The sequence below is a fragment of the Hydrogenophaga sp. A37 genome, assembly GCF_002001205.1.
In the GTDB taxonomy this organism is placed as follows: Bacteria; Pseudomonadota; Gammaproteobacteria; order Burkholderiales; family Burkholderiaceae_C; genus Hydrogenophaga.
Genome location: NZ_MUNZ01000055.1, coordinates 1 through 54,264 on the forward strand (window position 1 = coordinate 1; position 54,264 = coordinate 54,264).

Annotated in this window: 58 protein-coding genes and 1 tRNA gene (1 of these 59 only partly in view); 28 read left to right on the forward strand and 31 right to left on the reverse strand. The window is 66.5% G+C overall.

Annotated elements, in window-relative coordinates; all coding sequences use genetic code 11:
• Positions 1-498: preprotein translocase subunit YajC (locus B0E41_RS02140; RefSeq protein ID WP_143433622.1), on the reverse strand; the 498-nt coding region annotated here is incomplete at its 3' end.
• 238 nt (positions 499-736) lie between these two features.
• On the opposite strand from B0E41_RS02140, the gene B0E41_RS02145 reads away from it, so the two are divergent.
• On the forward strand, positions 737-1,798 hold the full coding sequence (locus tag B0E41_RS02145) for a histone deacetylase family protein (protein WP_077328333.1): 1,062 nt from the start codon (positions 737-739) through the stop codon (positions 1,796-1,798).
• Between the two features lie 147 nt (positions 1,799-1,945).
• On the opposite strand, the gene B0E41_RS02150 is transcribed toward B0E41_RS02145, so the two are convergent.
• Genes B0E41_RS02150 through B0E41_RS02160 form a run of 3 tightly spaced genes read right to left on the reverse strand, consistent with a single transcriptional unit; the run spans position 1,946 to position 3,550 of the window.
• Positions 1,946-2,515, reverse strand: a complete 570-nt coding sequence (locus B0E41_RS02150) for a DUF3455 domain-containing protein (RefSeq protein ID WP_077328335.1) — start codon at positions 2,513-2,515, stop codon at positions 1,946-1,948.
• 46 nt (positions 2,516-2,561) lie between these two features.
• Positions 2,562-2,954 (reverse strand): c-type cytochrome, encoded by a 393-nt coding sequence (locus B0E41_RS02155; protein ID WP_077328337.1) that lies wholly within the window; start codon positions 2,952-2,954, stop codon positions 2,562-2,564.
• The gene (locus B0E41_RS02160) at positions 2,954-3,550 is read right to left on the reverse strand and encodes a ferritin-like domain-containing protein (protein ID WP_077328339.1); all 597 of its coding nucleotides are present in this window, start codon (positions 3,548-3,550) and stop codon (positions 2,954-2,956) included. Before B0E41_RS02160 ends, B0E41_RS02155 begins: the two co-directional genes overlap by 1 nt.
• Before the next feature lie 233 nt (positions 3,551-3,783).
• Between B0E41_RS02160 and B0E41_RS02165 the strand changes: the two genes are divergently transcribed.
• The 5 genes from B0E41_RS02165 to B0E41_RS02185 all read left to right on the forward strand — a co-directional run bounded on the left by B0E41_RS02165 (position 3,784) and on the right by B0E41_RS02185 (position 7,493).
• Complete coding sequence (locus tag B0E41_RS02165; protein WP_077328470.1) at positions 3,784-4,743, forward strand: DUF3034 family protein; 960 nt, start codon at positions 3,784-3,786, stop codon at positions 4,741-4,743.
• A gap of 124 nt (positions 4,744-4,867) precedes the next feature.
• Positions 4,868-5,269, forward strand: coding sequence for a group 1 truncated hemoglobin (locus B0E41_RS02170; protein ID WP_253194550.1), 402 nt, complete (start codon positions 4,868-4,870; stop codon positions 5,267-5,269).
• Between the two features lie 18 nt (positions 5,270-5,287).
• Positions 5,288-5,956, forward strand: coding sequence for a hypothetical protein (locus B0E41_RS02175; protein ID WP_077328343.1), 669 nt, complete (start codon positions 5,288-5,290; stop codon positions 5,954-5,956).
• 42 nt (positions 5,957-5,998) lie between these two features.
• The gene (locus B0E41_RS02180) at positions 5,999-6,565 is read left to right on the forward strand and encodes a sigma-70 family RNA polymerase sigma factor (RefSeq protein WP_253194543.1); all 567 of its coding nucleotides are present in this window, start codon (positions 5,999-6,001) and stop codon (positions 6,563-6,565) included.
• A gap of 151 nt (positions 6,566-6,716) precedes the next feature.
• Positions 6,717-7,493, forward strand: a complete 777-nt coding sequence (locus B0E41_RS02185) for an anti-sigma factor (protein ID WP_077328345.1) — start codon at positions 6,717-6,719, stop codon at positions 7,491-7,493.
• Here B0E41_RS02185 and B0E41_RS02190 read toward each other — a convergent pair.
• Complete coding sequence (locus B0E41_RS02190) at positions 7,462-8,445, reverse strand: LysR family transcriptional regulator (protein WP_077328348.1); 984 nt, start codon at positions 8,443-8,445, stop codon at positions 7,462-7,464. The two genes, B0E41_RS02185 and B0E41_RS02190, sit on opposite strands and share 32 nt — an antisense overlap.
• 102 nt (positions 8,446-8,547) lie before the next feature.
• Between B0E41_RS02190 and gstA the strand changes: the two genes are divergently transcribed.
• The 5 genes from gstA (at position 8,548) to murI (ending at position 11,901) form a co-directional block, all read left to right on the forward strand.
• Entirely contained in the window at positions 8,548-9,159 is a 612-nt protein-coding gene (gene gstA, locus B0E41_RS02195) for a glutathione transferase GstA (RefSeq protein WP_077328350.1), read from the forward strand.
• A 109-nt stretch (positions 9,160-9,268) separates the two neighbouring features.
• A complete protein-coding gene (locus tag B0E41_RS02200) occupies positions 9,269-10,261 on the forward strand; it encodes a nitronate monooxygenase (protein WP_077328476.1) in 993 nt (330 codons plus the stop codon).
• A 3-nt stretch (positions 10,262-10,264) separates the two neighbouring features.
• On the forward strand, positions 10,265-10,480 hold the full coding sequence (locus B0E41_RS02205; RefSeq protein WP_077328352.1) for a 4-oxalocrotonate tautomerase family protein: 216 nt from the start codon (positions 10,265-10,267) through the stop codon (positions 10,478-10,480).
• Positions 10,477-10,962 (forward strand): nuclear transport factor 2 family protein, encoded by a 486-nt coding sequence (locus B0E41_RS02210; RefSeq protein WP_077328355.1) that lies wholly within the window; start codon positions 10,477-10,479, stop codon positions 10,960-10,962. The genes B0E41_RS02205 and B0E41_RS02210 overlap by 4 nt, the downstream gene beginning before the upstream one ends.
• Before the next feature lie 21 nt (positions 10,963-10,983).
• Entirely contained in the window at positions 10,984-11,901 is a 918-nt protein-coding gene (murI, locus tag B0E41_RS02215; protein WP_077328357.1) for a glutamate racemase, read from the forward strand.
• A gap of 44 nt (positions 11,902-11,945) precedes the next feature.
• Here murI and queF read toward each other — a convergent pair whose 3' ends face one another.
• The 3 genes from queF to yaaA form a co-directional block, all read right to left on the reverse strand.
• Complete coding sequence (gene queF / locus B0E41_RS02220) at positions 11,946-12,788, reverse strand: NADPH-dependent 7-cyano-7-deazaguanine reductase QueF (protein ID WP_077328359.1); 843 nt, start codon at positions 12,786-12,788, stop codon at positions 11,946-11,948.
• Positions 12,789-12,864: 76 nt separating this feature from the next.
• Positions 12,865-13,743: a 2OG-Fe(II) oxygenase gene (locus tag B0E41_RS02225; protein WP_077328361.1), complete on the reverse strand. Its 879-nt coding sequence runs from the start codon at positions 13,741-13,743 to the stop codon at positions 12,865-12,867.
• The gene (yaaA, locus tag B0E41_RS02230) at positions 13,740-14,534 is read right to left on the reverse strand and encodes a peroxide stress protein YaaA (RefSeq protein WP_077328363.1); all 795 of its coding nucleotides are present in this window, start codon (positions 14,532-14,534) and stop codon (positions 13,740-13,742) included. Before yaaA ends, B0E41_RS02225 begins: the two co-directional genes overlap by 4 nt.
• Here yaaA and B0E41_RS02235 point away from each other — a divergent pair.
• Positions 14,533-15,234, forward strand: a complete 702-nt coding sequence (locus tag B0E41_RS02235; RefSeq protein ID WP_077328365.1) for a pseudouridine synthase — start codon at positions 14,533-14,535, stop codon at positions 15,232-15,234. The genes yaaA and B0E41_RS02235 overlap by 2 nt on opposite strands.
• 6 nt (positions 15,235-15,240) lie before the next feature.
• Here B0E41_RS02235 and B0E41_RS02240 read toward each other — a convergent pair whose 3' ends face one another.
• The 3 genes from B0E41_RS02240 to B0E41_RS02250 all read right to left on the reverse strand — a co-directional run bounded on the left by B0E41_RS02240 (position 15,241) and on the right by B0E41_RS02250 (position 17,804).
• Positions 15,241-15,831: a DUF3501 family protein gene (locus tag B0E41_RS02240; RefSeq protein WP_077328367.1), complete on the reverse strand. Its 591-nt coding sequence runs from the start codon at positions 15,829-15,831 to the stop codon at positions 15,241-15,243.
• Positions 15,832-15,842: 11 nt separating this feature from the next.
• The gene (locus B0E41_RS02245; protein WP_077328369.1) at positions 15,843-17,192 is read right to left on the reverse strand and encodes a heterodisulfide reductase-related iron-sulfur binding cluster; all 1,350 of its coding nucleotides are present in this window, start codon (positions 17,190-17,192) and stop codon (positions 15,843-15,845) included.
• A 189-nt stretch (positions 17,193-17,381) separates the two neighbouring features.
• Entirely contained in the window at positions 17,382-17,804 is a 423-nt protein-coding gene (locus B0E41_RS02250) for a rubrerythrin family protein (RefSeq protein WP_077328371.1), read from the reverse strand.
• A 285-nt stretch (positions 17,805-18,089) separates the two neighbouring features.
• Here B0E41_RS02250 and B0E41_RS02255 point away from each other — a divergent pair, with 285 nt between their 5' ends.
• From B0E41_RS02255 to B0E41_RS02265, 3 genes are all read left to right on the forward strand, one after another.
• Positions 18,090-18,695: a VOC family protein gene (locus tag B0E41_RS02255; protein WP_077328374.1), complete on the forward strand. Its 606-nt coding sequence runs from the start codon at positions 18,090-18,092 to the stop codon at positions 18,693-18,695.
• 354 nt (positions 18,696-19,049) lie between these two features.
• On the forward strand, positions 19,050-20,780 hold the full coding sequence (locus B0E41_RS02260) for an FAD-dependent oxidoreductase (RefSeq protein ID WP_077328376.1): 1,731 nt from the start codon (positions 19,050-19,052) through the stop codon (positions 20,778-20,780).
• 18 nt (positions 20,781-20,798) lie between these two features.
• Positions 20,799-20,993 carry a DUF2783 domain-containing protein gene (locus B0E41_RS02265; protein ID WP_077328378.1) on the forward strand — a complete coding sequence of 65 codons (195 nt, stop codon included), beginning with the start codon at positions 20,799-20,801 and terminating at the stop codon, positions 20,991-20,993.
• Between the two features lie 15 nt (positions 20,994-21,008).
• Here B0E41_RS02265 and B0E41_RS02270 read toward each other — a convergent pair whose 3' ends face one another.
• Entirely contained in the window at positions 21,009-22,136 is a 1,128-nt protein-coding gene (locus B0E41_RS02270; protein ID WP_077328380.1) for an SMP-30/gluconolactonase/LRE family protein, read from the reverse strand.
• Between the two features lie 134 nt (positions 22,137-22,270).
• On the opposite strand from B0E41_RS02270, the gene B0E41_RS02275 reads away from it, so the two are divergent.
• Entirely contained in the window at positions 22,271-25,177 is a 2,907-nt protein-coding gene (locus B0E41_RS02275) for a valine--tRNA ligase (protein WP_077328382.1), read from the forward strand.
• Between the two features lie 23 nt (positions 25,178-25,200).
• Here B0E41_RS02275 and B0E41_RS02280 read toward each other — a convergent pair whose 3' ends face one another.
• From B0E41_RS02280 to cysM, 4 genes are all read right to left on the reverse strand, one after another.
• Positions 25,201-26,250 (reverse strand): NAD(P)-dependent oxidoreductase, encoded by a 1,050-nt coding sequence (locus tag B0E41_RS02280; RefSeq protein ID WP_077328383.1) that lies wholly within the window; start codon positions 26,248-26,250, stop codon positions 25,201-25,203.
• A 52-nt stretch (positions 26,251-26,302) separates the two neighbouring features.
• Entirely contained in the window at positions 26,303-26,530 is a 228-nt protein-coding gene (locus B0E41_RS02285; protein ID WP_077328385.1) for a sulfurtransferase TusA family protein, read from the reverse strand.
• 98 nt (positions 26,531-26,628) lie between these two features.
• The gene (locus B0E41_RS02290) at positions 26,629-27,156 is read right to left on the reverse strand and encodes an NUDIX domain-containing protein (RefSeq protein WP_077328387.1); all 528 of its coding nucleotides are present in this window, start codon (positions 27,154-27,156) and stop codon (positions 26,629-26,631) included.
• Between the two features lie 120 nt (positions 27,157-27,276).
• Positions 27,277-28,179: a cysteine synthase CysM gene (gene cysM, locus B0E41_RS02295; RefSeq protein WP_077328389.1), complete on the reverse strand. Its 903-nt coding sequence runs from the start codon at positions 28,177-28,179 to the stop codon at positions 27,277-27,279.
• A gap of 41 nt (positions 28,180-28,220) precedes the next feature.
• Here cysM and B0E41_RS02300 point away from each other — a divergent pair.
• The 6 genes from B0E41_RS02300 (at position 28,221) to B0E41_RS02325 (ending at position 38,217) form a co-directional block, all read left to right on the forward strand.
• Positions 28,221-28,305, forward strand: a tRNA-Leu gene (locus tag B0E41_RS02300).
• A gap of 385 nt (positions 28,306-28,690) precedes the next feature.
• On the forward strand, positions 28,691-31,150 hold the full coding sequence (locus tag B0E41_RS02305) for a class I SAM-dependent DNA methyltransferase (protein WP_077328391.1): 2,460 nt from the start codon (positions 28,691-28,693) through the stop codon (positions 31,148-31,150).
• A gap of 91 nt (positions 31,151-31,241) precedes the next feature.
• Positions 31,242-32,444, forward strand: a complete 1,203-nt coding sequence (locus B0E41_RS02310; protein WP_171984642.1) for a restriction endonuclease subunit S — start codon at positions 31,242-31,244, stop codon at positions 32,442-32,444.
• Positions 32,441-33,895: an ATP-binding protein gene (locus tag B0E41_RS02315; protein ID WP_077328395.1), complete on the forward strand. Its 1,455-nt coding sequence runs from the start codon at positions 32,441-32,443 to the stop codon at positions 33,893-33,895. The genes B0E41_RS02310 and B0E41_RS02315 overlap by 4 nt, the downstream gene beginning before the upstream one ends.
• 252 nt (positions 33,896-34,147) lie before the next feature.
• Entirely contained in the window at positions 34,148-37,459 is a 3,312-nt protein-coding gene (locus B0E41_RS02320; protein WP_077328397.1) for a type I restriction endonuclease subunit R, read from the forward strand.
• 62 nt (positions 37,460-37,521) lie between these two features.
• Complete coding sequence (locus tag B0E41_RS02325) at positions 37,522-38,217, forward strand: SprT family zinc-dependent metalloprotease (RefSeq protein WP_253194545.1); 696 nt, start codon at positions 37,522-37,524, stop codon at positions 38,215-38,217.
• A 162-nt stretch (positions 38,218-38,379) separates the two neighbouring features.
• Here the strand turns inward: B0E41_RS02325 and B0E41_RS02330 are convergent, their stop codons facing one another.
• On the reverse strand, positions 38,380-39,369 hold the full coding sequence (locus B0E41_RS02330; protein WP_077328401.1) for an AraC family transcriptional regulator: 990 nt from the start codon (positions 39,367-39,369) through the stop codon (positions 38,380-38,382).
• On the reverse strand, positions 39,369-39,908 hold the full coding sequence (locus B0E41_RS02335) for an OsmC family protein (RefSeq protein WP_077328404.1): 540 nt from the start codon (positions 39,906-39,908) through the stop codon (positions 39,369-39,371). Before B0E41_RS02335 ends, B0E41_RS02330 begins: the two co-directional genes overlap by 1 nt.
• 242 nt (positions 39,909-40,150) lie before the next feature.
• Here B0E41_RS02335 and B0E41_RS02340 point away from each other — a divergent pair, with 242 nt between their 5' ends.
• Positions 40,151-40,963 carry a class I SAM-dependent methyltransferase gene (locus B0E41_RS02340; RefSeq protein WP_077328407.1) on the forward strand — a complete coding sequence of 271 codons (813 nt, stop codon included), beginning with the start codon at positions 40,151-40,153 and terminating at the stop codon, positions 40,961-40,963.
• Positions 40,964-40,966: 3 nt separating this feature from the next.
• Positions 40,967-41,815: a methyltransferase domain-containing protein gene (locus tag B0E41_RS02345; RefSeq protein WP_077328409.1), complete on the forward strand. Its 849-nt coding sequence runs from the start codon at positions 40,967-40,969 to the stop codon at positions 41,813-41,815.
• Between the two features lie 19 nt (positions 41,816-41,834).
• On the opposite strand, the gene B0E41_RS02350 is transcribed toward B0E41_RS02345, so the two are convergent.
• Positions 41,835-42,581, reverse strand: a complete 747-nt coding sequence (locus B0E41_RS02350; RefSeq protein WP_077328478.1) for a glycoside hydrolase family protein — start codon at positions 42,579-42,581, stop codon at positions 41,835-41,837.
• Positions 42,582-42,653: 72 nt separating this feature from the next.
• Here B0E41_RS02350 and B0E41_RS02355 point away from each other — a divergent pair, with 72 nt between their 5' ends.
• Complete coding sequence (locus B0E41_RS02355) at positions 42,654-43,625, forward strand: calcium/sodium antiporter (RefSeq protein WP_077328411.1); 972 nt, start codon at positions 42,654-42,656, stop codon at positions 43,623-43,625.
• Between the two features lie 167 nt (positions 43,626-43,792).
• Here B0E41_RS02355 and B0E41_RS02360 read toward each other — a convergent pair whose 3' ends face one another.
• Positions 43,793-44,713: an SDR family oxidoreductase gene (locus B0E41_RS02360; protein WP_077328413.1), complete on the reverse strand. Its 921-nt coding sequence runs from the start codon at positions 44,711-44,713 to the stop codon at positions 43,793-43,795.
• Between the two features lie 94 nt (positions 44,714-44,807).
• Between B0E41_RS02360 and B0E41_RS02365 the strand changes: the two genes are divergently transcribed.
• Positions 44,808-45,839 carry a CDP-6-deoxy-delta-3,4-glucoseen reductase gene (locus B0E41_RS02365; protein WP_077328415.1) on the forward strand — a complete coding sequence of 344 codons (1,032 nt, stop codon included), beginning with the start codon at positions 44,808-44,810 and terminating at the stop codon, positions 45,837-45,839.
• Positions 45,840-45,901: 62 nt separating this feature from the next.
• Positions 45,902-46,882 carry a tripartite tricarboxylate transporter substrate binding protein gene (locus tag B0E41_RS02370; protein ID WP_253194546.1) on the forward strand — a complete coding sequence of 327 codons (981 nt, stop codon included), beginning with the start codon at positions 45,902-45,904 and terminating at the stop codon, positions 46,880-46,882.
• 15 nt (positions 46,883-46,897) lie between these two features.
• On the opposite strand, the gene B0E41_RS02375 is transcribed toward B0E41_RS02370, so the two are convergent.
• The 6 genes from B0E41_RS02375 to B0E41_RS02400 all read right to left on the reverse strand — a co-directional run bounded on the left by B0E41_RS02375 (position 46,898) and on the right by B0E41_RS02400 (position 51,629).
• Entirely contained in the window at positions 46,898-47,455 is a 558-nt protein-coding gene (locus B0E41_RS02375; RefSeq protein WP_171984643.1) for a DUF4410 domain-containing protein, read from the reverse strand.
• A gap of 86 nt (positions 47,456-47,541) precedes the next feature.
• Complete coding sequence (locus B0E41_RS02380; RefSeq protein ID WP_077328421.1) at positions 47,542-48,147, reverse strand: SCO family protein; 606 nt, start codon at positions 48,145-48,147, stop codon at positions 47,542-47,544.
• Positions 48,144-49,049 (reverse strand): heme o synthase, encoded by a 906-nt coding sequence (gene cyoE, locus B0E41_RS02385; protein ID WP_077328423.1) that lies wholly within the window; start codon positions 49,047-49,049, stop codon positions 48,144-48,146. Before cyoE ends, B0E41_RS02380 begins: the two co-directional genes overlap by 4 nt.
• Positions 49,049-50,200: a COX15/CtaA family protein gene (locus B0E41_RS02390; protein WP_077328425.1), complete on the reverse strand. Its 1,152-nt coding sequence runs from the start codon at positions 50,198-50,200 to the stop codon at positions 49,049-49,051. Before B0E41_RS02390 ends, cyoE begins: the two co-directional genes overlap by 1 nt.
• Before the next feature lie 9 nt (positions 50,201-50,209).
• Positions 50,210-50,902, reverse strand: a complete 693-nt coding sequence (locus B0E41_RS02395) for a hypothetical protein (RefSeq protein WP_077328427.1) — start codon at positions 50,900-50,902, stop codon at positions 50,210-50,212.
• Entirely contained in the window at positions 50,883-51,629 is a 747-nt protein-coding gene (locus B0E41_RS02400) for an SURF1 family protein (protein ID WP_077328429.1), read from the reverse strand. The genes B0E41_RS02395 and B0E41_RS02400 overlap by 20 nt, the downstream gene beginning before the upstream one ends.
• Before the next feature lie 65 nt (positions 51,630-51,694).
• On the opposite strand from B0E41_RS02400, the gene B0E41_RS02405 reads away from it, so the two are divergent.
• Positions 51,695-51,931, forward strand: a complete 237-nt coding sequence (locus B0E41_RS02405) for a twin transmembrane helix small protein (protein WP_077328431.1) — start codon at positions 51,695-51,697, stop codon at positions 51,929-51,931.
• Positions 51,932-51,998: 67 nt separating this feature from the next.
• Here the strand turns inward: B0E41_RS02405 and B0E41_RS02410 are convergent, their stop codons facing one another.
• From B0E41_RS02410 to ctaD, 5 genes are all read right to left on the reverse strand, one after another.
• Positions 51,999-52,880, reverse strand: coding sequence for a cytochrome c oxidase subunit 3 (locus B0E41_RS02410; RefSeq protein WP_077328433.1), 882 nt, complete (start codon positions 52,878-52,880; stop codon positions 51,999-52,001).
• A 63-nt stretch (positions 52,881-52,943) separates the two neighbouring features.
• A complete protein-coding gene (locus B0E41_RS02415) occupies positions 52,944-53,150 on the reverse strand; it encodes a DUF2970 domain-containing protein (RefSeq protein ID WP_077328435.1) in 207 nt (68 codons plus the stop codon).
• Positions 53,147-53,761, reverse strand: a complete 615-nt coding sequence (locus tag B0E41_RS02420; protein WP_077328437.1) for a cytochrome c oxidase assembly protein — start codon at positions 53,759-53,761, stop codon at positions 53,147-53,149. The genes B0E41_RS02415 and B0E41_RS02420 overlap by 4 nt, the downstream gene beginning before the upstream one ends.
• Before the next feature lie 9 nt (positions 53,762-53,770).
• Positions 53,771-53,881: a cytochrome oxidase small assembly protein gene (locus B0E41_RS27310; protein ID WP_216350721.1), complete on the reverse strand. Its 111-nt coding sequence runs from the start codon at positions 53,879-53,881 to the stop codon at positions 53,771-53,773.
• 31 nt (positions 53,882-53,912) lie between these two features.
• On the reverse strand, positions 53,913-54,264 hold the end of the coding sequence (gene ctaD / locus B0E41_RS02425) for a cytochrome c oxidase subunit I (RefSeq protein WP_077328439.1). It continues 1,274 nt past the right edge of the window; only the last 352 of its 1,626 coding nucleotides appear in the window; the start codon falls outside the window, past its right edge; it ends in the stop codon at positions 53,913-53,915.

Here is a 54,264-nt window from a genome sequence, read left to right on the forward strand (position 1 = left end):
TCCCCGCGTCGATGGTGCTCCCGGCGTCCGGGCCCGGCCGGCTCCGCCGCCCTCGCCGCGACCGGAACGCACGCCGCTGCCGGGCCCGGACGCCGGGAGCACCATCGACGCGGGGATGGGCGCCAGCCCAAGCTGGGTGCGCAGATCGAAACGCAACTCGTTGATCAATGATTGGTAGTCCACGGGCTCGCCCCGAGTGACCGCCAGCGCATAACCGGCGGCGAGCTCCACCTGCCGGAGGGAGCCAAACAGCACGATGTCGCCCAGCGCCTCTTCAATTTGCGACCGATGCTCGCCTGTGGCCGGAGAAAATGAGCCCGCCAATGAACGATAGGCCGCCACCAGCGACTTGAGTCGCTCTGTTTCCTGGCGGTTCTCCCGCTGCCGCTGCTGCTGCATGCGCTGCATGACAAAGATGCGGATGGCGAGCAGAAACACAGCCACGACCAGCGAGGCAATGATGGAAAGCGGCAGAGGACCCAGGTCAGAGAGTTGCATGATTCAAGCTCAGGAAAATGACCTGGCGCACCCTACAAAACAGATCGTTTTCACATCGGGCCCAAGCGGCGTTCAAGCGGGTTTGCGGGTGGTCATGTGAAGCGGGTCAGGGCTGGCGAGCGCGGGATGGGCGCCAGCAACGCATCGTAGTGCGGTTTGTCGCGCCCGACGGTCCGGTACCGCAGCACCCGGTCCAAGTGGCCTCGACCGCCGGCGAGGCCCGTGACACACTGCGCCGATGAAAACCTTCCACAACCCCCACCACGCCCTGCACCAAGGGCACGAAGAGATGTTCCGTGGCCGCATGGTGCCGTGCCACGAGGTGCCGGCGCGGCTGGACTATGTGCTGGCCGAGCTGCAGCGGCGCTCGCTGGGTGGCCTGCACACGCCCGAGATCGCCGACGCCGAGCTGGACACCGCCATCGGCCGCGTGCACGACGCGCGCTACACGGCGTTCCTCGCCAGCGCGTGGGACGAGTGGGTGGCGATGGACCCGGCGAACGCGCAGCGCGACGCCCTGCCCTCGGTCTGGCCACTGGGCAACCCGCACGCCTTTCGCACCGACGTGCTGCCACAGAACTTCGCGGCGCGCCTCGGCCTGTTTTCGTACGACTCGGGTTCACCGCTGACGGCGGGCACCTGGATGGCGGCGCGCGGGGGCGCGGCCTGTGCGCTGGCGGCGGCGCGCGAGCTGCTGGCCGGCGAGCGCGCGGCGTTCGCGCTCACGCGCCCGCCCGGCCACCACGCGGGGCCGGACTTCTTTGGCGGCTACTGCTTTTTGAACAACTCGGCCATCGCGGCACAGGCCCTGCGGGACGGCGGCAAACAGCGCGTGGCGGTGCTGGACGTGGACTACCACCACGGCAACGGCACACAAACCATCTTCTATGAGCGCGCCGACGTGTTCACCGCCTCGGTGCACGGCGACCCGGCGACCGAGTACCCCTTCTTTCTCGGCCATGCCGACGAACGCGGCGCGGGCGCGGGCTTGGGCTTCAACCTCAACCTGCCGCTGCCGCGCGGCACCGGTTTCGAAGCCTGGTGCGCGGCGCTGGACACCGCCATCGACGCGATCGACGACTTCAACGCCGACGCGCTGGTGGTGCCCATGGGGCTGGACACCTTCGAGGGCGACCCGATCTCGGGCTTCACCCTCAAGAGCGAAGACTACGACACCGTGGGCCGGCTGCTCGCCGCGGCCGGCGTGCCCACGGTCTTCGTCTTCGAAGGCGGTTACGCGGTGGCCGAGGTCGGTGTCAACGCGGTCAACCTGCTGGAAGGCTTCTGCCGCTCCATCTGAGGTCAGACAGCCAGGGACCGCGCAGGCACCACACCTGCATGCATGCAGCAGCACCCACCCAGAGGCACCGCCGGGCCGGCTTTGCCGGACGGCCAGTGCCGCCCCCCTGAAGGGGGTGACGCGAAGCGGCGCGGGGGGTGTTCCGAATTACACCGGCCGCCAGAAGATGTAGTCCGCCTGGTAGTTGACGACTTGCTTGCTGCCCATCGTGGCCGCGTCGCAGGCCATGGCGGGGGCCACGCCGCCCTTGGTGGCCACTCGCTGGATGTGGCTCACGCCCTGCATCGCGCCCATGCCCATGGCGGGGTTGGCTTTCACCAGTTGCAGCGGGATGCTGCCGGCCATGGCGGGCGCCACGGCGAGCTGGGTGGCGGTGAGCTTGGAGCCGTCCATGCTTTCCCAGGTGGCGGGCGGGCCGTAATACTTGCCGACCTGTTTGCCCATGCGGTCCATCAGCTTCGCGTCGGGGCCGACGAAGACCCACTCGAACTGGCCGGCCATGTCTTTCTTGGCGCGGCACTCGTAGGTGATCTGGCCCACGCCCACGGTTTCCATGGCGACCTTGTGGCCAGCGGGCACCTGCACGGCGGCGGGCAGGCCGTCCTGCGAGAAGGCGGCCATTTTTGGCGTCATGGCCGGGCCGCCGGTGGCGCAGGCGGAGAGGGCGAGCACGGCGCTGGTGGCGAGCGTGGTGAGCGTGACAGTGCGGAGGGACATGGTGGTTTCCTTGGTGGTTGAAGAAAGGGAAGCACAGAAAAGACGGTCACTGGGCCGGGCGGGCCTGCGCCAGCGACTGGAGAAAAGCAACCACGTCGCGGCGGTCGTCCGCCTGCGACAGGCTGTAGCCCATGGCCTGGCCGGGCACCAGGGCTTCGGGGTCGGTGAGCCAGGCCCGCAGCTTGTCGCCGGTCCACACGTGGGTGGCCTGGCTCAGGGCAGGCGAGTAGGTGTAGCCCGGCGCCTTGCCGGCGGTGCGGCCCGCCACCGTGCCCAGCGCGGGGCCGACACGGTTTTGATCGAGGCTGTGGCAACCGACACAGCGCGACTCGAACAGCTGGCGGCCTTTGACGGCGTCACCGCCCTGGGCGTGGGCCAGCGGAGCGCCCGCGCCGACCAGCAGCGCGAGCGACCCAGCGGCCAGGGCACGGGCGAACATCACGCGCCGTAGGACAGAGCGCCGGCGGGCAACGGACGGCCCAGGGCGCTGGTCAGCACGGTGAAGTGCATGGTCTCGTCGGCGGCCAGACGCGCGGCCACCTTGGCCAGGTCCTTGCTGCCCAGCGAGGGGATCACGCCGAGGTAGGCGTTGGTGGCGCCCAGCTCCAGGCGGGCGGCAAGGTCGAGCACGTCGGCCTGGTTCTTGAGGGCGCCAGCGTTCAGCGCCTTGGCGTAGTCGTCGAGCTTCTTCTCGGCGACCGGGTTGCCGCCCAGTTTCTGGATGGTGGCGATCAACGCGTCGCGGTGCGCCTTGTGGTGGCCCTGGAACTGCACCGCGATGTCGAGCACCGGCTTTTGCAGCAGGCCGCTGCCGGCGCCGAGCTGGTAGGCGTTGATGGCCTCGTGCTCCAGGCCGAGCGCCACGTTGAGGATGGACACGTCTTTGGTGACATCGGCGCTCATGCCCTGGGCCAGGACGTCTTTGCCGGCGAGCAGGGCCACGGCCACGGCCGAGAGGGCGCCGCCGCTGCGCATGAAGCCTCGGCGCGAGGCGGGGGTGGCGATGATCGACGAGGGGGTGATGATGTTCGACATGGCGTGGGATCCTTGGGTGTGTGTGAAGTGGGGCCAACAGCCGGTTCATGTTTTTTCTGCACCGACGAAACGGATACGCAGCGCCGCCACGGTTCGGATTCAGAAAACCACAGAAAACTGAAGGGATTGGTCTTGACTGAATCCGCCGGTGAACGGGCTGCGTAATGAGCTTGTCGGGTGCGGTGCATGCGCTCGGCCTGTTTCTTCCCACACCGCCCCACCGTCAAAACACCATGAAAAAACACCCAGCCTCCCCACGCCCCACCCACCAGACCGGCCTGCTGGCGCTGGCCACCACGGCCACAGTGCTCGGCGCCCTGCTGGCCGCACCCGCCCACGCCGACACCGGCAAGCTGCTGCTCACCGGCGGCGTGAACACCATCGAAGGCGCGGCCGGCGGCGGCCTCTCGCCCTGGGCCGTGATCGGCAGCCAGGCCACCGGCGGTGAAACCGGCGTCTCGGCCTACGCGAGCCGCGCCGAAACGCAGGACCACGGCCTGAGCGCCTATGGCGTGGCGGTGGGCATCAACGACCGCGTGGAACTGTCGGTCGGCCACCAGGACTTCAACACCGGCGTCACCGGCACGCTGCTGGGCCTGCCCGGCCTGCACCTGAAACAGAACATCGTGGGCGCCAAGCTCCGCGTGGCGGGCGACGCGATCCTCGACAGCGATTCGCTGATGCCGCAGATCGCCGTGGGCGTGCAGCACAAGCGCCTGGACTCCACCGGGCTGGACGCCACGCTGCAGGCGCTGGGCGCCAAGCGCTCGGGCACCGATGTGTACGTGAGCACAACCAAGCTGTTTCTCGCCCAGGGCGTTCTCGTGAACGGCACGCTGCGCGCCACCAAGGCCAACCAGGGTGGCCTGCTCGGCCACGGCGCCACACTGGGCGGCGCGGACAACGGCTATGAGTTCATGCCCGAGCTGTCAGTCGCCTACCTGCTGCGCAAGAACCTGGCGGTGGGCGTCGAGGTCCGCGCCATGCCGAACAAGCTGAAGAAGGCGGGCGCCGCCGCCGGCCTGGGCGACGGCCTGCGCGCCGGTGCCTGGAAAGACGTGTTCATCGCCTGGGCGCCGAGCAAAAACCTGTCACTGACCTTGGCCTACGTGGACCTCGGCACCGTCGTGCCCGCCACCACCCAGAACAAGAAGCAGACCGGCGCCTACCTCTCGGCCCAGATCGCGTTCTGACCTCACCTCACATCGAACCCTCACCGACCCGATCACGATCATGAAAAAACTCATCGCCCTCACCGCCTTCTCGCTGCTGTCCCTGGGCAGCGGCCTCGCCGCCGCACAGGCCATGGACCCCCCCATGAAAGCCGTCACGCCCGCCTCGGCCTACCCCGTGGCACCCGCCGTCGGCCTCTACCAGGCCTTCGGCGAGCAGGCCGGCATCCGCGCGCTCATGGACGACTTCGTGGTGCGCCTGAAAGCCGACGCGCGCTTGGCCGAGGCCTTCAAGGAAGCCAACCCCGCGAACCTCGCCAAGCAGCTGACCGACCAGGTCTGCCAGCTCTCCGGCGGCCCCTGCGTCTACAAAGGCCCGAACATGAAAGAGGCCCACGCCAGCATGGACATCACCCGCGGGAACTTCAACGCCCTGGTCGAGGTGCTGCAGCAGAGCATGGACGCAGGCGGAATTCCGTTTACCCGGCAGAATCAGCTGCTGGCCTTGCTGGCCCCGATGCACCGGGACGTGGTCAATGTCCGTTAACTGAACACTGGAGAACCCATGCGCAAGCCCTTCCTCGTGGCCCTCTGCCTGGCGGCAGGCCTTCAAACGGCCCAGGCCGCCTCGGTGCAAGTCACTGTGCTGGCCCGCGACGGCACCCCCCTGCCCGATGCGGTGGTGGTGCTCGAACCGGCGGCCGGCCAAGCCATGCCGGCCCTGCAAGCCACCAGCCCCACCATCACGCAAGAGAAGATGCAGTTCCATCCGGCGGTGAGCGTGGTGCCGGTGGGCTCGCGCGTGAAGTTCGCCAACCTCGACCGCTGGGACCACCACGTGCGCGGCGGCCCCGCCGGCCTGGTGGCCAGCGGCACCTACGGCTTCGAGTTCCGCCTGGCCGGCCGCGAGCCGGGGAAAAACCCGCCGGGCGGCGAAGTGACCCTGGACAAGGCCGGCCCGGTGCAGCTGGGCTGCCACCTGCACGGCTCCATGCGCGGGTTTGTCTACGTCTCGCCCTCGCCCTGGGCCGTGAAGACCTCGGACACCGGCGTGGCCACACTGGCCGAGGTGCCCGAGGGCGCCATGAGCCTGCGCGTCTGGCACCCCGACCAGTTGATCGACCAAGCTGCCATCACCGTGCAGGTGCAGGCCGTCACCACCGTGAACGTGCCGACCCAGGTGCAGCCACGCAAGGCGCGGCGCGTGCAGTTTGAATCCGGCAGCACCTACTGATCACCGACTCCACCCGGCCCGCCCAAGACCCCTCGATCTCCCATGGACGCAGACCAGACCTTGATGATCCTGATCGACCGCGTCGCCCAGCGCGACGAGGTCGCCCTGAAGGCGCTCTACGACCTGACCTCGGGCAAGCTCTACGGGCTGGCGCTGCGGGTGCTCGGCAAGAACGAGTGGGCCGAAGACGCGCTGCAGGACACCTTTCTGCAGGTCTGGCGCACCGCGCCCGACTACCGCGCCAGCCTGAGCCCGCCCATGGCCTGGCTCGGGCTGATCGTGCGCAGCCGCTCGCTCGACCTGCTGCGCCGACGCAAGGCCGACCGCGAACACCTGCGCGATGAAATCGACGATCACATGGCCGACACCCTCGAAGGCGATTCGCCCAACCCCATGGACACCAGCCTCGCGAGCCAGCAGGCCTGGGCGCTGCACCAGTGCCTGGGGCGCCTGGAGAACAAGCAGCGCGAGGTGGTGAGCCTGGCCTACCTGCGCGACCTCAGCCACGGCGAACTGTCCGAGCAGCTCAAGCTGCCGCTGGGCACGGTCAAGACCTGGATTCGGCGCGGGCTGGACCAGCTGCGGGTCTGCATGGGACGCTTCGCTTGATATGAACACCCCCTGCGCCGCTTCGCGTCACCCCCCTCTAGGGGGGCGGCACCAGAGGCCCGGCAAAGCCGGTTCCTCGGTGCCCTTGGGTTGGACCGCTTCATTCGTCGTGATTGGTGCTCCGGCGCCGTGAAGAATTGAGAGCTTGTCCATGAACCTGACCCAACACCCCGAACTGCTCGACCGCCTGGCGGCCGCCTACGCCATCGGCACGCTGCGCGGCGGCGCGCGCCGCCGGTTCGAGGCCCTGGCCCGCGAGCAGGCGCCCGTGCGGGCGGCGGCGCTGGTGTGGCAAAGCCGCGTGGCGAGCATGAACGAGCTGCAGACGGTGGCAGAGCCCTCGCCGGCCGTGTGGACCCGCATCCACAACCTGATCGTGGCCGAGCGCGAACAGACTGCGATGGCGGCCACGCGCAACGCCAAGACCGACCCTTCCGGCGGCTGGTTCCGCAACCTGGCCCTTTGGCGCGGTGCGGCCGGGGCGGGCGCGCTGGCGACCGTGCTGGCCTTGGTCACCGCCGTGGGCCTGCGCGACGACCTGGGCGCGCAGATCGGCGAGCTGCAGGCGAGGCTCAGCGCCCAACCGCAGATTGAATACGTGGCCGTGCTCAACGACGAGCAGGCCAGCGCCTCGATGCTGGTGACCTTCGACCCGAAAAACCGTAAGCTGACGCTGCAGCGCGTGGGCGGTTACCAGGAGGCGTCTGACAAGTCGCTGCAGCTCTGGGCCCTGCCGCCAAGCGCCGCGCCGCGTTCGCTGGGCGTGCTGAGCCAGGAGAAGCTGCTGCAGCTTGCGGCGGGTGAAGGCGATGTTCGCGAAGTGCCGGCACTCGCGATCAGCCTGGAGCCCAAAGGCGGCGTGCCCAGCGAAACCGGCCCGACCGGGCCGGTGCTGTTCAAGGGCGCGCTGATCCAGAAGATGCTGTAGGCAACGGGGGCTTGGCCCGTTGCGCGCCATCGATCGAGCCTTGTGGGCCCAGGCGGGACACCAGGAAATCGATCACAGCCCTCACGCGCTGTGGCATGTGGCGGTTGCCGGGGTAGATGAGCGAGAACGGCCGGGACGCGCCCAGGCAATCGGGGAGCAGCTCCACCAGGCCGCCTTCGGCCAGATCGCGCTCCACCAGAAAGCGGTAGGTCTGCAACACACCGCCACCGGCCCGCGCCAGCGTGACCGGACCCAGGATGTCGTCCGAGCAGGAGAGCCGACCCAGCGTCACCACCTCTTCGATGCGCGCACCCACCTTGAGCAGCCAGGGCACGTTCTGCCCGGTGCTGGGCAGCACGAACTGGATGCATTCGTGCCCCGCCAGGTCTTCGACACGCAAAGGCCTGGGGTGACGACGCAGGTAGGCCGGTGACGCCACGACCACCAGCCCGGCGTCCTCCAGCTTGCGCGCCACCAGACCGGAATCGGGCGGCGCGCGCCCTCTCACGGCGAGATCAAAACGCTCGTCGGCAAAGTCCACATTGCGGTTGGTCAGCTGAAGCTCCAGCTCGATGTGCGGACACAGCCTCATGAACTCCGGCAGCACCGGCAGCACGCGGTGGTGCGCGTAGGAGGTGGGCAAGCTCAGCCGCACCAGGCCCGACGCCAGCTGCTGCTGTTCGGTGGCCTCCCGTTCCGCCTCCTGAAGCTGGTCCAGCGCCTCACGGCAACGGGCGTGGTAGCGCTGACCCGCTTCCGTCAGCCGCACGCGCCGTGTCGTTCGCGCCAGCAACTGCACACCGAGGCGCGCCTCCAGGCGGGCCACCGAACGGCTGACCGCGGCCGGGCTCATGCCGGTCACATGGGCCGCTGCCGTGAACCCCTCGTGCTCGGCGGTCAGGCAGAACAACTCGATGCTGCCCAGCGCCACTTCGTCAAACAAACGGCTCATTCACGATCTCCATGTAAACAGTCAATTGCACATCGACCCATTTATTGCTTTGAAGATCATAAATACGATGCAGGCTCCGACGCACCCCCACCAGGAAAATCCATGAAGCTGTACTTTTCGCCCGCTGCCTGCTCGCTGGCTCCCCACATCGTTCTGCGCGAGACCGGCACGCCGTTCACCGCGCTCAAAGTGGACACCGCCCAACACCTGACCGCCGACGGCGCGGACTACCACCACATCAATCCGAAAGGCCAGGTGCCCCTGCTGGAGCTGGACGACGGCACCCGGCTCACCGAGGGCCCGGTGATCGCGCAATACATCGCCGACCAGGCCGGCGCCACCACCATGCTGCCCACCTCCGGCACCCTGGCGCGTTACCGCGTCATGGAATGGCAGAACTACATCACCTCAGAACTGCACAAGTCGTTCACCCCCTTGTTCCGGCCCGAGCTCGACACCACCGCCAAGCAGTCGCTGGCGGGCCTGCTGCGTAAAAAGCTGGAATGGGTCAACACGAAACTGGAGGGGCAGTCATTCCTGACGGGAGACGCCTTCACCGTGGCGGATGCCTACCTGTTTGTCGTCGCGAACTGGTCCAAATTCGTGCAGCTGGACATCAGCGACCTGACCCACCTTCAGGCCTTCATGGCGCGCGTGGCGCAACGCCCTGCCGTGCGCGCCGCCATGCAGGCCGAAGGCCTGCTGCCGGCCTGAAGCCTCGTACGAGAGACAGCATGTACCCCCACGTTCGACACTTCGTGTTCTCTCTTCCCCCCAAGGGGGCGCAAGCCTCCCTTGAGGCGGCTCGGCGGAAGGCTTGATCATGACGCCGCTCACCACCTTGCTCGGCATCCGCCACCCCCTGCTGCTCGCGCCGATGGCGGGCGTCAGTGGTGGGCGTCTCGCCGCGGCCACCAGCCGCGCCGGCGGCCTGGGCTTCGTGGGGGCGGGTTACGGCGATCGAGACTGGCTTGCTTCGCAGCTGTCGGCCACCGAAGGCCAGCGCATCGGCGTGGGCTTCATCACCTGGTCCCTGCGCCGCCAGCCTGAGTTGCTGGACATGGCCTTGGCGTTCGCGCCCACCGCCATCCTGCTGTCGTTTGGCGACATGGGTGGTTTTGCCGACCAGGTGCGCCGGGCGGGGGTGACCCTGATCGCCCAGGTGCAAATGGTGAAGCAGGCCCGCGAGGCCGCCGCCGCCGGCGCCGATGTGATCGTTGCCCAGGGGGGCGAAGCCGGCGGCCATGGCGGCCTGCGCGGCACCATGGCCCTGGTGCCAGCGGTGGTCGACGCCGTTGCCCCGTTGCCGGTGGTGGCCGCGGGTGGCATTGCCGACGGCCGCGGCATCGCTGCGGCGCTGATGCTCGGCGCCCAAGGGGTTTTGTGCGGCACCGCTTTCTACGCCTGCGACGAATCGCTCGCCCACCCCGAAGCCAAACGCCGGTTGGTCGCTGCCAGCGGGGACAACACCTTCAAGAGCCCCCTGTTCGACCAACTGCGCGGGCTGGACTGGCCCGAGGGGCCATGGGGACTGCGCGCACTGCGCAATGCGCTGTCCGAGCAACTGGGTGCACGCTGGGCCGCCGAGCCCCAGGCACAGCACGCCGAACTGGCCACACAACAAACCCGCCTGGCCCATGCCCGCGAGGCGGGTGACTTCGACACGGCACCCGTGATCGCCGGTGAAGCGGCCGACCTGGTGCACGCCACGTCGCCCGCTTCGGCGGTGGTGCAAGCGCTCATGCAGGGTTGCGACACCGCGCTGGGCCGGGCCGCCGCCATCACCAACCGCTTTCAAACACCACAGAGGAACTGAACCATGCCCTACGTCAACATCAAGATCACCAGGGAGGGGGCCACCCCCGAGCAGAAAGCCGAACTGATCCGCGGCACCACCGACCTGCTGGTGCGGGTGCTCCACAAGAACCCCGCCACCACCTTTGTCGTGATCGACGAGGTCGAGACCGGGGACTGGGGCATTGCCGGCGAGACCGTCGCGGTGCTGCGCCAGCGCAACGCGGAGAAGCCGGCATGAGCGCCGCGCCGGGCCGTTCCCAAGCAAGCTCGCACCGCAGCCCGAAGGGCGAAGGTACTCCAGTGAGCGCCGCGCCGAACCAGAGCGCCGCCACCTTCCAGGCGCTGCATGCGGTGCTGCAGAACTACTTCGATGGTCTCCACCACAGCGACACGCAGCGGCTGCGCCAGGTCTTTCACGAGGCCGCCGTGTACGCCTGCGCGACCGACACCCCCCCATTGATACGGCGCATGCCGGAGTATTTCGCTGTCGTCGACGCCAGACCCTCTCCTTACAGCCGGGGCGAGCAGCGCACCGACCGTGTGCTGTCCATCGAGCTGGTGGGCTCCAGCACCGCGCTGGCCCGGGTGGTGTGTTCGATCGGGCCGAAGCACTTCACCGACGTGCTCAGCTTCATTCACGCCGACGGTCGCTGGCAGATCATTGCCAAGGTCTTTCACTACGAGCTGTCGGCGCCCGCCGCTGCCACCGTGCCGTCCTGATGTTTTGGGATACTGGGGTTCATGCGTTTGAACTCCCTGCCCTGTCCGGTGCCTGCCGAAGCCTTGCTTCCATCCACCCTCACGCGGGCGGGCATTCAGCCCACGGCCCCGGTGGGGGTCTTTGACAGCGGCATTGGCGGCCTGAGCGTCCTGAAGGCGCTGCACGCCGAGCTGCCACTGGAGCACTTTGTCTACCTGGACGACAGCGGCTTCGCCCCCTACGGCGAGCGCGGCGATGCCTATGTGACAGAGCGCAGCCGGGTGGTCACTCAGCACTTGCGCCGCCACCACGGCATCAAGGCCCTGGTGATCGCCTGCAACACCGCCACCATGGCCGCCGTGGCGCAGCTGCGCACCGAGCACCCGGACCTGCCCATCATCGGCGTGGAGCCAGGCCTCAAGCCCGCTGCCGCCGCCAGCCACACCAAGCGTGTCGGTGTCATCGGCACGCGCGGCACCGTCACCAGCGCCAAGTTTCACGCCCTGCGGCGCAGCCTGCAGGACCAGGCCGAGTACGTCGTCCAGCCTTGCGACGGCCTGGCCGATGCCATCCACCGCAGCGTGGCGTCTGCCGATCTCTCAAACGCCATCGCACTCTGCCAAAAATACATCAGCACCATGGGCCGATTCGGCGCACAAGCGGGTGAGATCGACACCCTGGTGCTGGGTTGCACCCACTATGTGTTTGTCCAGGACCAGCTGGCCGCGCTGGTGGGGCCGCAGGTGCAGATCGTGTCCACCGGCGAACCCGTGGCCCGTCACACCCGCCGACTGCTGGAAGCCGCCCAGACCCTGGCAAGCGCCGGCCCGGGGCGGGTTCAACTCACCACCACGGGCGACCCTGCCCTGCTGCAGGCTGCGGCACGGTGCTGGCTGGGCTTTGCCACCGAGCCTGCCTTCGAGGTCCGCCCCGAGCAGGCCTTGCCGCTGGGGCTGTAGCCGGAGGGCGGCTGCGCTGGGCTGCCAGCGGACCTCTCGCCTTGTTACTGCCGCGCCATGCGCACGTTGGCCGGGGGCAGCTGCGGGTGGCTGCTGCGCCAGGGGTTGATGTCGAGGCCGCCCCTTCGGGTGTAGCGCGCGTAGACCATCAGTTTGGCGGGCTTGCAGCGCGCCATGATGTCCATGTAGATGCGCTCCACGCACTGCTCGTGGAACTCGTTGTGGTTGCGAAAACTCACGATGTACCGCAGCAGCCCGGCCTGGTCGATCTGCGGCCCGCTGTAGCGGATCTGCACGCTGCCCCAGTCGGGCTGGCCGGTGACGAGGCAGTTGCTCTTGAGCAGGTCGCTCACCAGGGTTTCTTCAACCGGCTTTTCATCCAGCGCAGCGCTCAGCAGCTCGGGCGCGGGCTGGTAGTGGTCGCAATCCACGTCGAGCCGGTCGATCGAGAAACCCTCCAGCTCCTTGACCGGTTCGCACTCGAACAGCTCGGGCAGCAGCAGGCGCACACCGGCGCCGGCCTTCACCGGTCCGCCGCTCCAGATGGCCGCGCTCACGTCGCTGCGGATGCGTTCGCGCACTTCGTCCGCGCTCCCCAGCCGGGTGTTGTTGAAGCTGTTGAGGTAGAGCTTGAACGACTTGCTCTCGACGATGTGCGTGCTCTCGCAGGGGATGGTGATGTGGGCGATGGCCACCTGTGGCTTGCCCTTCAGGTTGAGCCAGCTCAGCTCGAACGCGGTCCAGAGGTCGGCGCCAAGAAACGGCACGCTGCCGGTGATGCCGATCTCGATGCGCTTGGGTTCGCGCGGCAACGGGAACAGCAGCAAGGGGTCGTACTGGTCGGCGTAGGCCGAGGGCTTGCCCAGAGGTGAATGGTCGGGGGTCATGCTCACGGGTTGTGGGTCTCGGCGTTCGGCGGTGGTGGAAAGAGGGTCTAGGGAGGGGATTCGGCCCGGGGCGCGTTCATTCAAAGACCCGTTCGCGCAGCCACTTGGTGGCCACCCACTTCTCGCCTTCGAGCACCGGCGCGCCGCCGTGCAGGCTCATGGTGCCGGGCTGCGGCCGGTTGTAGCTGAAGAACACCGCGCTGCCGCGCACGGGCGCCACCTCCAGCCCCACGTCGGGGAAGGTGGTGCCGCCGCCACGCGCCGGCTCGTTGAGGTACATCACGACCGTGCCCACGCGCTGGCCGCCGCGCTTGAGGATGGTCGGCGTGCCCGGTTCAGCCGGGTCGAAATAGTCGTAGTGCGGCTTGTACTCGGCGCCCACCTGGTAGTTGAGCACCTGAATGCCCTCGCCGTTCTCGACCGGCCAGTGCACCAGGTGCGCGATGCGCGCCTCGATGCGCTGGATCAGCTCGCTCTCGCCCCGGCTGAAAAACATGCCGTTGCTCGTGCGGTCGGGGTTCATCTCTTCGCCGCCGGTGGCGGTCTGCACCGTGAGCGAGCGCGCTAGGCGCGGGCGAGCGGCGGCGATCAGGCCGTCGCACTCTTCGTCGCTCAGCAAGCCGCCGAGCACCACCACACGCGGCTGGCTCATCGACACCACCACATCGACCATGCGGTCGCCCGCGTCGACGCGGCGCGGCGAACCGGTCAACACCAGATCGGGCACCTTCACCCCCACCTGGTTGCGCACAGGCGTCACGGGCGCGGGGCTGGCCGCCCGGCCCGCGCCCAACTGCTGAAGGTGGTCGCGCAGCGTCTGCTCCAGCGCGGCCTCGGCCACGTCGGCCTGCCAGCCGGCCTGCACCATCGAGGCCAGCACGGCCTCGGGCAGGCAGCCGGCCGACGACTGTTCGATGATCCACTGGCGCAACTCGGGCGTGACGGTCTGGGTCATGGCGCTGTGACTCCTGCGGGTTTTTGCTCACGGCGAAACACCAGCCGGTCGGGGTCGGACACGGCGGGCACGTAACGGTAACCCTCCAGGTCAAAACCCTGGAGCTGCTCGGGCTTCATGGCGCGTTGCTGCAGCGCGTAGCGCACCATCAGCCCCCGCGCGCGCTTGGCGAAGAAGCTGACGATCTTGTAGGCATCGCCCTTGCGCTCTTCGAACACACAGGTCACCACGCGCGGCTTCAACACCTGGCGGTCCACCACCTTGAAATACTCATCACTCGCGAGGTTGATCACCACCGGGCTCTTGTCGGCCCGTGCGCGCTGGTTCAGGTAGTCCGAGACCTGGCTGCCCCAGAAGCGGTAGAGGTTGGCGCCCTTCTCTGTCTGCAGGCGCGTGCCCATCTCCAGCCGGTAGGGCTGCATGCGGTCCAGCGGGCGCAACACGCCGTACAGCCCGCTCAGGATGCACAGGTGTTGCTGCAGCCAGCCCAGATCGTCTTCGCTCAGGGTCTTGGCGTCCAGTCCGCCGTACACGTCGCCATCAAACGCCAGCACCGCCTGCTTCGAGTTCTTCGCAGTGAACTTGCGCGCCCACGCCTGGTAACGCGCCACATTGAGCCCCGCGAGTTGATCGGACAAATCCATCAACGCCGACACCTGCAACGGCGTCTGCTCGCGCAACACGGCGATCAGCGCCGCCGCCTGCTCAACGAACAGCGGCTGGGTGTGGGTCTTGGTGTGGGCCGGCGTCTCGAAGTCGAGGGCTTTGGCGGGGGACAATAGAAACAACATGCTGGAAATCCTGTATCGGGACGATTATCTTGCAGCCGTGCACAAACCCCCGGGTCTGCTGGTGCACCGCACCGGCCTCGACGCGGGCGAGACCCGCTTTGCGGTGCAGATGCTGCGCGACCAGATCGGCCAACCGGTCTGGCCGGTACATCGGCTCGACAAAGGCACCAGCGGCGTGCTGCTGTTCGCGCTGGACGCGGGCACCGCGGGCGTGCTCGGTCGTGCCTTTGAATCGGGCGACGGCATGCAGAAAACCTACCAGGCCATCGTGCGCGGCTGGCCCTTGGATGAAGGCCTGATCGATCATCCGCTGAAGCGCATGCCCGACGACATGCGAGAGCAGCGCGAAGCGGTGCAGGACGCGCAGACGCATTACCGGACGCTGGAGCGCTTCGAGCTGCCCCTGCCCTTTGGCGGCTTCGAGAACTTGCGCTGCGCGCTGATGGAACTGCAACCGCTGACCGGCCGGCGCCACCAGTTGCGGCGGCACATGAAACACATTTCGCATCCGATCATCGGCGACTCGACCCACGGCAAAGGGCCGCTGAACCGGGCGGTGGCGGCGGGGCTGGGGGTGCAGCGGCTGTGGCTGCATGCGGCATCGCTGACGGTGGTCCACCCGCACTCCAGTCGACCCTTGTGCATCGAAGCCCCCACCAGCTCCGACTGGGGCCGCTGGGGACTTCATCCCGCAGGCTGACGGCGCCTACTTCAAATCCCCCGCCAAACTCGCCAACGTCTCCGGCCCGATCTGCACATGCGCCGGGTAGTGGGTGTGGTCGCAGCCGAGCTTGACGGCCGCGCCGGCCTGGATGGCGGCGCGCATCGCGGGGGTGAACTCGAAGCGCACGAAGTGGACCGCACTGGTCTTCTCGTCGTTCTCGCGGTCGAGGTCTTCATCCGCAATCGCGTACACGCGGGCCATGCCTTCGACCTCGACGAACAGGCGGTCTTCCACGCCGATGAGGCGGGCCAGCTCGCGCTTGCGCTCGTTGACGTCGGTGTACTCGATCATCAACGTGCCTTTCCAGTTGCCGCCGTCGGGCACCAGCGGCGCGTAGGCGTCGATCTCCTGCTGGATGCCCTCTTCTTCAAAGATCTTCTCGATGCGCAGCATCTCCTGGATCTGGTAGCGGATGGTGGTCTCGCTCTCGAACTGCAGGTTGAGGTGTTCGCCGAGCTGCACGCTGCGTTGTTTGCGGTGGGTGATGACCTCGGGCTTGTGTTGCTTGCGCCACTTGCTGTAGGCCTCCAGGCCCATGAGGCTGTCGGGGGTGATGTGTCCGGTGAGTTGCATGGTGGTCTTTCTTATTTGAGGCCGTAGGCTTTGGCCACGAGGCTCAGCGGGTGCTGCAGCTCGGGCGCACCGAGGCCGTTGACCTCGAAGCCTTGGGCGATGTGGTGGCCGCCAAGGGGGCAGTCGGAGCTGATGTAGTCGGGCTTCGCGCCGTCCTTCATGGTGGCCATGGCCTTGAACACCGGCTTGCCGATCTTCATGGCCTGCTGGTGGTAGGCCTTTTTCACGCCGAAGGTGCCGGCGTGGCCGGAGCAGCGTTCGATGGTGTTGACGGTGGTGTCGGGGACCATCTTGAGCATTTCTTCGGTCTTGCGGCCGATGTTCTGCACCCGGCCGTGGCAGGGGATCTGGTAGCTCACGTTGCCCAGCTTCTGCGGGAACTCGGTCTTCAGTAGGCCGTCGCGCTTGCGCGCCATCAGGTACTCGAACGGGTCCCACATGTGTTCCTTGACGAGCTGCGCGTCGGCGTCGCCCGGGAACATGAGCGGGATTTCCTGCTTGAACATCAACGCACAGCTGGGCACGGCGGCGAGGATGGCGAAACCGTCTTTCGCGTATTTCGCCAGCACCGGTATGTTGGCTTCTTTGCTGCTCTGCACCGAGTCCAGGTCGCCCAGCTCCAGCTTGGGCATGCCGCAGCATTTTTCCTTCTCCACCAGCGTGTACGGGATCTCGTTGTGGTCGAGGATCTTGAGCAGGTCCAGGCCGATGCCGGGCTCGTTGTAGTTGATGTAGCAGGTGGAGAAGATCGCGACCTTGCCGGGCGTCTTGTCGCCGTCCACCACCCTTGATGCCTTGGCGGCCGGTGTGCCGGAGCGGAATTTCTTCGTCGCCAGCTCGGGCAGCCAGGCGTTCTTGTCGACGCCGAGCACGTTTTCCATCACGCCGCGCGCGACCTGGGTCTTGTTCACCGCGTTGGCGACCTGGACCACGATGGGGATGCCGGCGAAGCTGCCGTGCAGGTCGGTCGAGGCCAGCAGCCTCTCGCTGAGCTTGACCTCACCCTTCTTGAACTTGATCGCCTTGGCGCGCAACATGGTGTGCGGGAAGTCGAGGTTCCACTCGTGCGGCGGCGTGTAGGGGCACTTGGTCATGTAGCAGAGGTCGCACATGTAGCACTGGTCCACCACCTTCCAGTAGTCCTGCTTGGCCACGCCATCGACCTCCAGCGACTCACTGTTGTCCACCAGATCGAACAGCGTGGGGAACGAGCCGCAAAGGCTCACGCAGCGGCGGCAACCGTGGCAGATGTCGAAGATGCGCTCCAACTCGTCAAAGCACTTCTCTTCGTCGTAGAACGCGGGGTTCTTCCAGTCGAGTGCATGGCGCGTGGGGGCCTGCAGGTTGCCTTCGGTGGCCATGTCTCGTCTCCTCGTCTGTGCGGGTTGGATCGTGGGTTTTTGAAAGCGCTCGGATACAGCGCTTTCAAAAAACGCCCTTCGAGAGAAGGGCTGCTCAAACCCAGGACACCGCGGAACCGGCTTTGCCGGGCCGCAGGTGTCGCCCCCTGGGGGGTGACGCGCCCTTAGGCGCGGCGCGGGGGGGTCAATTCAATCCACCAATTCGTTCAGCGCTTTTTGATACCGGTTCGCGTGCGAGCGCTCGGCCTTGGCCAGGGTCTCGAACCAGTCGGCCACCTCGTCAAAACCTTCGTCGCGCGCGGTCTTGGCCATGCCGGGGTACATGTCGGTGTACTCGTGGGTTTCGCCAGCGACAGCGGAAGCGAGGTTGTTGCGGGTGGAGCCGATGGGCAGGCCGGTCGCGGGGTCGCCGGACTGCTCCAGGAACTCCAAGTGGCCGTGGGCGTGGCCGGTCTCGCCTTCGGCGGTGGAGCGGAACAGGGCCGCCACGTCGTTCTGGCCTTCGATGTCGGCCTTGTTCGCGAAATACAGGTAACGGCGGTTGGCCTGCGATTCGCCAGCGAAGGCGTCTTTCAGGCACTGCTCGGTCTTCGAGCCTTTCAATGCGGCCATGTGTCTATCTCCTTGTCGTGGGTGGAAAAACGCCCAACGAGGCCGCCCAAAGACAGGCCGGACCCGCTGAGACAAGGGGCACCTTACGCCCGTTCTCGGAACATCGTCAATCGTTCTGGGCTATGCGCTGGATTGCGGCAGGCTATGGGCTTGGGCTCAGTGATAACCCTGACAAACCCCATCGACAGACCGGCTGGAAACCCTCAAGCTGGCGCGGACACCGGCATGGAACGAATTTCGTTTAGATAAATTCGTTATGCTCCGTTGAATCACAGGAGACTCGCCATGAACACCGCCCTGCCCCCGCCCGCCGCCGTCCAGCAGCTGCACCATTACGCCTACCGGGCCAAGGACGCCGAGGAAACTCGCCGTTTTTACGAGGACATCCTGGGTCTGCCGCTGTACCACATCATCCAGAGCGACGTGGTGCCCAGCACGGGCGAGTACTGCCCGTACACGCACTTCTTTTTCCGCTTGCAAGATGGTTCGTTCATCGCCTTTTTCGATCTGGGTGACGACGAGGCCGCGCTGCCGAGCCCGAACACGCCGAAGTGGGTGAACCACATCAGCTTCCGGGTGAACACCGTCGAGGAGCTGGAGAACACCAAGGTGCGTTTGCAGGCGCACGGGTTCGAGGTGCTGGGGGTGACGGACCACCACATCTTCAAGAGCATCTATTTCTTCGACCCGAACGGCATCCGGATGGAGTTGACTGCGCAGCTGGCCGATGAGTTTGAGATGTTGCAGGAGAGCAAGACGGCGCATGCGCGGCTGGCGGAGTGGAATGCACGCAAGGAGCAGTGGCGGCGTGAGCGTGCCGAGGGCAAGTTGTCTGCGCCTTTGAAGCCGCAGCAGAATGATCGGCCTGAGTTTGTGCCTGCCACTTCCTGAGTTGGTTCTTGGGGGCTGTTGTGGCGTTGGCTTGGCTCCGGTCTTCTGCGCTGGGGGCGACCGGCTCCGCTCGTGTCCCCCGCCAACGGCTTCGCCGTTGTCTCCTCCTTTACCTCGCTGCGCCGGTCGCCCCCAGCGCAGAACACCTCGTTGGCGCGCACACAAGGGATACCTCTGCGCGCGCCCAGACCTGCTGGCTCAGAGGCGCGGCGTGTCCTGTGCAGCGAAGTAAAGGAGGAGGTCCGGCGCAGCCGGGCCGGGGGACATGAGCGGAACAGGGCACGCCGCGCCTCTGAGCCCGCGAGGAAGATGAGCGGAATCCGAGCCAACCAAAACAACAAGAGGACGACAAAGATGCAGCACAGCACTTACAAAGAAGCAGCCCACACCAACAGCTACGAGTTCACCCAGGGCAGCGGCTACGTGCTGCCCGAGTACCCGTTCATCGCCCCACCCGAACTCAACAGCGAGCCCATCACCAGACACCCGGTGGTCATCGTCGGCGGCGGCATCACCGGCCTCACCCTTGCCTGCTCACTCTCGCGCCTGGGCGTCAAGGCCGTGCTGCTCGACGAAGACAACACCGTCGGCGTCAAAGGCGCTTCTTCACGCGGCATCTGCTACACCCAGAAATCGCTCGAAATCTTCGAACGCCTCGGCATCTACGAGCGCATCGCCGCCAAAGGCATCCAGTGGAGCGTGGGCCGCACCTTCGCCGGCGACGACGAGGTCTACAGCTTCGACCTGCGTCAGCAAGGCAATTTCCACCTCTCCAGCCAGCCCGCCTTCACCAACATCCAGCAGTTCTACATTGAGGGTTACCTGGTCGACCGCATCCAGCAACTCGGCACCGTCGACCTGCGCTGGCAAAACCGCCTCACCGCCTTCGAGCAAAACGCCGAGTTCGCCACACTCACCGTCGACACCCCCGCCGGCAGCTACCGCATCGAAGCCGAACACGTGATCGACGCCACCGGCTCCAACAGCCCGCTGCGCAAGTGGCTGCAGATCCCCGCCGACTCCAAACGCGGCGACGACCGCTGGTGCATCGCCGACGTGCGCTTCACCAAACAACCGCCCGTCGAACGCCACACCTGGGTCGAAGCGCCGTTCAATGAGAACCGTGCCGTCTGGCAACACCTGATGGCCGACGACGTGTGGCGCATCGACTACCAGATGGCGCCCAACGCCGACCCCGAACACGTGAGCCGAGAAGACGTGGTGCGCGAGCGCCTCACGCGCCAGTTCGGCCCCGACGCCGGGGTCGAGATCGTCTGGGTCGGGCCCTACGCCTACCGCAGCGAGTGCGTGCACCGCATGCGCGAAGGCCGCGTGTTTTTCATGGGCGACTCGGCCAAGGTCGTCAGTCCCTTCGGCGCGCGCGGCGGCAACACCGGCGTGTCCGACGCCGACAACCTGGCATGGAAGCTCGCCGCCGTGCTGCAGGGCAAGGCGCACCCCAGCCTGCTGGAGAGCTTCAACGATGAGCGGCTCGAAGCGGCCCGCGAGAACGTGCGCGTCACGCAGCGCACGGCGCGTTTCCTGCGCCCGGCCGATGGCATCGAGCGCGTGTTTCGTCACGCCGTGATCGGCCTGGCCAAACAGTTCCCCTTCGCTCGCCCCCTGGTCAACACCGGCCGCATGGCCGTGGCCAACCCCTACAGCGGCTCTGGCGCCTGCACCTATGCCGACAAAGGCAGCGGCGGCAGCTCGGCAGGCCAGAGCGTGCAAAACGTGCGCTTCACCTGGGCCGACGGCGGCGAAGGCACTGTCAACCGCCTGCTCGACTGGGCGCACGGCGACCTGCTGCTGCTGGTGTTCGGCAACCAGCCTGCCGCGGCACTGCAGCGCGTGCGCCGCCTGTGCGCCGACGCACCCTTGCGCGCGGTGCAGGTGGTGCCGGCCGAGGGCCGCGCGCAATGTGTGGAGCACGTGCACGACCCCAAGGGTCACCTGCAGGGCGCCTGCCAGGGGCAAGGCCACGCCTGGGCGCTGGTGCGGCCCGACGGTTACCTGGCGGCCACGGGCGAAGCGGTGGACGGCCGGCTGGTCGCCGCCATCGAACGCTCGCTCGGCCTGCGCTGACTCTCGTTGGAGAACCCCATGAAGACCACACCCAACCTTCAAGACGCTGATGGCTTTTACGAGCAGTTGCTCGACGCCCACCAGGGCCTGAGCCGCGAATCGTCCGAGCTGCTCAATGCGCGTCTGATCCTGTTGCTGGCCAACCAGGTGGGCGACGCGCGCGTGCTGGGCGATTGCGTGGCAGCGGCGCGCGACACGGTGATGAGCGCCTGATACGGCCGTTGTGCGTCAGCGCAGCCCTTCGGGTCGCGGCATCCAGCCCAACCCCCGGGCGTGCAGGCTGTGCACGTACACCCGGTCGGCGGTTTCGGTGACGGCGGTGGTCTCGGGGTAGGCGCCGCTCGGATCCTGCCAGTCGGCCACCACACGACCCGCTTCGGTGAATGCCACCACGTGGCCATAGGGCTGGGGGATGGGCCACCAGGCGCGCGGCAGACGCAGGGTCATCTCGCGCAGCAGCGGCTGGTTGGCGAGGCGGTCGATCAGCGGCGAGCGGGGCTTGACCAGCCCGACCCAGATGCGGTCGCCCTGGCCGCGCATCAGGTTGTCCGGGTAACCGGGCAGGTTGTCGAGCAAGATGCGCGCGCCGCCCGTGGGGCCGGCCGACAGGTCCAGCCCGCGCGCCGTGGCGGGAATCGCCCAGACGCGGTACCGCCCGGTTTCGGCGACCAGCAGGGTCTGCTCGTCGGCCGAGAGCGCGATGCCGTTGGCGAACGACAGGCCGCGCGCCACCTCGACCGTGCTGCCAGCCGCCGGGTCGTGCACCAGCACCCGGCCCGTGGCCGACTGCTCCAGGATGTCGAGCACGCTGGCCTCGAAGGTGCCGCCCCAGGCCTTGGCGCCAAAGCGGGTGGAGGCGTCGGTGAAGAAATAGCGCTCGGGCGCGTCGGGGCGCCGGGTGGCCGCCACCGCGTCGGCGTAGGCGATGGGCTGATCGCCCACGCGGTCGGCCAGCACGCTCACGCGGCCATCGGCGCCGATGCGCAGCAGCCCGCGCATGGCGTCGGCCGCGATCAGGTCGCCCCGGCGGTCAAAGTCAAAGCCCAGCACCCGCCCGCCGGTTTCCGCGAACACCTCACGCCCCGCGCCATCGGGCGCCATGCGCAGCACACGGCCACTGGCCACGGTGGTGTAGAGCCGGCCATCGGGACCGATCTGCACATGCTCGGGCCCCGCTTCGTCGCCCAGGTCCAGGGTCTTCAGAGCAGCCAGGGCGGTGTTCGCCGTGTGCACGCCGGTGTAGCCCGGGGAGGCCGCAGCCTGCCAGCGCTGCGCCACGATCGGCACCGGCCACGTCAGCAGGTAGGCCGCCAGCAGCCCCAACCCACCCAATACCGTCATCCACCACCGCTTCATTGCACAGCTCCTGTTGAGCCGCGATTGTGCGGCGCCCGCTGCGGCGGCGCGGCGGGCGCCCCGTAAAATCAGGCGCTCACCCTCTGCCGGCCCACCCCGTGGCGGCCAGCGCGCCAACCTTCCCCGGAAACAGCATGTCCACCCCCAGCGATCAACCCGGTCTCAACAGCCTGTCCAAATCCTTCGAGCCCGCCGCATTGGAGGCCCATTGGGGGCCGGAGTGGGAACAACGCGGCTACGGCGTGGCCGGTTTCCGGGGCACCTCTGCCCCCAGCGCCGAGGCCGCCGCGCAGGGCAAGAACTTCGCCATTCAGCTGCCGCCGCCCAACGTGACGGGCACGCTGCACATGGGCCACGCGTTCAACCAGACCATCATGGACTCGCTGACGCGCTACCACCGCATGAGCGGTTTCAACACCGCCTGGGTGCCCGGCACCGACCACGCCGGCATCGCCACGCAGATCGTGGTGGAGCGCCAGCTGCAGGAACAGAAGCTCAGCCGCCACGACCTGGGCCGCAAGAACTTCGTCGCCAAGGTGTGGGAGTGGAAAGAGCAGAGCGGCAACACCATCACCACGCAGATGCGCCGCATGGGCGACAGCGTGGACTGGAGCCGCGAGTACTTCACCATGGACGACAAACTGTCCACGGTGGTGACCGACACCTTCGTGAAGCTCTACCAGCAGGGCCTGATCTACCGTGGCAAGCGACTGGTGAACTGGGACCCAGTGCTGCAATCCGCCGTGTCGGACCTGGAGGTGGAGAGTGAAGAGGAAGACGGCTCGCTCTGGCACATCCGCTACCCCATTGCAGGATCGGAAGAGTCGCTGGTGGTCGCCACCACGCGCCCCGAGACCATGCTCGGCGACACCGCCGTGATGGTGCACCCGGAAGACGAGCGCTACGCCCACCTGATCGGCCAGCAGGTCAAGCTGCCGATCACAGGCCGCCTCGTGCCCGTGATCGCCGACGACTACGTGGACAAGGCCTTCGGCACCGGCGTGGTGAAGGTCACGCCCGCGCACGACCCGAACGACTACCAGGTGGGTCAGCGCCACGGCCTGGCCATGCTGACCATCTTCAGCCTGGAGGCCAAGGTGTCTGCGGCGGAAGCGTCTGACATCCCGACCGCCTACGTGGGCCTGGACCGCTTCGTCGCCCGCAAGCAGATCGTCGCCCAGCTGGAGGCTGAGGGCCTGCTGGTCGAGGTGAAGAAGCACAAGCTGATGGTGCCGCGCTGCGCCCGCACCGGCCAGGTGATCGAGCCCATGCTGACGGACCAGTGGTTCGTGGCGATGACCAGCAAGGGCAATGAACACAACACCAGCGGCACGTCCATTGCAGACAAGGCCGTTGCCGCCGTGCAGTCGGGCGAGGTGACGTTCGTGCCCGAGAACTGGGTCAACACCTACAACCAGTGGATGAACAACATCCAGGACTGGTGCATCAGCCGCCAGCTCTGGTGGGGCCACCAGATTCCGGCCTGGTACGACGAGCAGGGCCAGGTCTACGTGGCGCGCAACCTCGAAGAAGCACAAGCCCAGGCCGGTGCGGACAAGGTGCTCACACGCGACGAGGACGTGCTCGACACCTGGTACTCCAGCGCATTGGTGCCGTTCAGCACCATGGGCTGGCCCGAACAAGGCAGCGCCGCCACCGACGACTACAACCTCTACCTGCCCAGCAGCGTGCTGGTGACAGGCTACGACATCATCTTCTTCTGGGTGGCCCGGATGATCATGATGACGACGCACTTCACCGGCCGCGTGCCGTTCAAGCACGTCTACATCCACGGACTGGTGCGCGACGCGCAGGGCCAGAAGATGAGCAAGTCCGAGGGCAACGTGCTCGACCCGGTCGACCTGATCGACGGTATCGCCCTGGCGCCCCTGCTGGACAAGCGCACGACAGGACTGCGCAAGCCCGAGACGGCGCCCAAGGTGCGCAAGCAGACCGAAAAGGAATTCCCCGAAGGCATCCCGGCCTACGGTGCCGACGCGCTGCGCTTCACCTTCGCCGCGCTGGCCTCGCTGGGCCGCAGCATCAATTTCGACAGCAAACGCTGCGAGGGCTACCGCAACTTCTGCAACAAGCTCTGGAACGCCACGCGCTTCACGCTGATGAACTGCGAAGGCCAGGACTGCGGTCTGCTGGAGCACACCAAGGCCGACTGCGAAGTCGGTGGCCCGGCACACGGCTACATGAGCTTCTCGCAGGCCGACCGCTGGATCGTCTCCAAGCTGCAGCGCGTCGAGGCCGAGGTGGCCCAAGGCTTTGCCGAGTACCGGCTGGACAACGTCGCCAACACCATCTACGACTTCGTCTGGAATGAGTTCTGCGACTGGTACCTGGAGATCGCCAAGGTGCAGATCAACACCGGCAACGAGGCGCAGCAACGCGCCACGCGCCGCACCCTGATCCGCACGCTGGAAACCATCCTGCGTCTGGCGCACCCCGTCATTCCGTTCATCACCGAAGAGCTGTGGCAGAAGGTCGCGCCCGTGGCCGGCCGCGCAGGCGAGTCGGTGAGTGTGGCGGTCTACCCGGTGTGCCAGCCCGAGCGCATCGACGCCGAAGCCGAAGCCCACGTGGCCAAGCTCAAGGGCCTGGTGGACGCCTGCCGCACGCTGCGAGGTGAAATGAACGTGTCGCCGGCCACGCGCCTGCCGCTCTATGTGCTGGGCGACACGGCCTTCATGCAGACCGCTGGCCCGGTGCTGCAGGCGCTGGCCAAACTCAACGAGGTGAAGGTGTTCGAAGACGAGGCCAGCTGGGCTGCGGCCGCGCAGGCTGCGCCGGTGGCGGTGGTGGGCGAAGCTCGCCTCTGCCTGTTCATGGAAATCGACGTGGAGGCCGAAAAGGCCCGTCTGAGCAAGGAAGCCACGCGCCTGGAAGGCGAGATCGCCAACGCTTCGGCCAAGCTGTCCAACGAGGCTTTCGTGGCCAAGGCCCCGGCGGCCGTGCTGGAACAGTTCAAGAAGCGCGTGGCCGACTTCACGGCCACCCTGACCAAGGTGCGCGAGCAACTCGCCCGCCTGTGATCATCTCCCCCGGGGTGGGTGGCTCAGCGAGAGGCCGCGGGCGGGGCCATCTCGTTCCACTGTGATGGCGTCTCGATCATTGGCCACTCGGGGTCCGGTGTGCTGTCCAGGCTGTCCAGCATCGAAAAATCGCTCACGGGAACGTCGCTCCGTGCCACCGGTGGCGACAGCGATTCGTGAATGCGGTGCGCCACGTACCAGCTGGCGCGCAACTTGGCTTCCCGCGTGTGTGAGCCCAGCCGGGGCGTGAGGTGCAGATTGGGGATGTCGTACAGCGGCGTACCCGGCGCGGCCAGACCCGGATGGGCGCCGTCGAGCAGGCAGGCGTCAATTCGGCCATCGGTCAAAGCCAGCGCCAGCGCCTCGGGATCGAACAGCGAGCTGCGGCTGACACCCACCCAGAGTTGTCCCGGCTTGCAATGGTTGAGCAAGCGTTCGTTGATCCAGCCCCGGAAACGCGAGGCGTAGACCACCTGCAATGAGATGGCGTCGGAACGGGCCAGCAAATCATTGACTGGAGCGGGCTCGACGCCCAGTTTCTCCCAGATAGGCGCCGCGTGGTGCACCGCCGGGTCGTAACCCAGAAGACGCACACCGAGGCCCTTGAGCATGGGCGCCAACGTGTGCGCCACAGGGGCCAGGCCGAGCAGGCCCACGGTGCTGCCCGCCAGCTCGCGCCCCATGCGCACCTGTGCCAGCTTGCGGCCCAGCAAGGCACTCACCATGCCCCGCCGGTACAACATCAGAAGGCCGTAGAGCAGGTATTCGGCGTTGGAGCGCACCGTGGCGCTGCGCGCCTGCACCACGCGCACCTGCCGCCTGGCGCAGGACTCCAGATCGGTGTTGTCGCTGGAAATCTGCATGCGAGCGACCACCTTGAGCAGCGGCGCAAAGTCCAGAAATTCGCTGGACACCACCACGTGAGGCGGCAACACGAGGGCGCGGGTCTTGTAGACCTGATTGCGCAGGGCCATGGGATCGTCACCCAGCTCGGGGCGAAAAGTCACGTCGTGTCGTTCCTGGAGCCAGCGGAGCGCCTCAGGAACCAGCGGGTCGAGCAGAAGGACTTCCATGGGGCAAGGATCGGTGGTGATAGCGGCTTCCGCAACCCCCGGAACCGATGTCTTAGCGGCGTTTGAGCACCGTGATGAAGTCGCTGCCCTCGGTGGCCTGCTCCACCAACTCGTTGCCGGTCTGCTTGGCAAAGGCCTGGAAGTCACGAACCGATCCGGCGTCAGTGGCGATCACCTTCAACGTCTGGCCACTGGTCATGTCTGACAACGCTTTCTTGGCCTTCAGAATGGGCAACGGGCAGTTCAGGCCGCGGGCATCGAGTTCTTTGGTGGCGTTCATGAAGGGGTTCCTGTGAATGACAAATTTTAAACGGGCCAGCCGGGGAACCACCGAAAAGTATCAATTTGTACACACTTCCGTCACGCTTCGGTGCGGTGTCAGCTCTGCGGCAGTTCCATGAACTGCGGCTCAATGCCCAACGAGCGCAGCCAATCGGCCATGGCGAGCCCCGTGCCCGCGGGCCAGCACTTGACCTGCTCGGGCGGCAGCAGCTTGTATTCGACCAGTTCGGGCGAGAGCCGGATCTCGCCCTCGGCCTGTGCGTGGTAGGTGATGAGCACCTGGTTCATGCGCTGAAAGTCGTGCACGCCCACCAGGCGCAGGGCCGTGACGGTCAGCCCCGTCTCTTCGGCGATCTCGCGCCGAATGCCCTCCTCCGGCGTCTCACCCGCCTCCATGAAACCGGTGATGAGGGCAAACATGCGGTTCTGCCAGGCCGCATTGCGCGCGAGCAGCACCTTGTCACCCACCTGCACGATGGCGGCCAGCACGGGCGTGGGGTTGTTCCAGTGCGTGAAATCGCAGGCGGTGCAACGCAACCGCTCCTTGTAGCCACCGTCTTCCTCGCTGCCTACCAGGGCCAGTGGTGTGGCGCAGCGGGGGCAAAAGCGGTATGCGGTCTCCATCACAGCGGCCCTCGGTCGCCACCGAACACGCCAACCGAGGACACCGCCGGGCCGGCTTTGCCGGACGGCTGGTGTCGCCCTGAGGGGAGGCGCCGCAGGCGCTTCGGGGCGAGCGTCATATCAAGCCGGGAACACGCCGGTGGACAGGTACCGGTCGCCGCGGTCACAGACCACGAAAACGATGGTTGCGTTCTCGACTTGGGCCGCGATCTGCTGCGCCACCCAGCACGCACCGGCGGCCGAGATGCCGGCGAAGATGCCCTCTTCGCGCGCCAGCCGGCGGCACATCTCTTCCGCATCGCTCTGGCTCACGAGCACCAACTCGTCCACGCCAGACGGGTCGTAGATCTTGGGCAGGTAGGCCTGCGGCCACTTGCGGATGCCGGGGATGCGCGAGCCCTCGCTGGGCTGCGCGCCGATGATGCGGATCGCCGGGTTTTTTTCTTTCAAGAAACGCGAGACGCCGGTGATGGTGCCGGTGGTGCCCATGGCGCTCACAAAGTGCGTGATGCGCCCGCCGGTCTGCTCCCAGAGCTCGGGGCCGGTGGTCTCGTAGTGGATGCGCGGGTTGTCGGCGTTGGCGAACTGGTCGAGCACCCGGCCCTTGCCCTCTTTCTCCATCTTGTCGGCCAGGTCGCGCGCGTACTCCATGCCACCACTTTTGGGTGTGAGGATCAGTTCGGCGCCGAAGGCCTTCATGGTCTGGGCACGTTCGATCGACAGGTCCTCCGGCATGATCAACACCATGCGGTAGCCCTTGATGGCAGCGGCCATCGCCAGGGCAATGCCGGTGTTGCCCGAAGTGGCTTCAATCAGCGTGTCACCGGGCTGGATCTCACCGCGCTTCTGGGCGCGCTGAATCATCGAGAGCGCCGGGCGGTCTTTCACCGAGCCGGCCGGGTTGTTGCCTTCGAGTTTGCCCAGCACCACGTTGCCACGGGCCTGGTGGTCGGCGGCGCCGATGCGCTGCAGCGCCACCAGCGGCGTGTGGCCGATGGCATCTTCAATCGTCGGATATTTCATGTGCGCCACTGTGCCATAATTTCGCGCTCCACACATTCAACGCCCGGGTGGTGAAATTGGTAGACGCAGGGGACTCAAAATCCCCCGCCGCAAGGCGTGCCGGTTCGATTCCGGCCCCGGGCACCACGTGACAAAGTCAGACCGCATCACGAGGTCTCAAAAGCCCGCACGCTCCCCAGCGTCGCGGGTTTTTTCTTTTCTTGTCTCACGCCCTATTCGCCGGTAGTGGTGGCCGGGGCACTGCGTTTGCCATCACTGCTTCGGTCTCGCCTGTTGCAGTCAACGGGAAACCCAGACCGTTCTGGACCGAGGGGCGGCGCGTACTCCCGTTAGGTTCTGACTGGTCACCGCGTTGCCAAGAGCGCTGTCGTTCAGAAGGTCAGAACAAGCCTCTCCGACCACATCGGAGGTTGCTGATTTCGAGCCAGCTTCCTCGTGTAACCTCCCATCAATGCTTCTCAGAACAGCACGCGAAGTCACCGCACCCTGACTTGCACAAGATTCAAAAACAATGCCCCTCACCCTCCCCCAGCTGGAACGCCACCTCTTCAAAGCCGCCGACATCCTGCGCGGCAAGATGGATGCCTCGGAGTTCAAGGAATACATCTTCGGCATGCTGTTCCTCAAGCGCTGCTCGGACGTGTTCGACCAGCGCCGCGAAGCCGTCATGGCCCAAGAGCGGGCTGCGGGCAACGACGACATCGAGGTCATCAAAAGCGCCGAGCTCAAGCGCTGGTACGGCCAGTCGTTCTACGTGCCACCCAGCTCGCGCTGGCAGTACCTGGTCAACGAAGCCCACAACGACGTGGGCGGCTTCCTCAACCGCGCCCTGGGTGGCCTGGAGAGCAACAACTCCAGCCTGGCCGAGGTGCTGGAGCACATCGACTTTTCGCGCAAGGTTGGCCAGAGCAAGATCCCCGACATCAAGCTGCGCCAGCTCATCAGCCACTTCAGCAGCTACCGCCTGCGCAACGAAGACTTTGAATTTCCCGACCTGTTGGGAGCCGCCTACGAATACCTGATCGGCGAGTTCGCCGATTCGGCCGGCAAGAAGGGCGGCGAGTTCTACACGCCGCGCTCTGTCGTGCGCATGCTGGTGCGGCTGATCAAGCCCGAGCAACACCACAGCATTTACGACCCTTGTGTAGGTTCGGGCGGCATGTTGATCCTGGCCAAGGAATACATCGACGAGCACGGCGGCGACGGCACCCGGGCCGACCTGTGCGGCCAGGAGGCCAACGGCACCGTCTGGTCCATCGCCAAGATGAACATGCTGCTGCACGGTATCAGCAGCGCCGACCTGCGCAACGAAGACACCCTGGCCGAGCCGCAGCATGTGGAGAGTGGCGAGCTGATGCGCTTTGACCGCGTGCTCTCAAATCCACCTTTCTCCATCAACTGGGGCACCACCGACACCGACCGCAACGGCCAGAACGTCTGGGCGCCCCGGTTCAGCGCCGAGCGCTTCAAGTACGGCCAGGTGCCGCTGGGCGCCAAGAAGGCCGACCTGATGTTCCTGCAGCACATGGTGGCCGTGCTGCGCGACGGCGGCTTGCTGGCCACGGTGATGCCGCACGGCGTGTTGTTCCGCGGTGGCGAAGAGCGCAGCATCCGCGCCGCCATGATCAAAGCCGACTTGCTGGAGGCCGTGATCGGCCTGCCCGCCGGCCTGTTCTACGGCACCGGCATCCCCGCCTGTGTGCTGGTGATGCGCCAGCGCCAAGGCAACCACAGTGGCAAGCCGGCGGAGCGCCAAGGCAAAGTGCTGTTCATCAACGCCGACCGCGAATACGCCGAGGGCCGCGCACAAAACCACCTGCTGCCCGAGCACATCGAAAAGATCGTCAACACCTACGAGAACTTTGCCGAGGTGCCTGGCTTCAGCGCCATCGTCAGCAACGCCACGCTGGCCGAAAACGACCACAACCTCAACATCCGCCGCTACGCCGACAACGCGCCGCCGCCCGAGCCGCACGACGTGCGCGCCCACCTGCTGGGCGGCGTGCCCAAGGCCGAGGTGCAGGCCAAGGCCGCGCTGTTTGCGGCGCATGGCCTGGACCCGCTCGCGCTGTTCGTGGAGCGCGATGCCCACTACGTCGACTTCCGCCCCGAGCTGGCCACCCGCCAGACCGTCAAACCCGCTGTGGAAACGAACGCCGGCCTGATGGCGCGCGAGCAGGCCGTGCGCGATGCTTTTGACGCCTGGTGGCAGGCGCACAGCCCGCGCATCACCGCCCTGGCCGGTGCGCCCAGCTTCGTGGGGCTGCGCAGCGAGCTGTTGCACAGCTTCAGCGCCGCACTGGAGCCGGCCGGCGTGCTCGGGCGCTTTCAGGTGCGCGGCATCGTAGCCGGCTTCTGGGACGACGCCAAGTACGAATTCATGACCCTGATGGCGCGCGGCGCCAAGGGTGTGGTCGATGCCTGGCGCACCAGCATCCTGACCGCGATGGACGACGAGCAAAGCAAGCACAACCCGCTGGACCACAAGCTGGTCAAGTTCCTGTTGGCCGAGTTCGTCGAGGCCCTGGCCAACCTGGAAGCGCGCAAGGCCGAGCGGGACAGCCAGATCAAGGCGGCCACGCCGGACAAGGGCACGGGCGAAGATGGCGAAGAAGCCGAGCCCAGTGGCGACGAGCCAGCGGTGGACGAGGCGCAGCTCAAGGAATGGAAGCGGCAGCTCGGTGCGCTGAAGAAAGAAATCAAGGCCAAGGAGCAGACTTTTGCACAGCGGTTGAACGCGGCGGTGGATGCGCTGGACGAGGCCGGCGCCGCTGCGCTGCTGCTGGCGATCTTGCGCAACGACATGCAGGTGATCCTGGAGCGCTACATCAGCGCGCAGCGGCAGCAGGTGGTCGCGGCATTCGAGAACTGGTGGGACAAGTACCGGGTGACGTTGACGGATATTGAAGCGAAACGCGATGGCGCGGCCGCGATCCTCAAGGACTTCCTACGTGGCCTGCGGTATGTCTGACGTAGGCCAACCGAAGCCCTTTCCGACGCTCGCATTGGCGCAGATTGCCTCGCGAATCACTGATGGGTCACATTTCAGTCCCACACCTCAGATGCAAGGGCAACTCATTGCAAACGTGAAGGACATGAAGTCGGGCCGGATCGACTTCGATAGTTGCACCCGAATCTCGACGCTAGCGTTTCGTGAGCTCAAGGCCACAGGCTGCGTCATCAAGAAGGGCAATGTCTTGCTGTCCAAGGACGGAACGGTCGGTCGCGTTGTCGTGTACGAGAGCGAGCAAGAGATCGGCGCACTTTCGTCCATTTGTCTCATCACGCCGCAAGTCGAACAGCATCCTCGCTTTTTGGGGCATGCGCTGCAAAGTCATGACTGCGTTCGGCAATACGAGAACGCGATGTCGGGCAGCGCGCTTCGTCGGCTAGTCCTGCGAGACATACGCCAGATCCGCGTGCCGACGCCGGCAGTTGACGAGCAAGCGACAGTCGCCGAGATCCTCGACACCCTCGACACCACCATCCGCCAGACCGAGGCGATCATCGAGAAGCTCAAGCAGGTCAAGCAGGGGCTGCTGCACGACCTGCTGACCCGCGGCATCGACGCGAACGGCGAACTGCGCCCGCCGCAGAGCCGAGCGCCCCATCTCTACAAGCACTCGCCGCTCGGGTGGATTCCGAATGAGTGGACCACTTCTAGCATTGACGTGGTTTGTTCGGACGTTGTCGATTGCCCGCACTCCACTCCCAGCTTTCAGGACGACGGGGTTTTGGTTGCCAGAACGATGCACATCAAGGCCGGCGTGTTTCTGGAGCGCCTTGCCTCCCGAGTTTCAGAAGCTGAGTACCGAGACCGAGTTGTGCGGTTGCGCCCTGAGCCGGGCGACGTAGTCTTCACGCGCGAGGCCCCCGTCGGCGAGGCTTTCGTGATTCCTGCTGGAATGCGGATCTGCTTGGGGCAGCGCGTCATGCTGCTGCGCCCACGATCCGAAGTGGCCCTAGGGCCGTTCTTGCTCGCTCAGATCTACTCCGGCGCCGTTGCGGACCGAATTGCGGCTTTGACTGCTGGCACGACGAACCCGCATCTCAATGTTGCTGAAGTGCGTCTGTTCATCTTGCCGCTACCGCCTGTGTCTGAGCAGACGCTGATTCAGCAGCAGTTGGGTGGCTTGGACCATCGCATCGCCGTCGAAAGTGCGGAGCGCGACAAGCTACTCACTTTAAAGTCCGGCCTCATGGACGACCTCCTCACCGGCCGCGTCCGCGTCACGCCCTTGCTGCAATCGGAAGCCGCACTATGAACCCCGTGCAACTCGACCGCCTGTTGACCAACCTGCGCCGTCTGCAGGGTGAGCGGGAGTGGGTAGAGTTCAAACGGAACAACGAGTCGCCCGACATGATCGGGCAGACCGTGTCTGCCCTGTCCAACGGCGCACGAATGCGCAACGAGCCCTTTGCCTACATGGTGTGGGGCGTGGAAGACGGCACCCATGCTGTGGTGGGCACCGCGTTCAAGCCGGCCGAGGCACGCAAGGGTGGCGAAGAACTGGAGCACTGGCTGGTGCGCATGCTCACGCCGCGGCTGGACCTGCGGTTTCACTCGCTGGAGAGTGCTGGCCAGCCCGTGGTGGTGCTGGAGATCCCGGCGGCGTTGCACACCCCGGTGCAGTTCTCGGGCACCGAGTACCTGCGCATAGGCAGCCTGAACAAGCCGCTGAAGGACTACCCGGAGAAGGAGCGCGAACTCTGGCAGGTGCTCAACGCCAGTCGGTTTGAGCAGGGCGTGGCCAAGGCCAGCGTGGATGCCGACGAGGTGCTGCGCCTGTTGGACTACCCGCGCTACTTTGAACTCACGGCGCAGCCGCTGCCCGCGAACAAAGAAGCCATTCTGGCCAAGCTGGTGGCGGACAACCTGGTGACCGATGGTTTGCAGGGGCTGTGCATCACCAACCTGGGCGCCATCTTGTTTGCCCGGAACTTGAGTGATTTCGGCGCGCTGGGGCGCAAGGGGCTTCGGGTCATCAAATACACCGGCAAGAACCGGGTGGCCGGTGGGCGCGAAGCCCCAGGCAATAAGGGCTATGCGGTGGGTTTTGAGGGGGCCATTGGCTACATCAACAACCTGCTGCCCGTGAGCGAAGAAATTGGGCAGGCGCTGCGGCGCGAGGTGCGCGCCTACCCCGAGCTGGCGATTCGCGAGCTGGTGGCCAACGCACTGATTCACCAGGATTTCACGGTGCCAGGCGCGGGGCCGACGGTGGAGCTGTTTGACGACCGCATCGAGATCACCAACCCCGGCAAACCCCTGGTGGACACGCTGCGCATGATGGACGAGCCGCCACGCTCTCGCAACGAGTCGCTGGCCCGGCTGATGCGCCGTATGAACATCTGCGAGGAGCGCGGCAGCGGCATTGACAAGGTGGTGCACCACGTGGAGCTGTACCAGTTGCCGGCGCCCAGCTTTGTGTTGAAAGACCAGTCCATGGTGGTGACGCTGTACAGCCGCCTGGCCTTGAAGGACATGAGCAAGGACGACCGGGTTCGGGCCTGCTACCAACACGCGTGCTTGAAGTACGTGTCCAACGAGGTGCTGACCAATGCCAGCCTGCGCCAGCGGTTTCAGATCTCGGAAGGCAACTCGGCGCAGGCTTCGCGCATCATTGCCGAGACGGTGGAGGCAGAGCTGATCAAGCCCACCGACCCGGACAACAAGTCGCGCAAGCTGATGCAGTACCACCCGTTTTGGGCTTAGCAAATGGGGCTGAGCGCTGTTTGACGGGAAATGGTTCCCAGGCGGTTCCGGCGGCAGTTTTTTCGCGTAAGTGGTTGATTACAAATGGGTATTTCTATTTGATGGCTATTTGATCGGTGCACCTGGATTTGGCTGGTTCACGCCGGCCCTGGCTGCAGCAGGTGCCGGATATGGGCTCTTATGGATTTCTATGGACTTTTATGGGCTTTCTATGAGCTGCTATGGGCTCCCGACACATAAAGCGAGGTAGGCATGGGCTGGGAACTGGACGAGGTCGAACGACCCTTTGTCGAACAACTGCAGGCCATGGGCTGGCGGTATGTGGCCGGCCACCTGAACAACCCAGCCACCACGGGCCGGGCCAGCTTCACCGAAGTCATCCAGGAAGCCACGCTGCGCCGGCAGATCCACGCGCTGAATCTGCGTGATGTGAATGGTCAAGACCAGCCCTGGCTGGACGAAGAGCGCCTGACCCAGGCCATTGGCGCACTGACCCGCATCCCGGCCCACCGGCTGATGGAAGCCAACCGCGCAGCGACCGATCTGCTGCTGGGAGGCCTCACGGTGGAGGGCTTGCCCGGCTGGGACGGCGGGCGCCACCAGACCATCCACTACATCGACTGGGCGCACCCCGAGCGCAACGAGTTCACGGTGGTCAACCAGTACCGGGTGGACTGCCCGCCGGGCTACACGCGCGGCAAGGCCTTCATCGTGCCCGACCTGGTGCTGCTGGTGAACGGCATTCCGCTGGTGGTGGTGGAGTGCAAAAGCCCCAGCGTGCCCGAGCCCCTGGCCGAGGCGGTGGACCAACTGCGCCGCTACAGCAACCAGCGGCGCGCCAGCGGTGAGGTGGACGACAACGAAGGCAACGAGCCGCTGTTCCACACCAACCAGTTGCTGATCGCGACCAGCTATGACGAAGCCCGAGTGGGCAGCGTGGGCGCGGCCTTCCAGCACTACGCCGCGTGGAAAACGGTGGCCGGCGCTGACGGTCAGGGCACCGAGGCCGACGTGGCAACCGCGCTGGGCAAAGCCCAACTCTCGGAGCAAGAGCGCCTGGTGGCCGGCCTGCTGCGCCCGGCGCACCTGTTGGACGTGGTGCAGCACTTCACGCTGTTCATGGCGGCCGATGGCCAGACCTTCAAGTCGGTCTGCCGCTACCAGCAGTACCGGGCGGTGAACCGTGCCATCCACCGCTTGCGCACCGGCCAGACGCGGCTGCAAGACGGCGAATTCGACCGGCGCGGTGGCATCGTCTGGCACACCCAGGGCTCCGGCAAGAGCCTGACCATGGTGTTCCTGATGCGCAAACTGCGCTCAGACCCGCAGCTGCGCCGCTTCAAGGTGGTGGTGGTAACCGACCGCAACGACCTGGAAGCGCAGCTCTCGGCCACCGCCACGCTGACCGGCCAGAACGTGCTGCGCGCCACCTCGGCCGAAGACCTGAAGCGGCACCTGCGCCGCCAGGGGCCGGACATCGTGTTCGGCATGATCCAGAAGCAACGTGGCGGCGATGCCGCTGGCGAGCCGGGCCTGAAAGCGGAAGACCTGCCCCGGCTGGTGGCCCGCGAGGTGGCGCCCAAAGCCTACGAGCCCGAGGTGCTGAACGAGGACGAGCACATCCTGGTGATGGTGGACGAGGCCCACCGCGGCCAGGCGGGCGACCTGCACGCCGCGTTGCAGGTGGGCCTGCCCAACTGCGCCCGCATCGGTTTCACCGGCACGCCGATCTTGATGGGCGACAAGAAGCGCACCCACGAAATCTTCGGCGAATTCATCGACCGCTACACGATCCGCGAGGCCGAGGCAGACGGCGCCATCGTGCCCATCCTCTACGAGGGCCGCACGGCACACGGCGCGGTAAAGGACGGTGCCAATCTGGACGAGCTGTTTGAAGACCTGTTCCGTGAGCACACGCCCGAAGAGCTGGAAGCCATCAAGCAGAAGTACGCCACCCGGGGCCACATCTTCGAAGCGCCGGACCTGATTGCCGACAAGGCGCGCGACATGCTGCGCCACTACGTGACACACATCTTGCCCAACGGCTTCAAGGCCCAGGTGGTGGCCTACAGCCGGCTGGCGGTGGTGCGCTACCTGGATGCGTTCATGGTCGCCCGCACCGAGCTGCTGGCCGAGGCCCACGCGCTGAGCCCGCAAGACAAGGCGCTGGACGACGAGGCCCTGTGCCAGCGGCCGGCGGGCGTGCAGGCCCAGGTGCAAGCCTGGCGCTACCGAGAGCTGCTGGCCAGGATCGAATTCGCCCCGGTGATCTCGGGCGGCAACAACGACGACCCGGCCTGGAAGCCATGGACCGACAGCGGTGCTCAGAAGGAGCGCATCGACCGCTTCAAGAAGCCGCTGCTGCACGCCAACCCGGCCAAGACCGACCCGCTGGCCTTCCTGGTGGTGAAGTCCATGCTGCTGACCGGTTTTGACGCCCCCATTGAGGGCGTGATGTACCTGGACAGGCCAATTCGCGAGGCGGAGCTGTTGCAGACCATCGCCCGGGTGAACCGCACCGGTTACGGCAAGAAGTTCGGCATCGTGGTGGACTACTTTGGCCTGGCCCACCACCTCAAAGAGGCACTGAACGTCTATGCCGATGAAGACATTGACGGTGCTTTGCAAAGCCTGAAAGACGAGGTGCCCGTGCTGCGCGACCGGCACCTGCGGGTGGTGGACCTGTTCCGCAGCCGCGGCATTGAAAACCTGTCCGACCACGAAGCCTGCGTGGAAGCCCTGGCCGACGAGCGTCTGCGAGCCGAATTCGCCGTGAAGCTCAAGGCCTTCCTGGACACGCTGGACGTGGTGCTGCCGCGGCCCGAGGGCCTGCCGTTTTCGCCCGACGCCAAGCTGCTGGCCTTCATCTACGCCCGCGCCCGCAACCGCTACCGAGACACGCCCGTGCTGGGCAAGGACGTGGGCGCCAAGGTGCGCAAGCTGATTGACGACCACGTGGTGTCGATGGGCGTGGACCCGAAGATTCCGCCGGTGTCGCTGACCGACGCCGACTTCGGCAACAAGGTGGCCCGCGAACCAAACGACCGCGCCAAGGCTTCGGAGATGGAGCACGCGATCCGCGCTCACATTCGCGAGCACATGGACCAGGACCCAGTGGCCTACCGCAAGCTCAGTGATCGACTGCGCGATCTGCTGACCCAGATGGGCGAGCAGTGGAACGAGCTGGCGGCATCACTGCAAGTGCTGGTGGACGAGATCCGCAGCGGCCATGTGGGCGACGACGACCGCCTGCCGGACCTGCCCAAGCACTATGGGCCGTTCTTGCGCCTGGTGGTGGACACGGCTGCTGGTGCGCGCGAGCTGAGCGAGCCTGAGCAGAAGAAGCTGACCGACCTGACAGCGGAGGTGGTGGACACCATCGTGGCCGAGCTGGTGCCGAATTTCTGGCGCCCGAACCGGCAACCGGCTCAGGACGCACTGGGCACAAGGATCTTCTCGATCTTGATGGCTTCCCGCCTGATGCCCACACCGCAGATTGAGGCCTTGGTGGACAAGCTGATGGAGCTGGCGCGGGCCAACCACGACCGGTTGCTGAAGGTATGAGCAGCCGCCCGGCCGTTCTGAAGGCGCTCAGCCCCGCAGTGCGCAGCACGGAGGGTAGGCCCGTGAACACGTTGACGGTCAACGACTTGCGGTTCGAGGTGCGGCGCAGCGCCCAGCGGCGCGTGCTGGAGATCACCGTGGACCGAGGTGGCGAACTGATCATGTCGGCACCGCCCGAAGTGCCCGACGCCCAGCTGCTCGAGTTCGCCCAACGCAAACGCATGTGGGTCTACAAGCAACTGGCGAAGAAGGAAGCATCGACCCACGAGGTGCGGCGCAAGCAGTTCACCGAAGGCGAGGGGTTCGCCTACCTGGGTCGCAACTACCGGCTGCGCCTGGTGCACGAGTCTGATGCGGCGGTGAAGCTGGTGAGCGGCCGGTTCGTCATGCCGAAGCTGCTGGCGCGTGATGGCCGGGAACATCTGATCCGGTGGTATTGCGAACGCGCCAAGCCGTGGCTCGCCGGCAAGGTGGAAGAGTACGCCGCCCGCATGGAGGTGAGCCCTGCCGGCGTGCGCGTGCAAGACCTGGGCTACCGCTGGGGCTCATGCGGCAAGGGTGACCTGCTGTACTTCCACTGGAAGACGATTTTGCTGCCCGCGCGCATCGCCGAATACGTGGTGGTGCACGAAATGGCCCACCTGCATGAGCCGCACCACACGCCAGAATTTTGGCGCAGGGTGGAGCGGGCGATGCCGGACTACGAGCGGAGAAAGGACTGGCTGGCGGAGCGCGGGATGCAAGTCGAGGGACTGTGAACGCGCTCAATCTGCAAGCCACCGGTCAGCATGCCAAGGTGAAGGTGAAGTGGACCAAGTTTTCAGTGTTGCCGAAGAAATCTCTCACTTGGCGCTTGCCCCTCGGGCACCACACTCAAGGCCGCACAGTTTTCGCTGTGCGGCCTTTTTGTTTTCACGGGGTCAGTGAGGCAGCGCCTCGCGTTGGCCACGCTGACCGTGCTGACGGCGCCAGGTGGCGGGCGGCTGTCCGAATTCGCGCCGGAAGGCACGGCTGAACGCGGTGTCGGTCTGGTAGCCGACCTCTTCGGCAATGCGGGCCAGGGGCGCGTTGCTGCGGCACAGCAGGTGGCTGGCCAGCAGCATGCGCCACTGCGCCAGGTAGTGCATGGGTGAGCTGCCCACCAGTTGCTGGAACCGCTCGGCCAGCACCGAGCGCGAGGTGTTGGCCGAACGCGCAAGGGCTTCCAGGGTCCAGGCCTGCGCGGGGGCGGTGTGGATGGCCTTGAGCGCGGCACCGACGATGCGGTCGTTCACACCGGCCAGCCAGCCGGTGTGGTTGTCCGGGGTCGCTCGTTCGTTCATATAGATGCGCAGCACCTCGATGAACAGCACCTCGGCCAGTTTGGCCAGCACGCCGGCGCCGCCCGGTCGTGGCGAGCGCGCCTCGGCCAAGGCATAGCGCAGTGAGGCTTCGAGCCAGGTGCCGGCGTTGGAACCGCGCACGTTGACGCGCAACAGCGGGGGCAAGCCGCTCAGCAACATGCGCGCGAGGCGGGCGTCGCAGGCCAGGTAGCCACAGACCAGCCGGCAACCCGCCCCGCCGCCGCCATAGGCCAGCAGGCGCGGGCGCCGCGACAGCACCTCATCGAGCCGCGCGCCCGACGCGGGCGCCAGGCCGGGCTCGGAGGTCATGCGGTGCGCATGGCCCTGCGGAAACACCACAGCGTCGCCCGCGATCAGATGCACCGGCGGCTGGCCGTCGAGTTCGACCCAGCAATCGCCCTCGGTCATCAGGTGGAAGATCACCACCCGCTCGGCGTCGGGCTCCAGCAAGGGCGCGGCGGCGTCGGCATGGGGCGACTGGTAGCACCAGGGGGCGGTGAAGCGCCCGTGGATGAAGATCGCGCCGACCAAGCGCACCACCCGCAAGGTTTCCGACAAGGCGTCCATCAGTGGGCGAGCACGTCGATCTGCAGTTCGATGGGCAAGGCGGTTTCGATGACGTCGCCCACCGGGGAGTGGTGGCAGCTCGCCTCGACCAGCGCACGCAGCCGGTCGGCCGCCACGCCACGGGCGGACAGCCGCACCCGCAAGCGCATGTCCAGCGGGCCGGCGGGCACCGGGCGCCCGTCGGTCTCGCTCATGCCGAGCAGGCCGCGGGCGTCGCTGCGGCTGCCCGCCTCGACCTCCAGCAGGTCGAGCACGATGCCTTCGGTGGCCGCCGACATGGCGATGCGCGTGGCGGTGCACGACGCCAGGCCCGCGCGCACCAGCCAGCCCGGGCTCACCTGGTCACCGCTGCCGCCGAGCTCCAGCGGCATGTCGGTGCTGATCTCGTGACCATCGGCGTGTTGTGTGACCACCCGCATGCCGCCGGTCCAGCGCGACAGCGCGGGCGCGTCCTCGTCCAGGGCCGCCTCGGGGCGGCGCTGGAAAACCGATTGCACCCGTTGCAGGGCGGCGGCGATGGAAGTAACGGTGGCGCTCATGGGGACGCTCCGGTGGATATGGACTCGTCGCATTGTGAAAGTTGTGGGCCGCGTTGACCAGTGGCGTGCGCCGCCCCGGGGCGCTGGCGGACGATGGGACAAGGCGGCGGGACGCTGGGACAGGCTTGACCCAGGCAAAGCCGCCTGGCCGGACGATGGAGCAGCTGAGGCCGACGCCGGGGCAGGACATGGCGCAGCAAAAGACCCACAGTGCATCCACCCCCATCCACCGGAGACACCCCATGAACGCACCCGTTGATTTCACCGCCCTCAAGACCCGGCAACAAGGCGCCTGGGCCAGCGGCGACTACGCCGTGATCGGCACCACGCTGCAGATCGTCGGCGAGCAACTGGCCGAGGCCTGCGACCTGCGCTGCGACGAGCGGGTGCTCGACGTGGCCGCCGGCAACGGCAACGCCACCCTGGCCGCGGCGCGCCGGGGTTGCCTCGTCACCTCCACCGACTATGTGAGCAGCCTGCTGGAACGCGGTGCCGAGCGGGCCCGCGCCGAGCGGCTCAATGTGCAGTTCCAGGTCGCCGATGTCGAGGCCCTGCCCTTCGCCGACGGCAGCTTTGACGCGGTGCTGTCGACCTTCGGCGTCATGTTCGCGCCCGACCAGCGACGGGCGGCCGCCGAGATGGCCCGCGTCTGCCGTCCGGGCGGTCGCATCGGTCTGGCCAACTGGACGCCCGACAGCCTGGTGGGCCGCATGTTCAAGGTGCTGGGCCGCCACCTGCCACCGCCCGCCGGCGTGTCGCCGCCGTCCTTGTGGGGGGTGGAGTCCCACGTGGCAGACCTGTTCGGGGATCGCGCGGCAGGCATCCAGGTGACGCCGCGCCATTTCAACTTCCGCTACCGCTCCGCCGCCCATTTTGTCGAGGTGTTTCGCGACTGGTACGGGCCGGTACACAAGGCCTTCGCCGCGCTGCCGGCCGAGCAGGCACAGACCCTGGAGCGGGAGCTGATCGAGCTGCTGGAGAGCCTGAACCGGGCGGGCGCCGCCTCGCTGGTCGTGCCCAGCGAGTACCTTGAAATCGTGATCACCGTGCGCTGAACCATGGAACCGAGGCTGCAACGCCGTGTCCAGCGCTACGGCTGGGACCTCGCGGCCCCGGGCTACGAAGGGCTGTGGGGCGCGCAGCTGGCCGGTGTGCAGGCGGCGCTGCTGGCCGGCGCGGCCCTGCGGCCGGGTGAACGGGTGCTGGACCTGGCCTGCGGCACGGGCCTGGTGACCCTCGCGGCGGCGCGGGCGGTGGCGCCGTCGGGCCATGCGCTGGGCACCGACCTGTCGGGCGAGATGGTCGCGCTGGCCGCGCAGCAGGCCCAACGACAGGGCGTGGACAACGCCAGCTTCACCCGCATGGATGCGGAGCAGCTGGCGGTGGCCGACGGCAGCGTGGACGTGGTGCTGTGTTCGCTGGGGCTCATGTACGTGCCCGACCCCGAGCGCGTGCTGAGCGAGGCCCGGCGCGTGCTGCGCCCGGGCGGCCGCCTGGTGGTGTCGGTGTGGGGCGAGCGCGCCCGCTGCGGCTGGGCCGGCGTGTTTGGCATCGTCGACGCCGAGGTGTCCAGCGAGGTCTGCCCGCTGTTTTTCCGCTTCGGGCAGGCGGGGGCGTTGGCGCTGCTGTGCGCCGAGGCCGGGTTGGCGCCCGTCGACGAGCGCCGCCTTCGCAGCACGCTGACGTATGAAGATGGCGGGCAGGCCTGCGACGCGGCACTGGTCGGTGGCCCGGTGGCACTGGCCTGGTCGCGTTTTGATGAGGCCACGAGGGAACGGGTGCGGGGCCGCTACCTGGCGTCGATCGCGCCGTGGCGCGTGGGCGCGGGTTACGCGGTGCCGGCCGAGTTTGTGGTGCTGGTGGCGCGGGCACCGGCTGCGCCCGAAGAGCCTGGGGTGGGCCCGTGAAGGGCTGAAAGCGGGGCCCTCAGCTCCGGTCGGTTTTCACCGTGCGGGCTTTGGGCGGTTCCTTGACTGGGCGGCGCTCGACCGAGTCTGCGCGCGCCAGTTCGTCCTTCACGAGGCTCTGGTACACCTTGGGCAGCTCGCGGCTCATGCTGTTGTTCTCGATGCCGTAGCCCAGGCTGGTCCAGGTGCCCGAGAGGCGCCGCAACACGGGCTGGATGCGCCCCTGGCGCAACTGGGCCGGCAGGTTGCCCCAGCGAGACTCGGACAGCCAGGCGTGGATCACCTCGTCCTGGTACACCGGGGCAAAGCTCAGCCCCACGGCGTCCAGGGCGTCGTCGGTGCGTTGGGGGTGGTACTTGGCGGCCAGCTCCAGCCAGGTGCTGTAGAGCAGTTGGTAGCGCCCGGCGGCGGTGGAGCAGTTGCCCCGGTTCGGCCCCTGGCCAATCGACTCACAGCGGTTGGGGTGCCGGTCCAGCGTGCCCACGTAGTCGCCGCCGTACATCACGTGGTAGGGCCGGAGCACGTTGGATTCGCTGGCCGAAATGGTGCGCATCAGCGCACGCAGGTACGGGTCGCCGCCTTCCATCACCAGCGGCTGTGTGCCCGGCAACAACAGCCAGGGGCGCCACAACCACAGCATCAAGAGCATCACCAGCACCGCCGCCAGCGTGAGCCCGACGCGGGCGCGCCAGGGAGAATCCCAGAAGCTGGGCAGCGGGACCGGAAGAACCGGCGTGTCGGCGTGCGGAGGCAAGGTGGCAGGCATGCGAAGCATCAGGCGGCCAGCGCGGCGCTGACACAATGGAACCATTGTCCAACAACCCGTGAGCCCCGCGCCATGCTGCTGTCCATCCCTGCCCTGCTGGCCGGCCTGATCCTGCTGGTGTGGGGCGCCGAACGGCTGGTGGAAGGTGCCGCAGCGCTGGCCCAGCGCGCTGGGTGGTCGCCGTTGTTGGTGGGGCTGGTGGTGGTGGGCTTCGGCTCGTCAGCGTCCGAACTGGCGGTGGCGGTGACAGCGGCACTGCAGGACCACCCGGCGCTGGCGCTGGGCAGCGCCTGGGGATCGAACATCGTGAGCATGTCGCTGGTGCTGGGTGTAACGGTGCTGGTGGCGCCCATCAAGGCGCGCTCGCCGGTGCTGCACCGCGAGTTGCCGCTGCTCTTGGCGGCCATTGTGCTGACCGCGCTGTTGGTGGCCGACGGTGTGCTCTCCCGGCTGGACGCCGCCCTGCTGTTGGCGGGTTTCGTGGGGCTGCTGATCTGGTCGTGGCGGCAGTCGCGCCGCAGCGAACCTGACGAACTGGCGCGCGAGACCGCGCAAGAAATGCCCATGCTCCCGCTGCCACGGGGGCAGGCGGTGCGCCGGGTCCTGCTGGCCTTGCTGGTGCTGGCGGGCGGATCGGCCCTGCTGGTGTGGGGCGCGGTGGACGTGGCACACGGGCTGGGCGTGAGCGACCTGACACTGGGCTTCACCGTGGTGGCGCTGGGCACCACCCTGCCCTCGCTGGCCACCTGCATCGCTGCGGCACGCAAGGGCGAAGACGACATCGCGCTGGGCCATGTGCTGGGCGCCGGCCTGTTCAACACGCTGGCCGTGGCCGGACTGGCGGGCTTGATCGAGCCGCTGGACGTGGAGACCACGGTGCTGGTGCGCGATCTGGCGGTGATGGCCGCGCTGGCGCTGGGTCTCTACTGGGTGGGGCGCGATCCGAAGCAACCGACCCAGCTCGGCACCCAGGCGGGCCGGGTGCTGGTGGCGGTGTACCTGCTGCACACCGCCGCGCTGATCATCACTTCGGGACCGGGCTGAAGTGAAACACCCCCCGCGCCGTTTTGCGTCACCCCCCTCTCTCGCCTTCGGCGGGAGGGGGACGGCACTGGCCGTCCGGCAAAGCCGGCCCGGCGGTGCCCTTGGGTTGCACCGTTTCATGCATCGGTGTGACGCTCCGGAGCCATGAAAAACCGTTTAGAGCGCCTTCAGCCCCGCAGCCCTTCGTTCACCGTCGGGTAGCGCAGGCTCAGGCGCAGTTCGGCCTTCATGCGCTGGTTGTGCAGCCGGCGCGACTCGCTCATGAAGCTCAGTAGCACCAAGGGCAGCTGGTCGCCCGCCGCGTCGCGGGCGATGCGTGGCGGGCGCGGCAGGCCATACAGATCGGCCGCGAGATCGAAGTAGTCGCCCATCAGGAGCTGGCTGTCGTCCACCACGTTGACGTTGCGCTGCGGCCGGCCACGCCAGAGCGCGAGCGCACAGGCGCGCCCCAGGTCGTCGGCGTGGATGTGGTTGGTGTAGACATCGTCTTGTGCGAGCAGCACCGGCGTGCCGCGCTGCAGACGCTCGCGCGGCGTGCCGCCGGCGCGGTCGGGCGCGTAGATGCCGGGAATGCGCAGCACCGAGGTGCGCACGCCCAGCGCGCGACCGAGCCAGTGCACCGAGGCCTCGGCATCCACGCGCCGCCAGGCCCGGGGCGTCTGGGGCTGTGTGGGCGTGGCTTCATTCACCCAGCGGCCCTGGCTGTCGCCGTACACGCCAGTCGTGGAGCCATAGACCAGCGACACCGGCACCGAGCGCCGGGCCAGGGCGTGCACCAGGTTGCGCGTGCGGGGATCGAACCGCCAGTCGGCCTGGTTTTCAGAGGGCGGCGGCGCGAGGTGCAGCACCCGCGTGGCCAGGCCAGCCAGCCGCTGCAGGCTGCGCGGATCGTCGAGGTTGCCTTGCAGCGGCGTGATGCCCTGGGCACGCAGATCGGCGTTGCGCTCGGGCGACGACGTGAGGGCCAGCAGGCGGGCCCGCCGTCCCGAACCCAGCGCACGTGCCGCGCGTTGGCCCACGTCGCCGCAGCCGATGATGAGCACCCGCTCGCGGCGGAAGCGTGCGGGGAGAGCGCCAGAAGGGTTCATGCCAGGCCAGATTTGCGAGAATGACGGGTTGTTTGGCCGGCGACTCCGCCGCCATGCACTGCCCACAGACAACCACTTTAGCCCTTTTCAAACCATGACCTTCACCATCACCGTCGAGCCCAGCGGCCGTGTCTTCAGCGCCGAGTCCGGCGAAGCCATCCTCGCCGCGGGCATCCGCCAGGGCATTGGCCTGCCCTACGGCTGCAAGGACGGCGCTTGCGGCTCGTGCAAATGCAAGTTGGTGAGCGGCAGCGTGGCCCACGGCCCGCACCAGGCCAAGGCGCTGAGCGCGGAGGAAGAAGCGGCGGGTTACGTGCTGACCTGCTGCGGCGTGGCGCAATCGGACGTGACGCTGGAGTCGCGCCAGGTCACCGAAGCCGGCGCCTTCCCGATCAAGAAGATGCCGGTGCGCGTGAGCAGCCTGGAGCGCGCGTCGCACGACGTGATCGTGCTCAAGCTGCAACTGCCGGCGGCCGACGCCTTCCAGTACCACGCGGGCCAATACGTCGAGTTTCTGCTGCGCGACGGCGACCGCCGCAGCTATTCCATGGCCAACGCGCCCCACACCCAGGCCAGCGGCAACTGGGTCGAGCTGCACCTGCGCCACATGCCCGGCGGCAAGTTCACCGACCACGCGTTCGCCACGATGAAGGAGAAAGACATCCTGCGCATTGAGGGGCCTTACGGCAGCTTCTTCCTGCGCGAAGACAGCGACAAGCCCCTCGTGCTGCTGGCCTCGGGCACGGGTTTCGCGCCGATCAAGGCGCTGATCGAACACATGCAGCACAAGGGCATCACCCGCCCGGCCACGCTGTACTGGGGCGGCCGCCGCCCGTCCGATCTGTACCAGAACGCCTGGGTCGAGGCCCAGCTGGCCACCATGCCCAACCTGCGCTACGTGCCGGTGATCTCGGACGCCTTGCCCGAAGACGCCTGGACCGGCCGCACCGGCTTCGTGCACAGCGCGGTGCTGCAAGACTTCCCCGATCTCTCGGGCCACCAGGTCTACGCCTGTGGTGCGCCCATCGTGGTGGATTCGGCCCGCGCGCAATACACCGCCTTGGCCGGCCTGCCGCCCGAAGAGTTCTACGCGGACTCCTTCACCAGCGCGAAAGACAAGGTATGAGCGCCCGCCCGGCCGCTCCGAAGGGCGCTCGCCCCGCAGTGCGCAGCACGGAGGGTCTTCCAGTGAACACCCGCCGCCAGCTGATCGCCCGCACGGCCTTGACCCTCGCAGCGGTCGTGGCTCCTGGCCTCGTCTGGGCCCAGGCCGACAAGGTCACGCGCATCGTCGTGCCCTTCGCTGCCGGCGGACCGATCGACGTGACGGCGCGCATTCTGGCCGAAGCGGTGAAGGCGTCGCTGGGCACGGTGATCGTGGAGAACAAGCCGGGCGCCGGCGGCAACATCGGGGTGGCGGCAGTGGCGAAGTCCGCGCCCGACGGCCTGACGCTGGGCATCGCGACCACCGCGTCGCACGGCATCAACCCCTGGCTGTTCTCCAAACTGCCCTACGACCCGGTGAAAGACTTCGCGCCGGTCACGCAGATGCTGCGCGTGCCCAATGTGCTGGTGATGAACGCCGAGGCGGCACAGCGCCTGAACATCGCCACGCTGGCCGACCTGATCCGCTACGCCAAGGCGAACCCCGGCAAGCTCAACTACGGCTCGGGCGGCAACGGCAGCGCGGGCCACCTGGCGGGCGAGATGTTCAAGCACCAGGCCGGTGTGTTCGCGGTGCACATCCCCTACAACGGTGGCAACCCGGCCCAGCTCGGGCTGCTCTCGGGTCAGGTCGATTTCAACTTCGACAACCTGGCCACCGCCTCGGCCAACATCCGCGCCGGCAAGCTGAGGGCACTCGCCGTGACCACGGCGCAACGCAGCGCGGCGATGCCCGAGGTGCCAGCTGTGGCCGAAACACTGAAGGGTCTCGAGATCGACACCTGGTGGGGGTTGGTCGCGCCCGCCGGCACACCGGCCGACACCGTGCGCAAGCTCAACGCCACGTTCACCGAGGCGTTGAGATCACCCGACGTCAAGAACCGTTTTGCCGCCTTGATGGCCGAACCCGCACCGAGCTCGCCCGAAGCCTTCGCCGGCTTTCTGAACAGCGAGCGCGCCAAGTACGAGCGCGCGGTCAAGCTCAGCGGGGCGAAGGTGGATTGAGCAGCGCTGCGTGGCTCAGCGCTTGATGGCCGCCAGGTCCTCAGCCAACTCTTCGGTGGTGTCTCCCAGCGTCTCGGCCGCATCTTCGTAGAAGTTGCCCCCGAACGCGCCACCTCGCTTGGAGTCACTCTCCTGCTTCGATGCGACCACCTTGCCAGAGCTCGCATCGGTGGCCTCCAGGGTGATGTCCACCGTGGCTTTGCCCGCGCCCACAATGCCTCCGACCCAGCGCAACGCCCGATTCCCCGGGTCGTAGCTGAGCTTGGCCTGGATCACGACCGCGCCTTCACGCTGTCCCGGGTGTTCGCTCAGCACCTGAAGGCCGTTTTCTTTCAAGGCGGCCTGGATCACGCTAGGGAGCGTCTTTTCAAACACCTGTTTGTCCTCAAGCCGCTTGCTGTCAGGTGCAGCGTCCACCAGTGTGACCGAGACCGTTGAGACATAGGCCTGCGTGTACTTGCTGGGCGCTTCGGGTACCGAGGACGCAGCGGATTTTTCGGGACTGGCACCACAGGCGGCCAACACCACCGCCACCAGACTGCATGCAGCGGCTTGAACGAACGAACGAGACATCAACAACTCCCTGAACATAAAAAAGGCACCCCCCATGGGTGCCCGCAGGGATTCTACCGACGGCGCTGTTGCTGAAGTCTCAGCGTTCACTCCGCCAGCAGCTTCTTCACATCGTCGGCCAGCGCCTGGGCGCCATCGCCGTAGCGGGTGTACAGGCGCACGCGGCCCTGCGTGTCGTACACGTAGCTGCCCGCCGAGTGGTCCATGGTGTAGCTGGTGGGTGTCTTGCCCTCGACCTTTTTGTAGTAGATGCGGAAGCTTTTGGTGAGCTCGGGCAAGGCATTGGGTGCGGCGTAAAGCGCCAGGAAACCCGGGTCGAAATTCGCCATGTAGGCCTTCATGATCTCGGGCGTGTCGCGCTCGGGGTCGACGCTGACGAACAGGCCCTGCAGCTTGTCGCCGTCCGTCCCGAGCAACTGCTTGGCCTGCGCCAGTTCGCTCATCGAGGTGGGGCACACGTCGGGGCATTGCGTGTACCCAAAGAAGATCACCACCACCTTGCCCTTGAAATCCGCGAGCGTGCGCGCCTGGCCGTTGTGGTCGGTGAGCGAAAAGCCGGTGGCGTAGTCGGCACCGGTGATGTCCACGGCGCTGAAGCTGGGCGCGTCTTTGCAGCCCGCAAGACCCAGTCCGGCCGCGACCAGGCACAGCGAAAGGAAATGGCGGCGGAGGCCAAGGGTGGAACGGGTCATGGCAGGTAGTGGTCGATGAGCAGCGCGGCAAACAGCAGCGACAGGTGGATGAGCGAGAAACGGAAGGTCTTGCGGGCCAGCGCATCGGAGTAGTGGCGCCACAGCGCGATGGCGTAGCCACAGAACCCGATGCTGAGCAACACGGCCACCGCAAGGTAGAACCAACCGCTCATGCGCATGATGAAGGGCATCAGGCAGGCGGCGAACAGCACGAAGGTGTAGAGCAGGATCTGCAACCGCGTGAACTCGGAACCGTGCGTGACCGGCAGCATGGGCAAACCGGACTTGCGGTAGTCCTCCACGCGGTACAGCGCGAGCGCCCAGAAGTGCGGTGGCGTCCAGAGGAAGATGATGAGAAACAGAATCAGCGCCTCGGGCGCGACCACACCGGTCATGGCGGCCCAGCCCAGCACCGGTGGCATGGCACCTGAAGCGCCGCCGATCACGATGTTTTGCGGCGTCAGCGGCTTGAGGATCACGGTGTAGACCACCGCGTAGCCGACGAAGGTGGCGAACGTCAGCCACATGGTCAGCGGATTGACCAGGAAGTACAGGATGGCCGAACCCAGCGCGCAGAGCCCGGCCGAAAAACTCAGGGTCTGCAGGTTGCCCAGCTCGCCCTTGGCCGTGGGCCGCCAGGCAGTGCGCCGCATCTTGGCGTCGATCTGCTGCTCAACCACGCAGTTGAAGGCCGCCGCCGCCCCCGCCACCAACCAGATGCCCAGCGAAGCCCAGGCCGCCAGCTGCACCTGCGCCCAGTTGGGCACGCCGGGCACGGCGAGCACCATGCCGATCAGCGCACAGAACACGATCAGCTGGATCACGCGTGGCTTGGTCAGCGCATGGAACTGGCGCCACACGGACAGTGGCGCGGGAATGGTGGAAGGATTCGCGGTGCTCATCAGGTCGATCGGGAAACGTTGAATCGGGGTGCGCTCACGGTGCCGTGGGCGCTGCGGGTGCCGAACACGGCGCCGGTGAGCACGATCACCAGACCCGCAGCGCCGGCCGTGTGGCCCACGGCGGCCAGCAGGGGCCAGTCAAACACCACGTTGGTGAGGCCGCTGGCGAACTGCCACAGCAACAGCGCCAGCACCCAGCGCGCGGTGGTCCGCATCGTGGGCACCGACCACAGGCGCCACACCAGCCAGGCCAACGCGGCCAGCACGGCATAGGCCGCCAGCCGGTGCATGTAGTGGATGGCGGTGAGCGCGGCGAAGGTGATGGGTTGGCCCTCGGCGTTCATGCCCAGTGCTCGCCACAGCGTGAAGCCCTCGCGCAGGTCCATCGGCGGCCACCAGCCGCCCTGGCAGGTGGGGAACTCGCCGCAGGCCAGCACCGCGTAGTTGGTGCTGACCCAGCCGCCGAGCGCGATCTGTATCCACACCAAGGCATACACCAGCACCAACGCCACGCGGGTCGGGTGGCCCAGTGAAACCCTTCCGACGCTGTCTGGCGCGGTCACTTGATACGACACCGCCTGCGTGCGCAGCAGCGCCAGCAGCACCAGCCCACCGAGCAGGTGCAGAGTGACGATGGCGGGGAAGAGCTTCATGGTGACCGTGAGGGCGCCGAAAGCGCCTTGAAGGCAGACCCAGAAAAGCGTGAGCAGCGGCCAGCCAAACGACACGCTCAAGCGCCGCCGCTCCACCCAGCTCACGGCGGCCAGCACCAGGATCAACACGCCGACGGCCGTGGCCAGGTAGCGGTGGATCATCTCGACCCAGGCTTTGGAGAACGTGACCGGGCCAGTGGGCATGGCCTCCTGTGCGGCGGAGATGGCGGCGCTGGCGCCCACCGGGCTCACGCTGCCGTAACACCCAGGCCAGTCGGGACACCCCAGCCCGGAGTCGGTCAGGCGGGTGAAGGCGCCGAACAGCACCAGGTCAAAGGTAAGAAACAGCGTGAGCAGTGTGAGCACCTGCAGCCGGTGCGCCACGCTCGCCTGCCGGTTGCGCAGCCACACCCAGGCCAGCGGGGCCAAGGCGATCACCACGCCAAGCAGCATCAGGCGGGCGACCGGCGCGAAGTCGTACAGGGCGTGCGTGTTCATGGACATGCATCAACCGCCGTTCACGGCCGCCACACCCACGCGACCGCCCTTGTCCCAGAACGCGGACGCGCGCAGCAAACGGTCGAGGTCGCGTTTGATCTGTTTCGGGTCGGCCTGCGCGGGGAAACGCATCATCCAGTTGCCGATGGGGTCGACCACGTACAGGTGGTCCTCCAGCCGGTGGCCGGCGGCGGGGGTGAGCCAGGTGGCCAATTGCTTCGCATCCACGTGCAACACGGTGGCGTCGGTGGTGGCCTTTTTCAGGGGTTCGGCGAGTTCGGCCGACCCGGTGCGAAGCCAGACCCAGTCCAGGCGATCTTTGTCTTTGCCCAGGCCCTCACGCAGCTGGTGCTGCATATACAGGTGTTTCTGGCAGGCGTCGTCGCAAGCCGAATCCGCGACGCTGATGAAGAGCCACTGGTCTTTCAGCTGGGTCAACGGCACTGTGCGGCCGTTCGTGTCCACGCCGGTGAATGCGGGCAGGGGCAATTGAGGGTCAATGAGTTCGCCGTAGTTGCGTCGGCCTTCCGGTCGGATCACGTAGTAGGTGAAGTACGAGGCGATCACTGGCGCCGCACTCGCCAGCAACAGCAGAAGCATCTTCCAGCGTCCAGAACGCGTCATGGCCGCCGTGTCGGAAACGTCCGCACGCGGCAGGCTGTGGACCGTGAGGGTCAGGGGTTCATCGGGGGTCTGGGCCATGGGGGGAGTGTGATCGACGGGGAGAAATCAGTTGGAACCAGACATACAGGCCAGCGATGACCGCGCACATCGCAAACCACTGGAACGCGTAACCATGGTGCTTTTGCACCGCTGCTTCAAAGCGGGGCCAGTCGCGCAGCAGGCCTTCCGGCGATGCGCCGGTCTGCAACACCGACGCCGGCATCAACGACAAACCGGTGTCCCGGGACATGCCGTCGATGCTGAGATTTTGCCGGATGGGCCCGCGCTCCGCTTCGCCCAGCTCGAACAGCTGGCTCGGCGGCGGGGCCAATCGCCCGGCCACCTCGACCCAACCCTCAGGCGTGGGCACCGCCGGCACCTTGCTGCGGTCGGTGAAGTCGCGCGGCACCCAGCCTCGCTGCACCAGCAGCGAACGCTCACTGCCCTTGAGCCGCAAAGGCGTGACGAGGATGAACCCGCTGCGCCCACCCATGGGGCGGTTGTCCAGAAACACGCTCGCTTCGGGCACCCATTCACCGCGCAACAGCACAGGGCGATGCAATGCCCCGTCAAGGGCAGGGCCGTCCGGCAGCCCGGTTTCATTCAAAGGCGATAACGCGGCTCGTTCGTTGATGCGGTCCTGCAGCGCCTGCTTCTGGGCCGCACGCGACAGCTGCCAGACACCCAAAGACGCGGTCAACCCCGCGCTCAGCACGGCGGCCACCGTGATGAGCCAGAAGCGAAGGTGGGGGTTCTTGGAACGCATGCGAGGGCAATGGATGATGGGAGCAGCGGCACGGCCGAGGTGATCAATGCACCGATAATCCGGCCATGACCTACATCGTGATTGTGGCCTTTGTGGCCATCCTGGGCAGTCTGGCGGCGGCGCTGGTGTTCATGATGCGCGGCGGTTCGACCTCGGACAATCCCGCAGAGCCCCCGCGCAAGAACCACATGGCGCGCGCGCTCGCGTTCCGGGTGGGGTTTTCCATCCTGCTGTTCCTGGTCGTGCTCATCAGCTACTGGATGGGCTGGATTGAGCCCACCGGTTTGCCCCTCAAGGGTTGAAACAAAAAAAGCGCCTCCTGGCGCTTCTTTTGAGCCGGTTCCTGGCGTTCTGCCCGGAACCAGGCATTCACATCCAGTACACGAGGATGTACAGGCCGAGCCAGACCACATCCACAAAGTGCCAGTACCAGGCCGCGCCTTCGAAACCGAAGTGGCGTTGGGCCGTGAAGTGGCCTTTCTGGAGCCGCAGCGTGATGAACAGCAGCATCAGCATGCCCACGAACACGTGGAAGCCGTGGAAACCAGTGAGCATGAAGAAGGTGGATCCGAAGATGCCTGAAGACAACTTGAGGTTCAGATCGGCGTAGGCATGTGCGTACTCGTAGCCCTGAACGAACAGGAACACGATGCCCAGGATGACCGTCATCCACATGAATGCGATGGTCTTGCCACGGTTGCCGGCCTGCAGCGCATGGTGGGCAATGGTCAGCGTCACGCCCGAGGTCAGCAGCAGCGCGGTGTTGATGGTGGGCAGCCAGAAAGGCCCCATGGTCTGGAACGGCTCCACGATCCCGGCGGGTGAGGCGGTGGCACCGGCCTGCAGGGTCGGCCACACCGAGGTGAAATCGGGCCAGATCAGCGCGTTTTCGATGTTGCCGAGCGCGGGCACCGAGTGGACGCGGGCCCACCAGAGCGCGGTGAAGAAAGCGCCGAAGAACATGACCTCGGAAAAGATGAACCAACTCATGCTCCAGCGGTACGAAAGGTCGATCTTGTGACCGTACATGCCACCTTCGCTCTCGGACACCGACTCACGGAACCACTGGAACAGCACGATCAGCCAGAAAGCCATGCCAAAGGCCAGCGAATACTTGCCCCAATCGGCGCCGTTGACCCACTGGCCCGCACCCAGGATCACGAAAAACAGGCCAATGGCTGCCATCACCGGGTGCCGCGAGGGGCCCGGAACGTAGTAGTAGGGCGTCGTGCCGTGTGTTGCTGCTGACATGTTCACTCCTAAGTGCTTTCGCTTGTATGAAATTCGGAAATCAATGAAAAACCGGTGCCGGGTTCAACCCACCACCCAGTTGACAATCAGGATCAGGGACAGGACAAAAACCAGCGCCATCACGATCCCCACCACGATGAGGTGGATCGGATTGAGACGCGCCACATCGTTCTGGTAGTCCGCATTGCGACGCACACCCAGGAAACCCCAGAGCACGGCCTTGACCGTGCCCAGCACCGAACCCTTGCGCTGATGAACGGGAGTGTTCATACCGCGCCTTCTGTCCGGGCGACGGGGGCCACCACCGGCACCCGCGCAACATCCTGAGGTGCCTGGGGCACCTTGCCACCCACCTCGAAAAAGGTGTACGACAGCGTGATCGTGGACACGTCCTTGGGCAGGCGCGGATCAATCACAAACGCAACCGGCCAGGCTTTTTTCTCCCCCGGCGCGAGCGTGTACTGCGTGAAGCAGAAACACTCCAGCTTGTTGAAATGCGAAGCGGCCTGCATCGGTGCGTAGCTCGGGATCGCCTGCGCGGCCATGGTGCGGTTCTGGATGTTCTGGAACTCGTACATCACGGTGGTCAGTTCACCGGGGTGAACCTGCAACGAGCGCACTGCAGGCTTGAAATGCCAGGGGCCACGGGCATTGACATCGAATTCCACCGTGATCGTGCGCGAGGTGTCCACCTGGGTATTGAGCGCGGCCTTCGGCTTCGTACCAGGCACCTCACGCTCGGCCAGCGCCAGGACATTGATGCCGGTGGCCTCACAGATGGCTTTGTAAATAGGCACGAGCGCGTAACCAAAGGCGAACATGCCCAGCGCGATCACGCCGAGCTTGCCCACCATTTTGAAGTTTTCGCGACGCAGTCCCATACAAGCCGATCAGCCGCCCAGCAGCACCATCTTGCCCACGAAGCCGAGGAAAAAGACCACGGCCACGGACGCGAGGATCAACCCCAGGCGGGTGTTCTGTTTCTTTCGGTCGGAAGTCATGGTCATTTCAACTCGGATCGTGGAGGACAAATCAGCCGATCACCTTGGTGGCGGTCACGTCCAGCTTGGGAGGGGTTTCAAAGGTGTGGAACGGTGCGGGCGAAGGCACTTCCCACTCCAGCCCTTCAGCGCCTTCCCAGGGTTTCTGCGATGCCTTGGGTCCCTGACCGCGCATGGCCGGAATCGCCACAGCGATGAAGAAGTACACCTGTGCAAAGCCAAAGAAGAAGCCTCCCACCGACGCGATGGCGTTGAAGTCGGCGAACTGCATGGGGTAGTCGGCGTAACGACGGGGCATGCCGGCCAAGCCCAGGAAGTGCATCGGGAAGAAAGTGATGTTGAAGGAAATCATCGACCACCAGAAGTGGATCTTGCCCTTGGTC

Excerpts from the sequence above, each read along its gene's own strand:
- B0E41_RS02275 (WP_077328382.1), top strand. The coding sequence starts at position 22,271 with ATGTCCACCCCCAGCGATCAACCCGGTCTCAACAGCCTGTCCAAATCC.
- B0E41_RS02340 (WP_077328407.1), top strand. The coding sequence starts at position 40,151 with ATGAACGCACCCGTTGATTTCACCGCCCTCAAGACCCGGCAACAAGGC.
- cyoE (WP_077328423.1), bottom strand. The coding sequence starts at position 49,049 with ATGAGCACCGCGAATCCTTCCACCATTCCCGCGCCACTGTCCGTGTGG.
- B0E41_RS02395 (WP_077328427.1), bottom strand. The coding sequence starts at position 50,902 with ATGGCCCAGACCCCCGATGAACCCCTGACCCTCACGGTCCACAGCCTG.
- B0E41_RS02225 (WP_077328361.1), bottom strand. The coding sequence starts at position 13,743 with ATGACCCAGACCGTCACGCCCGAGTTGCGCCAGTGGATCATCGAACAG.
- B0E41_RS02160 (WP_077328339.1), bottom strand. The coding sequence starts at position 3,550 with ATGTCGAACATCATCACCCCCTCGTCGATCATCGCCACCCCCGCCTCG.
- B0E41_RS02410 (WP_077328433.1), bottom strand. The coding sequence starts at position 52,880 with ATGTCAGCAGCAACACACGGCACGACGCCCTACTACTACGTTCCGGGC.
- B0E41_RS02180 (WP_253194543.1), top strand. The coding sequence starts at position 5,999 with ATGGACGCAGACCAGACCTTGATGATCCTGATCGACCGCGTCGCCCAG.
- B0E41_RS02170 (WP_253194550.1), top strand. The coding sequence starts at position 4,868 with ATGAAAGCCGTCACGCCCGCCTCGGCCTACCCCGTGGCACCCGCCGTC.
- B0E41_RS02235 (WP_077328365.1), top strand. The coding sequence starts at position 14,533 with ATGCTGGAAATCCTGTATCGGGACGATTATCTTGCAGCCGTGCACAAA.
- murI (WP_077328357.1), top strand. The coding sequence starts at position 10,984 with ATGCGTTTGAACTCCCTGCCCTGTCCGGTGCCTGCCGAAGCCTTGCTT.
- yaaA (WP_077328363.1), bottom strand. The coding sequence starts at position 14,534 with ATGTTGTTTCTATTGTCCCCCGCCAAAGCCCTCGACTTCGAGACGCCG.
- gstA (WP_077328350.1), top strand. The coding sequence starts at position 8,548 with ATGAAGCTGTACTTTTCGCCCGCTGCCTGCTCGCTGGCTCCCCACATC.
- B0E41_RS02390 (WP_077328425.1), bottom strand. The coding sequence starts at position 50,200 with ATGAACACGCACGCCCTGTACGACTTCGCGCCGGTCGCCCGCCTGATG.
- B0E41_RS02400 (WP_077328429.1), bottom strand. The coding sequence starts at position 51,629 with ATGCGTTCCAAGAACCCCCACCTTCGCTTCTGGCTCATCACGGTGGCC.
- B0E41_RS02245 (WP_077328369.1), bottom strand. The coding sequence starts at position 17,192 with ATGGCCACCGAAGGCAACCTGCAGGCCCCCACGCGCCATGCACTCGAC.
- B0E41_RS02405 (WP_077328431.1), top strand. The coding sequence starts at position 51,695 with ATGACCTACATCGTGATTGTGGCCTTTGTGGCCATCCTGGGCAGTCTG.
- B0E41_RS02200 (WP_077328476.1), top strand. The coding sequence starts at position 9,269 with ATGACGCCGCTCACCACCTTGCTCGGCATCCGCCACCCCCTGCTGCTC.
- B0E41_RS02285 (WP_077328385.1), bottom strand. The coding sequence starts at position 26,530 with ATGAACGCCACCAAAGAACTCGATGCCCGCGGCCTGAACTGCCCGTTG.
- B0E41_RS02345 (WP_077328409.1), top strand. The coding sequence starts at position 40,967 with ATGGAACCGAGGCTGCAACGCCGTGTCCAGCGCTACGGCTGGGACCTC.
- B0E41_RS27310 (WP_216350721.1), bottom strand. The coding sequence starts at position 53,881 with ATGACTTCCGACCGAAAGAAACAGAACACCCGCCTGGGGTTGATCCTC.
- B0E41_RS02305 (WP_077328391.1), top strand. The coding sequence starts at position 28,691 with ATGCCCCTCACCCTCCCCCAGCTGGAACGCCACCTCTTCAAAGCCGCC.
- B0E41_RS02360 (WP_077328413.1), bottom strand. The coding sequence starts at position 44,713 with ATGAACCCTTCTGGCGCTCTCCCCGCACGCTTCCGCCGCGAGCGGGTG.
- B0E41_RS02335 (WP_077328404.1), bottom strand. The coding sequence starts at position 39,908 with ATGAGCGCCACCGTTACTTCCATCGCCGCCGCCCTGCAACGGGTGCAA.
- B0E41_RS02420 (WP_077328437.1), bottom strand. The coding sequence starts at position 53,761 with ATGGGACTGCGTCGCGAAAACTTCAAAATGGTGGGCAAGCTCGGCGTG.
- B0E41_RS02350 (WP_077328478.1), bottom strand. The coding sequence starts at position 42,581 with ATGCCTGCCACCTTGCCTCCGCACGCCGACACGCCGGTTCTTCCGGTC.
- B0E41_RS02330 (WP_077328401.1), bottom strand. The coding sequence starts at position 39,369 with ATGGACGCCTTGTCGGAAACCTTGCGGGTGGTGCGCTTGGTCGGCGCG.
- B0E41_RS02365 (WP_077328415.1), top strand. The coding sequence starts at position 44,808 with ATGACCTTCACCATCACCGTCGAGCCCAGCGGCCGTGTCTTCAGCGCC.
- B0E41_RS02315 (WP_077328395.1), top strand. The coding sequence starts at position 32,441 with ATGAACCCCGTGCAACTCGACCGCCTGTTGACCAACCTGCGCCGTCTG.
- B0E41_RS02265 (WP_077328378.1), top strand. The coding sequence starts at position 20,799 with ATGAAGACCACACCCAACCTTCAAGACGCTGATGGCTTTTACGAGCAG.
- B0E41_RS02375 (WP_171984643.1), bottom strand. The coding sequence starts at position 47,455 with ATGTCTCGTTCGTTCGTTCAAGCCGCTGCATGCAGTCTGGTGGCGGTG.
- B0E41_RS02260 (WP_077328376.1), top strand. The coding sequence starts at position 19,050 with ATGCAGCACAGCACTTACAAAGAAGCAGCCCACACCAACAGCTACGAG.
- B0E41_RS02210 (WP_077328355.1), top strand. The coding sequence starts at position 10,477 with ATGAGCGCCGCGCCGGGCCGTTCCCAAGCAAGCTCGCACCGCAGCCCG.
- B0E41_RS02355 (WP_077328411.1), top strand. The coding sequence starts at position 42,654 with ATGCTGCTGTCCATCCCTGCCCTGCTGGCCGGCCTGATCCTGCTGGTG.
- B0E41_RS02380 (WP_077328421.1), bottom strand. The coding sequence starts at position 48,147 with ATGACCCGTTCCACCCTTGGCCTCCGCCGCCATTTCCTTTCGCTGTGC.
- B0E41_RS02280 (WP_077328383.1), bottom strand. The coding sequence starts at position 26,250 with ATGGAAGTCCTTCTGCTCGACCCGCTGGTTCCTGAGGCGCTCCGCTGG.
- B0E41_RS02320 (WP_077328397.1), top strand. The coding sequence starts at position 34,148 with ATGGGCTGGGAACTGGACGAGGTCGAACGACCCTTTGTCGAACAACTG.
- B0E41_RS02240 (WP_077328367.1), bottom strand. The coding sequence starts at position 15,831 with ATGCAACTCACCGGACACATCACCCCCGACAGCCTCATGGGCCTGGAG.
- B0E41_RS02190 (WP_077328348.1), bottom strand. The coding sequence starts at position 8,445 with ATGAGCCGTTTGTTTGACGAAGTGGCGCTGGGCAGCATCGAGTTGTTC.
- B0E41_RS02250 (WP_077328371.1), bottom strand. The coding sequence starts at position 17,804 with ATGGCCGCATTGAAAGGCTCGAAGACCGAGCAGTGCCTGAAAGACGCC.
- B0E41_RS02175 (WP_077328343.1), top strand. The coding sequence starts at position 5,288 with ATGCGCAAGCCCTTCCTCGTGGCCCTCTGCCTGGCGGCAGGCCTTCAA.
- B0E41_RS02270 (WP_077328380.1), bottom strand. The coding sequence starts at position 22,136 with ATGAAGCGGTGGTGGATGACGGTATTGGGTGGGTTGGGGCTGCTGGCG.
- B0E41_RS02145 (WP_077328333.1), top strand. The coding sequence starts at position 737 with ATGAAAACCTTCCACAACCCCCACCACGCCCTGCACCAAGGGCACGAA.
- cysM (WP_077328389.1), bottom strand. The coding sequence starts at position 28,179 with ATGAAATATCCGACGATTGAAGATGCCATCGGCCACACGCCGCTGGTG.
- B0E41_RS02310 (WP_171984642.1), top strand. The coding sequence starts at position 31,242 with ATGCAAGGGCAACTCATTGCAAACGTGAAGGACATGAAGTCGGGCCGG.
- queF (WP_077328359.1), bottom strand. The coding sequence starts at position 12,788 with ATGACCCCCGACCATTCACCTCTGGGCAAGCCCTCGGCCTACGCCGAC.
- B0E41_RS02150 (WP_077328335.1), bottom strand. The coding sequence starts at position 2,515 with ATGTCCCTCCGCACTGTCACGCTCACCACGCTCGCCACCAGCGCCGTG.
- B0E41_RS02205 (WP_077328352.1), top strand. The coding sequence starts at position 10,265 with ATGCCCTACGTCAACATCAAGATCACCAGGGAGGGGGCCACCCCCGAG.
- B0E41_RS02165 (WP_077328470.1), top strand. The coding sequence starts at position 3,784 with ATGAAAAAACACCCAGCCTCCCCACGCCCCACCCACCAGACCGGCCTG.
- B0E41_RS02155 (WP_077328337.1), bottom strand. The coding sequence starts at position 2,954 with ATGTTCGCCCGTGCCCTGGCCGCTGGGTCGCTCGCGCTGCTGGTCGGC.
- B0E41_RS02255 (WP_077328374.1), top strand. The coding sequence starts at position 18,090 with ATGAACACCGCCCTGCCCCCGCCCGCCGCCGTCCAGCAGCTGCACCAT.
- B0E41_RS02290 (WP_077328387.1), bottom strand. The coding sequence starts at position 27,156 with ATGGAGACCGCATACCGCTTTTGCCCCCGCTGCGCCACACCACTGGCC.
- B0E41_RS02415 (WP_077328435.1), bottom strand. The coding sequence starts at position 53,150 with ATGAACACTCCCGTTCATCAGCGCAAGGGTTCGGTGCTGGGCACGGTC.
- B0E41_RS02185 (WP_077328345.1), top strand. The coding sequence starts at position 6,717 with ATGAACCTGACCCAACACCCCGAACTGCTCGACCGCCTGGCGGCCGCC.